This window comes from Streptomyces sp. NPDC031121, from assembly GCF_055570615.1.
Window position 1 is genome coordinate 315,489 of the sequence record NZ_JBVIGV010000011.1, and the last position, 45,779, is coordinate 361,267.

Sequence of the window (45,779 nt, forward strand, 5' to 3'; positions counted from 1 at the left end):
ACGACCCCCCCCCCCCCCCCCCCCCCCCCCCCCCCCCCCCCCCCTCCCCCCCCCACCCCCCCCCCCCCCCCCCCCCCACCGCGCCCGTACGGGGACCGCCGTCAGTGCAGGATCCGCGTCAGGAAGGCCTCCAGTCCCTGGACGACCCGGGCGATCCGCTCGTCCAGGTCGAGCGTCTCGTCCATCTGCCCCATCGGGGCCGCGATCTTCTTCCGGGCGTACGCGGAACAGGCCAGGTTCCGGCAGGCGTACAGCCCCACCGAGTTCCCCAGCCGGCCCTCCTTGCCGCCCTTGAGGGCGGAGAAGAGGGCCGTCCCGCCGACCGGGTGCGAGGTGTAGCACAGCCCGCAGATCGACTTGCGGCGGAAGTCCGCGGTCCGGCGGGTGGCCCGCAGCTCCACGCCGACCGGCCCGTCCGGCCGCTGCGCCACGAGGTAGGCGCGGCTGAGGTCACGGCCGTCGGTCCACGCGTAGAAGTCGCGGTCCTCCCAGTCGATCCCGTCCAGGACCGGCACGGTCAGGGCCTTGGACCGGCTCTTCGACATGTTCACGAACGCCCTGCGGATCTCGTCCTGCGTGATCGCCTTCACCGGTTCCCCCCGGCGGTACGGGCCGTACGGGCGCGGCGGACGAGACGGGGGCCGTCGGCGGCGGCGTCCGCCACCGCTCCGGCGGCGCCCGCTTCGACCGCCCGGGCCAGCCCGGCGACGGTCGGCTCCCGGAAGAACTGCTGGATCGGCAGGGCCACCCCGAACCGCGACCGGATCGCGTTCACGGCCCGCACCACCAGCAGCGAGTGGCCGCCGAGGGCGAAGAAGCCCTCGTCCCGGCCGACCCGCCCGACACCCAGCAGCTCCTCCCAGATCCCGGCCACCGCCCGCTCCGTCTCCGACTCCGGAGCCGCGTACGGGCGTTCCGCCGCCCGGAGGTCCGGGCTCGGCAGCGCCTTACGGTCCAGCTTGCCGTTCGGCGTCATCGGCAGCGCGTCCAGCATGCAGAACGCCGCCGGCACCATGTGCTCGGGCAGGGCGGCCGCCGCGTGGCCGCGCAGCAGCTCCTGCGCCCCGGCCGCCGGCGAACCCGCCGCGGGGACGGCGTGGAGGCCATCGCCCGGGACGAGGCGATGCTGGAGCGGGGCGTCAGCATGCGCACCCTCTACCAGCACACGGCCCGTTTCAGCCAGGGCACGCGCGAGTACGTGGAACGGGTCTCCCAGCGCGGGGCCGAGGTGCGGACGCTCGACGACCGGTTCGTCCGGTTGCTGGTGTTCGACCGCAAAGTGGCCGTCATCGGGGTGGAGGACGATCCGGGCGCCGCGATCATCGTCCGCGAGCCGAACCTGGTCCACTTCATCCTGAGTACCTTCGAACTGTGGTGGGTCAGCGCCACACCGTTCCCGCTGGAGTGGAACAACCGGGACGTCGCGGACATCTCCGAGCAGCTGAAGCAGCGCATCACCCTGCTGCTGAGCGAGGGCCTGACCGACCAGTCCATCGCCACCCGCATGGGCATGTCCGTCCGCACCTGCCGCCGCCACATCGCCGAGATCATGGACCGCCTCGGCGTGAAGAGCCGCTTCCAGGCGGGCTACCTCCTCGGCTCCCAGCGCACCGCCACCCGCCCGGACACCCCGCCCACGCCACCCGCCGGCGAACAGCACCCCGGCTAGGATTCGGCCATGACTCACTCGGGGGACACCACACGTAGCACCGCCACACGCGGCCAACTGATTGCCCTGGCGCTCCTGCTCGCAGCCATAGCCGTCCTGGCCAAATGGCACGAAGGCCCGGTCTTCTGGGGCGGCGCACTCCTCGGCCTCGCCGGCCTCGGCGGCTACTTCACCCGCTTCGACAGCCCCCGCGGCGCAGCCCAATGGCTCCTCGCCGCCGCCGGCTTCTGCATGGTCGCCCTGTTCACCATCCAGTTCCTGATCGGCGTCTTCTCCTGACCGCGCCGCACCGTCCGGGGTCGGGCGCGGTGACCGGTTCCCGGAGCCGGGGGTTCGTCGGTCATTGACCGGGCTCCACTGCGGCAGCGGTGCGCCGCAGGCGGCTGTACTCCGCCAGGAGCCGGTCCGACTCCGCCGGGTCCTCGGTGTTGGCCGCACGAGCTTCGAGGTCGCGGAGGTGTGCCTCGAGGGCGGGATCGCGTGCGATGGCGTACTGCGTCCACCACAGCCTCATGAACGCGGGCACCGGCGTGAGGTTGAAGGCGTCCCCGATCGCGCGCCGCCAGTGGGCCTCGAAGTCGGGCAGGAGGTGCGGCGCGTGGTCCTGGATGGCCAGGCGCAGGGCCTGGGGCGTACGTTCGGGCATCGGCGGGAGCGGCCTGTCGCCGCTGGGGCCGTCGAAGTGCACTGGTTGAGCAGTCATGGTGCCGGGCTCCTGAATTCCACCACGGGTCTGTCAGGCCGCGTCCTGGCTGTCGGCGGGCGCTTGCTCCACCAGGTGCCGGTAGTGCTCGAACCACTCGGCCGGCACCGGATGCGCGAGCGTCTTGCCCTTGCTGGTGATCGCGGCCGGCTCCCCGGCAATCCGGACCGGTCGAGGATCTCACGTTGGCTGGGCCGCGGCCGGCGGCCTCGCGAAGGCGACCGCAGCGCCCGCGGCCAGGACCGCGACGCCTGCGGCGAGCGCCGGGCCCGAGTCCGGGCGGTGCAGGATGAGCGCCCACGCTTCGGCCCCGCCGTCCGCGCGCCCCCCGGCGGCGGCGCAGGCCAGCGGGTAGGCCGCGGTCAGCGGTGCCGCGACTCGGTGGCCGACGACCGGGGTGAGCAGCAGCGCGATGCCCAGGTAGACGGCGGTGTTGCGGCCGACGGCGCCCGCGATGCCGGTGGAGCCCGCGGCGTACGCGAGCCCGCTGACGGCGAGGGCCGCCCCGGCGAGTCCGACGGCGAGCGCGGCGTCCCACCGGTGCACGGGCCGCACGGCGGTGTGCTCCGTCGGTGCGGCGGCGCGACCGGTGCCGCTGGCCCACAGCACCGCGGGCAGCAGCGCGGTCAGCCCCGCCAGCAGGAACTGCCCCGACCGCCCCGCAAGAACCGGCACCGGGATCTCGACGCTGCCGACGACGAGACCGGCCAGCGAGGTCAGCAGGGTGCAGGAGACCAGCAGGGCCGCGGCCCGCGAGCGCAGCCACCAGATCACCGGCCCGCCCCCGCCGGGTCGGGGTGCGGCGGCCGGTCGCAGGCGGCCAGCGCCTGGCGGTTGGCCTCGTACCAGGCCAGCTGCGCCTCGCGGGGCTGCTCCAGGACCTTCCGGACGAGCGCGGCGTCATCCGGCGTGAACCGGCCTTCCCGAGGCGGGGACTGGGTCGCGACGCCCATGATCCAGGCTTCGACGGGACCGCGGGCGGGAAGGGCGTCGAACCTGCCCGTGGTGCGGGCACAGTCCGGGAACGGCGGCATGACGGCGTGCGCCAGGCTGGCCGCCAGGTCTTCGTGCCGCGGGGCGGCTTTGATGCCGAAGCCCGTCTCCCCGGGCCCGGGCCTGCGGCTCTGCGTGAGCGCGTCCGGGACAGGCAGCCCCGCCTCGGCCATGCGGGCCGCGTACGCCCGCGTCTGCCGTACGACGCCCTCGTGGTCGGCGGTCTCGGGCCAGAGGCAGATCCGCGGCCGCTGCCGCCCGTCGCAGACGAGTTCGGACGCGTCCCGGGCGGCGACCGAAGAGTAGCCGAGGGGCTCGGCCACCGGTGCGGCAACCGCGACGGCGCCGCACACCAGGACCGCCGCCAGCGCGGCGCTGCCCCGCGTCGCACGGTGGATGACGGCGAGGGCGGCGACGCACGCCGCTCCCGCGAACAGCACCGCCACCCCGACGGCCCGCCGGCTGATGACGGCGTCCACGGAGCAGCAGTCCGCGAAGCCGCCGCCGACGAGCTGGCGCGGCCACGGGGTGCTCAGGGCAGCCGGAAAGCCCACGACGACGAAGCCGACGACGAGCCCGAGGGGTGCGGCGGCCAGTCCGGGCAGCCGGGAGCCGAGCAGGTATCCGGCGAGGGTGTTGGCCGCGAGCAGCAGCCCGTGCGCGAGCAGCATGGACCCGTGCGAGAGGGGCGGGGCCGCCCCGGCGGCGGCGGAGGAGACGGCCAGGGCCACGGCCATGCCGCCGACCCCCATGAGCCACACCGGCACCAGGACGGGCAGCGCAACGCCGAGCCGCCCGCGTAGGGGAGCCTGCCCGAACACCCGGCCGCGCCGCAGACGGGCCGCCTCCCAGGCGGCACTCCCCGCGCACGCCGCAGCGGCGAACGGCAGCGCCAAGGACGCCTGACCGACGGCAGAGGGGCCGTACCCCCGGGTCACGGAGAGGGTCAGCGCGTCGCTGAGGAGGAAGAGCACGTACGCCGCGAGCAGGAAGAACACGACCGTCGCGGACGACGACCGGATGAGGGTGCGGATCCGCATCGCTTCAGACCTCCTGCCCGACGAGCACCGCGTACGCGGCCTCCGACCGCTCCCGGCCGGTACCGGTGGCGGGGGCCAGGGCGTGGAACTCCGACGGGCTCCCCTGGAAGCGGACCGTTCCCCCGTCCAGGACGACGACCTGCCGGTACAGATCCGCCAGGTCGTCCGTCTGGTGCGTGGAGACCATCACCTGCACCTCCCGCGACAGCTCCGCCACCAGCCGGCGGAACACCTGCCGCTGCTGCGGGTCGAGCCCGGCGGTCGGCTCGTCCATGAGGAGCAGCTCGCTGCGGTGCGTCAGCGCTCCGGCGATGCCCATGCGCCGGAGCTGGCCGCCGCTGACCTGGTGGCTCTTGCGGTCGGCGAGCTCGCCCAGCCCGACCCGCTCGATCGCCGCGGCCGACGCCTCCCACGCCGCGCGGCGGCCCATCCCCTTCAGCCAGCCCGCGTACGCGACCTGCTCGCGTACGGTGAGGCCGGGGACCGGCGTGATGTTCTGCGGTATCCACGCGACGCGCTTGCGGTAGGCGGCCTGCCCGCGGCGGTCCGGACGCGCCCCGCGGAAGCCGACGGTCCCGGCGGCCGGCGCCAGTTGAGAGGCGGCCAACGCCATCAGGGTCGACTTGCCCGCGCCGTTCGGGCCCAGCAGCACGGTCGCGGGGGCGTCGACCGTCAGGGTCAACCCGGTGAAGACGGGCGCCTGCCTCCCGTACCGGAAGGCGACGCCATCGAATACCAAAGCCATGATCACAGCACGCAATCCGCCGCCCTGGCGGCGGCACGGTAAGAGACGGGCGTGGCATATGGACGAAATCGACCGTAATGCCGGAATGTTCCGCTCCGCCGATTGCGGATCAGGATGGCCGAAAACGGACCGATCGTCGGCGAGGGCGGCGCCTCGCTTCGCCGCGACGACGGGTTCGTCGAGCTGTGCGTCAACCCGGGGGACGGCCGGGTGCTGTCCGGCGGTTCCCTCGACCTGCATCCGCTCCGCCGGACAGGCCGTAGCGCTGCTCTAGCGCAGCGCGGCCGCGACCAGGCCCTCCAGGGCCTCGCGCCGCACTTCGCCGCCGCTGACCAGGCCGTCGAAGACGAGACCGTCGAGGCAGGTCAGCAGGGTGTGCGTGCGGTTGTCGACGTCCTCGACGCCCCGTGCGGCGAGGAACCGGCGGACGGCCTCGCGGCCGGCGTTGTCGTGCGGTGTGAGGATGGCGCGGAGTTCGGGGTCGCGCACGCTCTCGACGGTGCAGGCGTAGCGGGCGAGCGAGCGGCGGCGGCCCTCGCCGGTGAGGCGCCGGCGGGCCAGCAGCGCCATGCCGCTCACCAGGTCCCCGGCGGTGCGCAGGGGCGGAAGCCCCTCGGCCGTCGTCTGCAGTTCCGCCTGGTCGAGCTGGACCAGGCGCGTGACGAGCGCCGTGAGCAGGGCGGCGCGGGTCCGGAAGTACGCCGAGGTGGTGCCGGGCGGCAGGGCGGCCCTGCGGTCGACGGCGCGGTGGGTCAGGCCGCGGATCCCCTCCTCGGCGAGTACGTCGATGGCGGAGTCCGCCAGGAGGGTGCGCCGATCCGGAGCCGTGGAAGCCATCCCCCCTTTCTACACCTGTAGATGCCCGGATAGGCTCCTCTTCTACAGGTGTAGAAATCGCGGAGGTGCGACGTGGGCGGCACGGCAGTGGTGGTCGGAGGAGGCATCGGCGGGCTCGCCGCCGCGATCGGCCTGCGCCGCATCGGATGGGACGTCACCGTCGTCGAACGCGCCGCCGCCCTGGAGGACGCCGGCGCCGGCATCTCCCTGGCCGCGAACGGCCTCCGCGCCCTGGACGGGCTCGGCGTCGGCCAGGCCGTACGGGCCGCCTCCCGAGGCCAGTACACCGGCGGCACCCGCACCCCCCGAGGCCGCCGGCTGTCCCGGATGGACGGCTCCGCCCTGGAGCGGGCGGTGGGCACCCCGATCGTGGGCATCCCCCGCTCCACCCTGCACCGCCTGCTGCGCGCCGCCCTGCCCGCCGAGGCGCTGCTGACCGGCCTCCAGGCGGCCGCCGTCGAACAGACCGGCCCCGATGCGGTCCGCGTCGACTGCGGGGCCACGACCCTGGACGCCGACCTGGTGATCGCCGCCGACGGCATCGGCAGCAGGATCCGCAGCCGCCTCTTCCCCGGCCACCCCGGCCCGGTCCACAGCGGCTCGGCCGTCCTGCGCGCCATCACCGACCACGCCGTCGGCCTGTCCACCGACTTCGAACTGACCTGGGGCCGCGGCGCCGAGTTCGGGCACATCGCCTTCCCGGACGGGCGGGCCGAATGGCACGCCGTCCTCGGCCTCCCGCCCGGCACCCGGTTCGCCGACCCCCTGGCCGAACTGCGCCGCCGCTTCCACGACTGGCACGACCCGATCCCCGCCCTCCTGGACGCGACCCGGCCCGAAGCCGTACTCCACCACGACGTCGGCGAACTCCTCACCCCCCTCCCCTCGTACGCCGCCGGACGGATCGCGCTGCTCGGCGACGCGGCCCACGCCATGACCCCCCACCTCGGACAGGGCGCCTGCCAGGCACTGGAAGACGCGGTCACCCTGGCCGCGGCACTCGCCACCACCCCCACCGTCGACGCCGCGCTCACCCGCTACGACGCCGAGCGCCGCCCCCGCAGCCAGGCCGTCGCCCGGGCCGCCCGCCGGGCCGGGAGGATGGGCGGGCAGCTCTCGCACCCCGCGGCGGTCGCCCTGCGGAACACCGCGATGCGCCTGACCCCCTCCCGGGTCTCCACCCGCATGATCCTCCGCCACCACACCTGGACCCCGCCCCACCTGCCCTGACCGCTGACCCCGAATTAGGCTCGTGCCGGCCACGGTCACCGACGAGGGGGTTCCCGGACATGCGTGCAAGAGTGTCGGCGGTCAGCAGCAACGGAACGTACTCGTTCACCAAGCCGAACCGGGACGCCATCACCCTGCTCACCGGCCTCGGCGTCGAGGGGGACGTCCACGCCGGTGTGACGGTCAAGCACCGCTCACGGCTCGCAGAGGACCCCACCCAGCCGAACCTCCGCCAGGTCCACCTCATCCACGAGGAGCTCTTCGCCGAGGTCGCCGAAGAAGGGTTCGAGGTGGCGCCCGGCGACCTCGGCGAGAACATCACCACCAGCGGCATCGATCTGCTCGGCCTCCCGGTCGGCACCCTGCTCCGCATCGGCGACACCGCGGTCCTGGAAGTCACCGGCCTCCGCAACCCCTGTCGGCAGATCGACCGCTTCCGCAAGGGGCTGCTGAAACGCGTGGTCGGCCGCGACGAGGCGGGGAACGTCATCCGCAAGGCCGGAATCATGAGCATCGTGAAGGAAGGCGGCGTGGTACGCCCCGGCGACCCGATCGAGGCGGAGCTCCCCACCGGCCCGCACCGCCCCCTCGACCGGGTCTGACCGCCCCGCACGCCCGCACCCGCCCCGGGCCCTCAGCGGCGCCGGGCCGACCGGAGCACCGGCCGGCGGACGGCCCGCGGAAGCCGCCCCACCGGGGCCGGAACCCGGCCCACGCGTCCCCCGCCCCGGCTCCCGCCCCCGCGGGCATACGGAGCGGTGATCTCCGCCCAGCGCGCCGCCTGCTCCGGGGTGAGCGCGCCCCGCAGCGCCGCCAGCTTCAGCAGGTTGGCCTCCGTGCCCGTCGCAAGGGCCTGCGCCTCCGCCCGGTAGTGGTCGTCGACCACCGCGGCCACCTCCGCCCGGTTCATGGCGGGCGACAGCCGCGCCGCGATCCGGTTCATGTTCCGGTAGGAGCCCTGCAGCCGGAACGGCGGCTCCGTCCGGTCCGCGTCGTCCTGCGCCGCCGACGCGATGTACGCGGCGTTCACGGCGAGCACCGTGCTGCGCGCGGCCGTCAGATGGCCGAGCAGCGCCGTGATCTCCTCCACCTCGGCCGGCGCGTACGGGTGCGACAGCCGGTCGGCGCGCGCCGCCGGGTCCCCCTCGGCCAGCCGTACGAGGAGCGCGAGGTCGGCGCGGTCCCGCCCGGCGAGCGGAGCCAGCACCGGGTGCGACGTCAGGGCGTTCTCGACGAAGCTGAACGCGAAGGCCTCCTCCCGGCCGGTGAGGACATCGCCGAGGTTCCACACGTCGGCCCGGTTGGCGAGCATGTCGGGGATCCGGAACCGCTCGCCCGACTGCGTGTACGGGTTCCCCGCCATGCACACCGCGAAGCGCTTCCCGCGCAGGTCGCGCCCGTCCAGCGTGCGCGTCGCGTCGCACAGCGGGATGAACTGCTGGAGCAGCTCCGGGGACGTGTGCTGGATGTCGTCCAGGTACAGCAGCACGTTGTTGCCGGCCTCCAGCGCGAAGGCCACCTTCTCCAGCTCCCGCCGGGCCGCCGCGTCGGGCGCCGCGTCCGGGTCGAGGGAGGTGGTGGCGGGCCCGAGCGCCGGCCCGTCCACCTTCACCAGCAGCAGCCCCAGCCGCTGCGCGACGTACTCCATCAGGCTGGTCTTGCCGTAGCCGGGCGGCGACAGGAGCAGCAGCAGGCCGTGCGAGTCGGTGCGCCGCGCGTCGCCGGCCGCGCCGAGCTGCTTGGCCAGGCTGTCGCCGACGAGCGGCAGGTACACCTCGTCGATCAGCCGGTTCCGGACGAACGACGGCATCGGCCGCGGCCGGTACGCGTCGATCCGCAGCCGCTCCCGCTCCGCCGCCAGCAGGCCGGCCCGCTGCCGCTGGTGCGCCCGGAACCCCGGGACGTCCGCGGCCGCGAACTCCGCCGTACGGGTGAGGAACTCGGCCAGGTGCACCGGCAGCGCGCGGTCCCGCACCCGGGAGTGCGTGCCGAGCAGCCCGGTCACGGTGGCGGCCGTGGCACCCTCCGCCGGATAGCGGGGCAGCGACCGGCACAACTCGGCCGCGGCCGCCTCCTCCACCGTCCCCGCATCCGCGCCGTGCCCGGTCGCGGCGGCGAAGGCGCCCAGCCAGCCCTCCACGAGCTGCCGCCGCTCGGCCAGCCCCGGCAGGACCGCCAGGTCCTCGTCGTACGGCGCGCCCCCGCCGTCGCCCGCGCCGCGGCGGAACGCGTCGAGCAGCCCCCGGGCGGCCCCCGACAGCGCGAAACCCTCAGGCCCGCAGGTCAGCTCCTCCAGGAGGTACGCGGCAGCCCCCACCGGGTCGGCCCCGCCCGCCGCGAAGGAGCCGATGGCGCGGGCCAGTTCGTCCTGGAGGTCCCGCAGCGCGGGCGCGGACCCGAAGAGGTCGCGCGCCCGCCCGAGCGAGACCGCCCGGCGGCCCAGCGCGTCGCGCTCCCCGCCGCCCAGCCCGTGCGCCCAGAACAGCGCGGCGGCGGCCCGCTCCCGCGCCGGGTGCCGCAGCAGCCCCGCCTCCCGGCGCAGCCCGAGCAGCACGCGCAGGATGGCGGTCGCGTCGTGGTCGTGGATCCCCCGCTCGTACCCCTCGTCGTACGCCTCCTCGGCCGCCCGCCGCACCAGTACGTCGAGCCCGTCCCCGGCGGCGGCCAGCGCGTCCGGGCCGTGCCCGGACAGCAGCCGCGCCGCCAGGTACTCGGCCCGGTACACCTCCGCCGACTCCGACGGCAGCGCCCGGTCCCAGTACGGCCGGCTCTCCGCGAAGCCGGGATCCGTGACCGGCCGGCGGTAGTCGGTGCCGGTCAGCGCGAACGCCATGCCCTCCCCGTACGGCACCAGCGTCAGCTCGGCGGGCTGCCGGGTCACCGCGAACCGGTGCCGGCCCAGCCGGACCGTCCCGCCCCCGTCCGCGTACAGCTCGGCGCGGTCCCGCAGCGCCCGCCCCGCCTCCTGCCGGGCCGCGGCGAGGCGCCCCGCCAGCTCCTCCGCGCGGACCGAGTCCCCGAGCGCCCGCAGCCGCTCCACGGTCCGGCGCACCCCGGCCACCACCGGGTCGGATGCGAAATACGTGTTGACGGCGTCGTCGTCGCCGAGCGTGCAGGCCCGGCGGACCACCGTCTCCAGCACCCGCTGCGCCGACGCGGCGAGGGACTCGGCGCGCCGCGCGCCGGCGTCCTGGAGGCTCTGGCGGCGCGCGGAGAACGCGTCCTGCACCTCGGCCCGCTTCTCCGCGAGCCGGGCGGTGAACTCCTCGTTCTCGGCGAAGCGGGCCTCCAGGTTCTCCCACTGCACCAGCAGACGGGCCAGCTGCGCATCGCACTCCTCGGGGGTGCCGGCCGCGGCCAGCGCACCCGTCGCCAACTGCCCCAGCAGCGCGAACTCCGCCGCGAACTCCGCGCCGCCCTCCTCGTGCAGCAGCTCCCGCCTGCGCGTCTCCAGCCTGGCGCGGGCCTGGTTCAGCGCACCCAGCACCTCGCCGATCCGCTCCAGGACACCGGCGCGCCCCGCGGGGTCGCCGGTCTCCAGCCCGGAGGCGACCTCGGTCAGCTCCTGGAGGCCGAGGACGCGGTCCTCCAGCTCCCGGCGCAGCGGCTCGGCCTCGGCGGCGGTGGCGATCGCCTCCGCCCCCTCGGCGAGCCGGCGGGCCTCGGAGGCGTAGCCGTCGAACGCGTCCGCCCGCCGCAGGAACGCCATGGCGCGTTCGGCGGTGGAGTCGAGGGCTGCGGCCGCCTCCGCGGCCAGCGCCTCGACGGCGCCCGTGTCCACGTACCGCATCCCGGTGAGGGTGACCAGGTGCCCCTGGGCCCGGCGCAGCTCCGTGATGCGCGCGATCCACTCCTCGGCCCCGGCGGGGGCCTCCCCGCGGATCCGCCGCAGCAGGCCCGCGACGGTCCGGCCGGCCTCGGCCAGCGCGTCGGCGGCCTGCGCGGTGAGCGCCCGTACCGCCTCGAACTCCGCCAGCACCTGCTCCGCCGTGGCCCGCACCGCCGCCAGCGCGGCGTGCAGGTCGACCGCGTCCGGCGCCGCGTCGGCGAGGTCGGAGAGCCACGGGAACCGGTCGGCGGTGCGGACGCAGTCCGCGAGCAGCGACTCGTACAGCGCCGGCGTCGCCGCGGAGGCGTCCGTCTCCCCGGCCGCCGCGGCCCGGCGGGCGATGGCCGTGGTGTCGGCGACCGCCCGGACCAGGTCCGGGTTCCCGATGCGGGCGAGCGGCCCCTCCGCCTCCGACCCCGCGCGGGTGTCGGAGGTGAAGGGGGTGCTCCACTCCTGCACGGCGTGGGACCGGGCGGCTCCCCCGTCCCCCGGCCGCAGGACCACCAGCGTGCCGTCGTCGAACCGCGCCAGCCCGTCGCACGGCAGCGGCGCCGACACCTCCTGCCGGATCAGGCTGTAGGGGAGCAGCAGCCTGCGGTTCCCCGCCCGCTCCTGGAAGACGAACAGCACGTCCTCGCCGTTCGGGGAGGCCACCGAGTGGTCGAACTCCAGGCCGGCGGTGTCCGTGTCGAACGTCCTCACCGTGCCGTCGGCCAGGCAGTAGCCGCCCGGGAAGACGATTCCCCCGTCGTCCGGCAGCCGGCGGCAGGACAGCCCGATGCCGTCCAGCCGGACCACCGCCCCGGTCACCGCGTTGTGGACGAGGTGGCGCCGCGTCTCCTCCTTGTACGGCAGCACCCGCAGCAGCGTGAGCGGCCCGACGACCGCGTACGCGATCTCGGCGTCCGCGAGGGACTGGAGGGACTCGTCCACCGGCTCGCGGTGCACGAGCCCGGCGTCCGTCTCGGTGTCGTTCTCCGTCCTGACGGTCAGCGCTCCGCCGACCGTGGAGACGTAGAGCCGCCCGTCGACCGCCGCGTGCGGGTGGCGGCCCGGCACGTGGTCGTCGCGGGTGACCTCCCGCCACCGCACGTCGTGGGCCGCGGGGAAGACGTGGTCGCGCTCGCCCCGCCCGTCCAGGAAGCGCACCGCGCCGGCCGGCCCGACCTGCCAGCGCAGGACGCGGATGTCCTCCGCCTGCTCGCCGGTGCGGAAGACGGCGAGGAGGGTGTCGTCGACCAGCCGGAGCCGCTGGAGGCGCGCGCCGTGGTAGTAGCGGTGGAGGTCGTCGAACTCCCGCCGGAAGGCCGGGTCGTCGAGCAGCCCGGGCACCGCGTCCTCCGGCAGCGGCTCCAGGTCCCGGCCGTACAGGGCCAGCACGTCCCGGACGGACGTACCGCCGGCCCGCGCGCCGGTGCCGCGGTAGCCGAACAGCAGGCAGTCGCCGACACCCGCCAGGTCCGCCGGAACCCGGGCGTCCCCGGTGCGCAGGTGCCCGGAGCCGGCCAGCGCGACCCCGGCCGAGCCGAACGCCGCGATCCGGGCCGCGTTCAGGGCGTCGGCGCCGCGGGCCAGTTCGCCGGCCTGGGCGGCGAGCCGCCCGCGCAGCACCTCGTACGTCCCCGTGTCGGCGCCCGTGGCCGTGTCCGTGCCCGTGGTCATTGCGTCCTGCTCCTTCGCGTACGAAACATGAAAGGCCGTGGAGCCGCCGCCCCCTCCGCGGCGGCTCCACGGCCGTCGACCGCACCCCCGTGGCGGTCAGTCCAGGGCGGAGCCGTTCAGGCGGCTGCCGCGGTCTTCCCGGCGAGCTCGCTCACCGGCAGGTCGGCCAGGCCCAGCTCCCTGGCCTTGGCCATCAGCGCGTCCAGCTGCCCCGAGCCTGCCGGCATGAGCTTCGCCAGCAGGGCGGAGACGGTCAGGTCGCGGACGCCCGCGGCGGACGTGTTCGCCACCGCGCGGGTGAGGTCGTCGGTGAAGGAACCCGAGCCGTCGAGCCAGGACCCGGCCAGCGCCTTGGCCGTCTGCGAGTTCTCCATGAACCCGTCGACCGCCCGGCCCATCGACATCGCGCCCACGATCCGGTCGAAGAAGGCGGACTCCCCGCCGACGATGCTGATGTCGGCGCTCTCCAGCCCCGTCGCGAGGACCGCGGCCTGCGCCTCCGCGACCTGCCGCTGTGCCTCCAGCCCGGCCAGGCGGATCTCCTTCTCCGCCTCCAGCCGCAGCCGGTACTCCTCGTGCGTCCGGGACGCCTCGTCCAGGGCGGCCATCGCCGCCGCCTTCTCGGTCAGGCCCGCGGCCTCGGCCTTGAGCTTGTCGCCGATGCCAGCGGCTTCGACCCTGAGCCTCTCGCCGACCCCCGCGGCCTCCGCCAGCGCCAGCTCGCGGGCGCCCTCGGCCTCCGCCCGCAGGCGGGCCGCCGTGGCCTCGGCCTCGGCACGGCCGGCCTTCTCGATGACCTCGGCCTCCTTCTCCCGTACGGCCACCCCGGCCAGGCCCGCCGCGGCCGCCTCGGCCTGGATCCCCTCCGCCAGGCGGATCTTGGCGCGCGCCTCCAGATCGGCCGCCTTGTTGCGGGCCTCCGCCAGCGTCAGCTCCTCCGCGGCCCGGTGCACGGCCGCCTGCTCCGCCGCCTCGGCGGCCTTGATGTCCTTGACCAGGCGCTCCTGCGCCTCGGCCTCGGCGGCGATGACGACGGCCTGCCGGGTGCGCTCGGCCTCCTCGACGGCCCGCAGCCGCTTGATGGACTCCTCCTGCTCCGCGACCGTGCGGTCCACGGCGATCCGCTCGCGGACGACCTCCGCGATGTCCCGCCGCTCGTTCTCGACCTCCTTGTCCGCGGCGATCCGCGTCAGCTGGGTCTCCCGCTCCCGGGCGATGACCTCCAGCAGGCGGTCCTTCTCGATGCGCTCGTTCTCCACCGCGATGACCCGCTCGCGGTTCTTCGCGGCGACGGCCACCTCGCGGGCCTGGTTCTCCCGCTGGATGCCGAGCTGCTCCTCCGTCTTGAGGAAGGCGCTCTGCGCCCGCAGCCGCTCCTCCTCCACCACCCGGGCCGTCTCGGCCTCCTCCCGGGCCCGCGCCGTCTCCAGCTCGCGCCGCTGCCTGATCTCGGCGTCGGCCTGACGGCGCTCCAGTTCGAGGATGGCCTCCCGGGCGTCGACGTTCTGGCGGGTGATCTCCTTCTGCTCGTTCTGCCGGAACTCGTTGGTGCGGACGTTCTCGATGGCGGTCAGCTCGGTGATCTTGCGGATGCCCTGCGCGTCCAGGATGTTCCCGGCGTCGAGCTGGCTGACGGGCGTCTGCTCCAGGTAGTCGATCGCCGCGTCCTCCAGGCTGTAGCCGTTGAGGTCGATGCCGATGATCTCGATGATCCTGAAGCGCAGCTCGTCGCGCTTGGTGTAGAGGTCGGCAAAGTCCATCTGCTTGCCGACCGTCTTCAGCGCCTCGGAGAACTTGGCGTTGAACAGCTCCTGGAGGGTCGCCTTGTCGCTGGCCCGCGCCGTGCCGATGGCCTGCGCCACCTTGATGACGTCGGCCGCCGTCTTGTTGACCCGGACGAAGAACGAGATGCGGATGTCCGCCCGGATGTTGTCCTGGCAGATCAGGCCGTCGCGGCCGGTGCGGGAGATCTCGATGGCCTTCACCGAGATGTCCATCACCTCGGCTTTGTGCAGCACCGGCAGTACGACCTGGCCGGTGAAGGTGACGTCGACCTTCCGCATCTTCGACACGATCAGCGCCTTGCCCTGCTCCACCTTCCGGAACAGCCGGGACAGCACGACCACCACGACGATCGCGACGGCCAGGACGCTGAGCAGCAGCAGGCCGAGGCCCGTCGTGACGACATCCATGAGTAAACCCCCTCCACATCATTGCCAGGCGGCTCACCGGAACCGCTCCGCGAACCGGACGCGCCGACCCGTCGCACACGACGGGAGAAGCCCCGCCGGCGGCCGTGGTTCCGGGCGCGGGCGCACGACTTCGAGCCTGGGGCCGGACACCCCTGCGGCGTTCGCGGTCTCCATCCTGTTCCGCGAGGCGGGGTCCGCACATTGCCGGACCCCGGCAGTCTTCACGCGTTTTTAACGCGCGGTCGCCGTGAGCAGCCAGGCGGTACTGCGCAGCCGCAGCCCGTTGCCGCCTTCACGGGGGCGGAGTGCGCCGGTCAGGCGCCTGCGGGCCTCGGCGGCCGCGCCGGGCGCGGACCGGGCGAGGAGGTGGCGTACGGGCCCGGACTCCAGCATGAGGTCGGCGGCGTGCGCCGCGTCGTCGCCCCAGGTGCCGTGGGCGGTCACGTGCTCGGCGCGTACGTCCTCCCAACCCGCCCGCTCCAGCAGCGCCGCCGCCGCGCCGGGCGCGGAGAGGGAGAACATGCCGGGCCCGCCGGGCTCGCCGAAGCCGTCCAGCGGCAGGAGGTCCGCGAGGGCGGCCAGGGCGGTCAGCCACTCGTTGCCCTCGGGTTCGGCGGCACACAGCAGGGCGGCGCGGCCGCCCGGGCGCAGCGCGGCGGCGATGTTGCCGAAGGCGGCGACGGGATCGGCGAAGTACATGACGCCGAAACGGCTGATCACCAGGTCGAAGGCGCCGCGGGGGAGGGGGTGGACCTGCGCGTCCCCCTGCTCGAAGCGGACGTTGGCGATGCCCTCGCTCCCGGCGGCGGCCCGGGCCTGCTCCAGCATCGGGCCCGAGAGGTCCAGGCCGAGGGCGCTGCCGCGGGGTGCCGCGGCCCGGGCGGCCAGGCGGGTCGTGGCCCCGGCACCGCAGCCGACGTCGAGGACGCGGTCGCCGGGCGCGATGGCCGCGGCGTCGAACAGGGACTGGTCGAAGCCGGCGTTGACGGCGTCCCACCGGTCCCGGCGGGCAGCCCAGTGGCTGCCCTCGTAGCCGTTCCAGGCGCGGTACTGGGCAGTGTTCGCGGTGCCGTTCATGGGGTGGACCTCCCGGTGCGCAGACGTGTGCGAAGCCCTAGTATGGGCAGACGCCCAAACAGTATGGGCACTTGCCCATACTGGGCAACACCCCTCTCCACCGGAGGACTCGATGTCACCACGCGGGGTCGCCATCCCCGATCTGCGCGCCCGGCTCTTCGAAGCGGCCGAACGGGTCCTGGCCCGCGACGGAGCCGCCGCCCTGACCAGCCGGGCGGTCACCGCCGAGGCCGGCTGCGCGAAAGGCGTGCTGCACACGCACTTCGCCGGGCTGGACGAGTTCGTGGCCGAGCTGGTGCTGGACCGTTTCGCCCGCACCGCCGAACTGGCCGCCGCCCTGCCCGCGAAGGCGGGCGGCGGCACACCCGCCGGCAACCTGGCCGACGTGGCCTCGGCGGTACTGGCCCTCGATCCCGGAGTCGTCGGCCTGGCGGTGACCCGCCCGGCGGCGGCCCTCCGGGTCCGCGAGGCATGGGCGGCAGGCGCCCCCGGCTTCAACGCGATCCAGGCGTCGGTGGAGGCCTACCTGAACGCCGAACGCACCCTGGGCCGCATCCCCGCCGCCCTGGACACCGCCGCCGCAGCCCTGGCCCTGGTGGGCACCCTGCACCACCTCCTGATGACCGGCCACCCCACCGCCCCACCCCCGCAGACCCGCGTGAACCCTGTGATCCACACCCTCCTGGGCACCACCTGACCACCCCGCTCCCCGACGGCCGCCGCCCCGGAACCACCGCGCCCCGCCGCGGTGGAGGCCGCACCCCGTGCGCCGAGGCGGTGCGGGTGTGGGCGTTCACAGCGGCACCGGCGGCCCCGGTGTCCGTATCAGCGCCGTCTCGGAGCAGGGCGCCCTGCGACGCATCCCGGGCGGCCGTCCGGGCCTGACCGCTCCCGCCGACGGCGGCCGGCCGATCGAGAACGGGCCGCAGCGTCAGTACGCCCCGAAGGACCAGAAGACCCCGACCTCGTCGTCCGACACCGCGATCAACCCCAGCTCCTCGAACAGGTCGATGCCGTTGAGGTACTCGCCGGTGGTGAACCGGTGCGCCCTCGTGCCCTCGAGGCCGGCGCGGACGAAGTCGCGGCCGGGATCCGAGGCCGCCTCCAGGGCGTTCGTCCAGAACCGGGCGTCCGGGCCGTAGCGGTCCAGCAGGACACAAGCGTCGGCAAGCAGGGCGTCGCGCTCCGGCCGGTCGCGTACCGGCCGGTAGTCGCGCCACTCCTCCGCCATGACCGCGAGCGCCGTTACGGCCGCCCCGCGCTCCAGCTTGTGCAGGCGGTCCCGGAACCCGGCGGCGGGCGGGGGCGCGAAGGGGTACGCCGGCACGGCGGCGCGGGCGCCGTTCGCACGGTCGCCGTCGATCCGCAGCCAGCCGCGGGGATCCGGGACCTCACGGTGCATCAGGGCGAGCACGTCCTCGGCCCAGTCCCCGTGCCGGCGCGGGCCGGTGGCGAGGAAGACGTACGGGTCGTCCAGCAGGTGCAGGGCCGCCGCGTTCCAGGGGCTGCGGCGCCGCCGCAACTCCGTCAGCGTGGTGCCGACCCCCAGGGCGAACGCACGGGCCGGCGACCGCGGAACGGCGGCCAGCTCCGCGTACGCCCACCGCAGCAGCTCCGCGCCCGCACCGTCCCCCGCGGCCGCCGCCGACTCCGGCGGCACCCCGGGTACGACGACCCGGTTCCCGCGTTCGAGTTCCAGGGCCGCCCGCCACAGTTCCTCCAGCCGGGCGTCGAGGAGGTCGAGGGCGGCGCGCTGGTCATCCGACGTGCTCATGAGCCGACTCTAGATCCTGCACAAAGGGGCGCCGCCCGCATAAGCCTGCGCGGGCGGCGCCCCTCCGCCGGGAAGGCCTCAGCAGGCCGCCCCGTTCACGTACGCGGCTCCCACCGGAACCTGCGGGCCGCGACCCACGCGAACAGCCCCGTCCACGCGGCCGCGATCGCGACCCGGACCGCCGACTCGCCGAGGCCCAGCTCGCCGGTCCAGCCCGACCGGAACAGGTCGACCGTCGGGGACAGCGGCGCCCACAGCAGCGCGTCGCCCACCTGCTCCGGCAGCACCTCGCGCGGGATGTAGATCCCGGAGACCATCGGCAGTACGAAGATGGCGGGCAGTGTCGCGACCATGACGGACTCGGCGGTCCGGCACAGCGCGGCCGTGGCGGCGGCCATCGCCATCATCAGCAGGATCCCGGTGACCAGCCCCGCGGCCGCGGCCAGCGGCTGCCGCGGGAACGCGCCGAACATGACGGACAGCGCGACGGCCACCACCGCGATCTGCACCACGGCGACGGCGACGTACATGGAGGCGCCGCCGGCGAGGATCACCGCGTCCGAGGCCTCGCCCGTGCGGAGCCGCTTCAGTACGAGCTCCTCCCGGCGCGCCACGTACAGGCCGGTCACCGACGAGTACAGCGAGAAGATCAGCAGCACGCCGGCGGCCGTGGACACCATGAGCGGTCCGGGGTTGAGGCCGTGGCCGGCAAGGTCCATCTGCTCCTGCACGTACCGCATCGAGAACAGGATCATCAGGGGGACGAACACGACGAACACGTAGTTCGCCTTGACCCTGTTGAACAGCGTCCACTCGATGCGGAACAGGGTCTTCATGTGCCGGATGGCAGGGCGGTTCATGCCTTCTCCTGCGGTTCTGCTGCGTCTTCTGCGTCTGCTGCTGCGTCGCCGTCGCCGTCGTCTCCGTCGCCGGTCACGCGGGCGATGGAGATGAACGCCTCCTCCAGCGAGGCCGGCCGTGCCGTGAACCGGTCCAGTTCCACGTCGTGGTCCTCGGCCCAGGCCAGGATCCGGGCGGCGTCCTTCTGCAGCTGCCCGGTCGTGACGGTGATGCGCCCGCCCCGCTCCTCCACCGTCCCGCCGACGGGCAGGTCCTGCGCGCTCCACTGCCCCGACAGGCCGAACGACAGCGTCGCGGGATGGCCGGAAACGATCTCCGAGACCGTTCCGGACGCCGCGATGCGCCCCCGGTGCATGATCGCCAGCTCGTCGGCCAGCGACTCCGCCTCCTCCAGGTAGTGCGTGGTCAGCAGGATCGTCGACCCCTGCTCCCGCAGTTCCTTGACCAGCCGCCAGGTCGCGTGCCTGCCCTCGGCGTCCATGCCGGCGGTCGGCTCGTCGAGGAACAGCACCTCCGGGCTGCCGAGCGTGGCGATGGCCAGGTCCAGCCGCCGCTTCTCCCCGCCCGACAGGTTCTTGACGAGCACGTCCGCCCGGTGGGACAGCCCGGCCAGGTCGAGGGCCTGCGCGACCGGCCGCGGCCGCGTGGTCAGGCCGGCCCACATCTCGATGCTCTCCCGCGCCGTCAGGTGCGCGGTGAAGCCGCCCTCCTGGAGCATCGCGCCCGTCCGGGGCCGGATGCGCGCCCGGTCGGCGACCGGGTCGAGATCCCCGAACAGGCGTATGCGGCCGCGGTGCGGGGCGGCGAGGCCCTCCAGCATTTCGACGGTGGAGGTCTTGCCGGCGCCGTTGGTTCCCAGCAGGGCGAACAGCGAGCCGGGTCTGACGGTGAAACTGACGCCGCGCACGGCCATGAAGCCGCTCTTGCCGCGTCCGTAACGACGCCAAACATCATGAGCATGGATATGGCTGGATTCCAATGCTGCCATGGGGCCTTCCTCAAAGTGGGCGCGCCGGTGGCGATCCTCAAATCTTCCTCAGGCTCTTACCTGCACAGACCCAAGATTGAACCATGTGTGTCTAAAGTGATCTTGCCGCAGAGCGTCTGACCACCGCTCAAACGCCGCAGACAAAAGCCGCTGTTGCCTTCACTGTGGGCGGCGGCCGATGGGGGAGAACTGCTGTGCCCGACTATGCCATTGCCCTGAGTCGCCCGGACTTGGACGCGTTGCTGCGTGACCTGATACCGCTGTTGCGGCGGCAGGCGTCACGACTGCTCGGCGAAGACGCCGACGACGCCGTCCAGACCGCCTGCCTGAAGCTGCTGAAGGCTTCGGACGCCTGGCTCGCACATCCCAACCCGACCGCGTACGCGATGCGAGCGGTCACCACGGCGGCCTACGACCTGAAGAGACGCCAGTCCCAGGACATGCCCGTCGACGAGGTACCCGACCGGCCGCAGGCCGGGGACGCCCTGGCCCTGCGCGAAGCACGGTGGGAGGTCGAGCGACTGCTGGCCGAGGTACCGCGCAAGCAGGCGGCCGCCATCTTCCTCGTCGACGTGCAGGACTACACGATCGACGATGCCGCGGCCGTGCTCGGCGTCCACCGGGGCACCGTCTCCCGCGCCAGGCAGCACGGGCTCCGCGCCATGCGGAAGAGAGCCCTCTGCCAGGGTGTCCGCCGGGCCTCCTGAACACCGCCGGAAAAAACTTCCGCGAGTAGTCATACAAGCGGCGACTCACAGCGGTTGATCAGATGGAAGGGCCGCGGGGGCAGGCTCGAAGGGCCGGAGGTCCCCCGCACTCGCGAGAGAAGGCCCCTTCGCTGCGCACGAGCCACCCGCGCACGGAGGGAGTCCCAAGTCTGAACAAGAATCCCGGAGTGCTCTCATGCTCTTGCACAAGGTGAACCAGAACGCCTCGCTCACCGGTTCGCTCTCGCAGCGGACGCTGGAGGGTGCTGTCTCGCCCGTCATGGCCACGCCGTCGCTGGTCTTCACCCCGTGTGCCGGCAAGGCGGCGGTCCTCGTCACCGCCGCGGCCGTCGGTTACGCCACCGCGAAGGTGAAGTAACCCGCCGCCGGGCCCACCGCCCGGCCGACACCACCTGCTCGACTTCCCACCGCCGCCGCACCCGACAAGGGCCGCGCGGCCGCGATCACACGCACGGCGCCTTTCCCGAGTCCGTTCGCCCATTCCGCGCACGCACGCGCCGTATTCCCGCGACGGACGGGGTGAACCCTTTCCCGGAGGGGCGCCGCCGCGAACACCCCGCACCCGCCCGCAGGGGGAATTCCCCGCGGGCCGAGGTCGACAAAAGGCTTCCCGCTGCCCGCTTCGGGCGGCCGGCGGGACGATCCGCAATCCACAAAACAAGCCAGTAAAGGAAAAGCACCGTGCTGATCCAGAAGGTCAACATGAACTCCGCCGTCAGCGGCGAGCTGCACGCCGGCTCCCCCGCGGGTGCCGCGGCCCCCGTCATGGCCACCCCGGCCATCATCGCCACCCCGGTCATCGCCAAGACGGCCGGCTACGTCGTCGGCGGTGCCGTCGTCACCGGTGCCGCCGCGGTGGCCTACAAGACCGCCACCGGCTGATCCGGGTGGTCCCGGCCGGTTCCGGCGGCGCCCGGTCCTGACACGGACCGCGGCCCGCATCCGGCCCCCGTGTGACCGGTGCCGGCAGACAGTCCACATGTCTGCCGACACCGGACGCACTCTTCCCCGTATTACCAGACACATGGAGGAACAGTCATGTCCGTGCTGACCGAGAAGGTCAACGCCGGTGCCGCCCGTGCCGCCGAGAGCCCGGTCGCGCCCGTGATGGCGACCCCGGCCGCGTTCACCGTCGGCTTCGTCGGCGGGGCCAAGGCCACCGCCATCATCGTCGCCGCCGCCGGCGTCGGCGCGGCGGTCAAGGCCGCCCAGAAGTAAGCGGGATCAGGGGCGGGGAGCCTTCAGCGGTTCCCCCGCTCTCCGCCCCTGCACTCCACCGGCCCTGCACCCCACCGGCCGTCCGGCCCTCGGGCTCCCGGATGTCCGGCCCGCCAGGCCCTCCACCCACCCATGCTGCGATCAGGAACAGATCATGCTGTCACGTCTCCGCCGAGTCGCTGAAGCGGCGTGTGCGCACCCGCTCGCCACAGCGGAACGGCTGTCCGCCGCCACGCACCTGCTGTCCAGTCTCGAATACCTCGTCCGCAGGACCGACCGGCAGCCGGGCGGCCTGAACGACTGGAACCACACCAGGTCCCAGGTTCCCGGCCGCACGAAGGCCACCCAGGCGGTCAAGGACTTCGTCGCCCGCGAGCCGGTCACCCAGGCCATCCACGCCTCGCGGGTCCTGGCCGCGGCCGTCCTGATCTCGCCGGTGCGGAACAACTCCGTACGCATGGCCGCCAACGCCTACCTGGTCGGCAGCCAGCTCGTCGTCTACCCGCGCCACCTGTTCGGCACCGACGGCTCGGACCAGGTGTCCTTCCTCGTGCAGACTGCCGCCGCCCTCGGCCGCGCGGGCGGCACCGACGCCACCCGCAACGCCGCCGTCCAGTTCATCGGCGCGCAGACCGTCCTGTCGTACGGCGCCTCCGGCTGGGCCAAGCTCCCCGGCGACGCCTGGCGCTCCGGCGACGCCCTCGCCAAGATCATGCGCACGCAGACCTACGGCGACGAGTGGTTCTTCAACAAGCTGGAGCAGTACCCCGCCGCGTCCCGCGCCATCTGCCACGCCGTGCTGGCCCTGGAGTGCGGGTTCCCCCTCCTGCTGCTGAAGAAGGGCAAGTACGTGGACGCCGGGCTGGCCGCCATGGGCGCCTTCCACCTGGCCAACGCCCGCTTCATGGGGCTCTCCCGCTTCGCCTGGGCGTTCGTCTCCACCTACCCGTCCGTCCGCGCACTCGCCAAGGGCACCAAGGAGGCGGCGTGAAGCCCCTGACCTTCCCCCGCCTCACCGGCGCCGGCCTCGCTGCATGCCTCGCCGCCGGCATGGCCCACCAGGGCTACGCCGAACTCGTGACCCGCACCCGCCGCCACGCCGGCTTCGAACGCCGCCGCGTCCGGTGCGACACCGGCAACATCATCACGTACCACGTACGCCGCGGAACGCCGGGCGGCCCCACCCTCGTGTGCGAGGCCGGGCTAATGAACACCGCCACCTCCTGGCTGCTCCTCGCCGACTTCCTCGACCCGTCGATCTCCGTGATCGTCTACGACCGGGCCGGCTACGGCAGCTCGCTGCGCCGCTGCCCCGAGGACTACTCGCTGAACGAGTCCGTCGGCGACCTCCTCCAGGTCATCGCCGACGGCGTCGACACCGGCGGCCCCTGCGTCCTGGCCGGCCACTCGCTCGGCGGGTACATCGCCCACCGGGCGGCCGCCGAGGCCCCCGGCCGCGTGGACGGCGTCGTCCTGGTCGACCCCAACCACCCGCGCGAGCTCATCCACTCCCGCAAGCAGCGCGAGGGCGCCCGCGCCGCCAACCTGACGATGAAGCTGGGCCCCTGGTCCGCGACACTCGGCGCCGGACTGCTCATGGACAAGAAGGGCATGTTCGCCTTCGCCGTCGGCAGCCCCCACTACCGGGCCCTGCGCCTGGAGGGCTCCGCCCCCTCCACCTGGCGCGCCGCCCTGCGGGAGTGGAACTACTCGTACGCCTTCATGCTCGACGGCGGCCGCCCCCTCGACAGCCTGGGCGTGCCGGTCTGGGTCATCGCCGCCGAGTCGACGGTCCGGGACATCCCCGAACACCACGACCTCTACGAGGAGTACGTCGCATCCGGCGACGGCGGCGGCATCATCACCGTCCCCGGATCCACGCACGTCTCCGTCACCGGCGGAATGGAACACACCCCCCACACCGCCAAGGCGATCGAGCAGGCCGTCGCCGACGCCGCCGCCCGCCGCGGCGAGGACGACCCGGACCGGAGGGAAGCGGCATGAGCAAGGCGAAGACCGTGATGCAGCAGGCGGTGCCGGCCATCCTCGCCGGATGGTTCGTCGCCTCCGTCCTCAGCCAGCACCCCGACCGCAGCTACGACAAGCTCCGCAAGGCCGACAAGACCGGGACGGGCATCCTCATCCCGAACTGGCGCTTCTTCGCCCCCAACCCGGCCGTCGACGACCAGCACTTCCTGTACCGGCTGGCCACCGCCGACAAGTCGGAGCACACCGAGTGGCGCGAGGTGTACTCCATCGCCCCCCGCAAGCTGGTCCACGCGTTCTGGTTCCCCGGCCGCCGCATCGAGAAGGCCATCTTCGACGTGGCGTCCACCCTCCTCCACAACCCCGGCGCGATGACACCGCTGCACCAGGAGGCCAAGGAGGGGGCCTACCACCTCATCAACGAGTTCGTGCGGCAGCGCCTCACCCCCGAACCGGGATACCCCCTCTTCCAGGTGATGCTCGTCCGCTACTCCGGCTACGACCACAGCGAGGACCCCAAGTACGACATGGTCTTCGACTACGAAGAGGTGAACCGGTGACCCCGGACGTGCAGTACGGCACCGCCGTCGCATCCGTGTACGACACGCTGATCGCCCCCGCCATGCCCACCGCGGCGGCCGTCGACCGGCTCCGGCCCCACGTCGCCGGCGGCCGCGTCCTCGAGATCGGCGTCGGCACCGGCCGCATCGCCGCCCCCGTCGCGTCGATCGCCGCCCGCGTCGTGGGCGTCGACAACTCGGAGCCGATGCTGGAGCAGTTCCGCGCCAAGGGCCTCCCCGGCAACGTCGAACTGGTCCGGGCCGACTTCCGCCACCCGCTCCCGGTCACCGGCACCTTCACCGCCGCGTACTCCACCATGGGATCCCTGGCATGCGTGTCCTCCCGCGACGAGCTGACCCGCGCCCTGGCCCACGTACGCCAGGCCCTGGAACCGGGCGCCGCCCTCTGCCTGGAGTACTACTCCACCGCCACCTACCGCCCCCTCGTCGCCCTGCACACCCTGACCGTGCCGACCCCGGACCGCCCCGGCACCACCACCTTCACCGTCACCCTCGACGACGCGGACATCCTCACCATGGACACCCGCATCGACGAGGACGCCAAGGCACCGGTGACCTTCGGCGAGCAGGTCCTCCTCATCGAACGGGACGACGTCGAGGCCTGCCTGGCACGCGCCGGCTTCACCGTCGAGGACGTCGTCCCGGCCGGCGAACACGAGCCCTACGACTGGTACACCGCCCGCGCCGACGGGTGACCGACCCGGGCCGGCGACAAGGCAACGCGATCCATCCTGAATGAGGGCTGACGAGTGAACATATCCAAGATCGTCCGAGGGCACCGGCTGCTGCTGGCCGCCGGCGTCGTCCTCGGCCTGGCGGGCACCGCGGCCACCCTGCTGCAGCCGCTGCTCATCGGCCGGCTCATCGAAGCCGTCGCCACGGACGCGCCCACGACCCGGCCCATCGTCAGCATCGCGGCCCTCTTCCTCGCCGACGCCGCCCTGGCCGCCGCGCACTTCTACCTCATCGGCCGCGCCGGCGAGAACATCGTCCTCGACATGCGGACCACGCTCACCGGCCGGCTGCTCCACTCCCGCATCCCGGCGTTCGACCGCCTGGAACACGGCGACGTGTTCACCCGCACCGTCGCCGACACCTCGCTCGCCCGCGTCGCGCTCTCCTCCTCCGCCGCCCAGATCGTCACCTCCGGATTCACCACCCTCGGCTGCATCGCCGTCATGGCGTGGATCGACTGGAAGATGCTCCTGGTCACGGTCGGCTGCCTCGGCGCCGCCAGCGCGATCGCCCTCACCGTCGCCCGCGCCGTCCGCAAGGCCGCCGTCACCAACCGCGAGGACACCAGCGCCTACGGCTCCGGGCTCCTGCGCGTCCTCGGCGCCCTGACCACGGTCAAGGCGTCGCGGGCCGAGCAGCGCGAAGCCGAGCACCTGGGCAGCCTCGCAGAAGCCGCCCGGACCAGCGGCATCCGCGTCACCCGCCTGTCGGCGCTGCTGATGCCCGCAATGAACGTCGGCACGCAGGTCTCCCTCGCCGTCGTCATCACCTGGGGCATGGCGCGCACCGCCACCGGCAGCCTCCCGCCCCAGGACCTCACCGCGTTCATCATGTACCTCTTCTACCTGGTCGCCCCCCTCGTGACGTTCTTCATGTCGCTCGGGGAGTTCCAGCAGGGCCGGGCCGCCATCGACCGCGTCCAGGAGCTGGCCGCCATCGAACAGGAGCAGGACGGCACGGCAGCGCCCCGCACCACCGCCCCCGGCCGCCCGGCCGTCGAGTTCGAGGACGTCACCTTCACCTACGAGGGAAGCGCCGCCCCGGCGACGGACGGCGTCTCCTTCTCCCTGCCCGCCACCGGCGTCACCGCGATCGTCGGGCCCTCCGGCGCCGGCAAGACCACCCTCTTCCAGCTCATCGAACGCTTCCACACCCCCGACCGGGGCACCATCCGACTCTCGGGCACCCCCACCGCGGCCATGCCCCTGGACCTCCTGCGCTCCCGCATCGGCCTCGTCGAGCAGGACGCCCCCCTGCTCCGCGGCACGGTCCGCGAGAACCTCACGTACGCCTGCCCGGACGCCGGCGAGGACGACATCGCCCGGGCAGTGGCCGCGGCCCACCTGACGGACGTCATCGACGCCCTGCCCGACGGCCTCGACACCCGGCTCGGCGAGGGCGGCAGCGGCCTCTCCGGCGGCCAGCGCCAGCGCCTGGCCATCGCCCGCGCCCTCCTCACCCGACCCGACGTCCTCCTGCTGGACGAGGCCACCTCCCACCTCGACTCCGACTCCGAGCGGGCGCTGCGCGACGCCATCACCGAGATCAGCACCCGCTGCCAGGTCCTCGCCATCGCGCACCGCCTGTCCACCACCATCGGCGCCGACCGCATCCTCGTCATCGAGGACGGACGCCTGCGGGCCAGCGGCACCCACGCCGAGCTGATGGAGCGGGACTCCACCTACCGGCGCCTCGCCGAAGGCCAGCTCGCCCCCGTGGGAGCCGCCGCATGACCGACGCAGCGATCGTCGGCACGGGCCCGAACGGCCTGGCCGCCGCCGTGACCCTCGCCCGGGCGGGCCTGAAGGTGGCCCTGTTCGAGAAGGCCGACACCATCGGCGGCGGCCTGCGCAGCGTGCCGCTGTTCGACAGCGACGTCGTGCACGACATCTGCTCCGCCGTGCACCCGATGGCCGCCGCCTCCGCCTTCTTCCGCCGGTTCGACCTCCAGGCCCGCGGCGTCCGCCTGCTCCAGCCCGACATCCCGTACGCCCACCCCCTGCCGGACGGAGGCGCGGCCGCCGCCTGGCGCAGCCTCACCCGCACCGCCGCCCACCTCGGCGCGGACGCACCCCGCTGGACCCGCCTCATGGCTCCCCTCGTCACCCACTCCCGGTCGGTCGTCGACCTGGTCCTCTCCGACCAGCGCACCCTGCCCCGCGACCCCGCCACCGCACTGCGGTTCGCCACACGCGTCCTCGCCCACGCCGCGAACCCCGGCACCTTCCGCACGGAGGAGGCCAGGGCCCTCCTGACCGGCGTCGCCGCCCACGCCGTGGGCCGGCTGCCCTCCCTGGCATCGGCGGCGGTCGCGATGCTCCTCGGCCACACCGCGCACAGCAGCGGCTGGCCTCTGCCCGAGGGCGGCAGCGCCCGTATCGCCGACGCGCTGGCGGCCGACATCACCGCGCACGGCGGCGCCTTCCACACCGGATGGCACGTCCGCGACCTGTCGGATCTCGGCGACGTCCCGCTGGTCCTGCTCGACGTGAGCCCCAAGGAGTTCCTCGCCCTCGCCGGCTCCCGCCTCCCCGCCCGCTACCGGCGCGCCCTCACCCGGTTCCGCTACGGGCCCGGCGCGGCCAAGGCGGACTTCCTGGTCGACGGCCCCATCCCCTGGACGAATCCCCTCGTGGGCCGGGCCGGCACCGTGCACCTGGGCGGCACGCATGCCGACATCGTCCGGCAGGAGAACGCGACCGCGGCCGGCCGGTGCATCCCCGACCCGTTCGTCCTCGTCGTCGACCCCGCCGTCACCGACCCGGGCCGCGCCGCCCGCGGCCGGCGGCCCGTATGGGCGTACGCGCACGTCCCCCACGGCGACACCCGCGACCCCGTCGACCTGATCCGCACCCGCATCGAGGCGTACGCACCCGGCTTCGGCGACACCGTCATCGCCTCCCGCGGCATGTCGGCCGCCGCATACGAGACCTACAACCCGAACTACGTCGGCGGCGACATCGCCGCGGGCGCGATGACCCTGCGCCAGTCCCTCGCCCGCCCGACCCCCCGCCTCGACCCCTACACCACCCCGCTCCCCGGGGTGTACCTCTGCTCGGCGTCCACCCCGCCGGGCCCCTCCGTGCACGGCATGTGCGGCCACCTCGCCGCCCTGTCCGCGCTCCGCCGCCACCACGGCGTCACCACCCCGCCCTTCCTGGGCCCGAAAGAAAAGGCACTGCTCTGATGCGTATCCGGTCCTGGGCCACAGCCGTCACCGCCGCGGCGTGCTGCGTCCTGCCCCTCGCCGCCCCCGCCGCCGCCGAGGACAAGCCGGCCCGCGGCGTCGCCTGGTCGGCCTCCCACGAGACGGCGACCGCATCGGGCGGCCGCTGGGTGGAACGGTCCACCACGGGGCTGCCCCAGCTGGTCGCCGAGGGGCGCCTGGCCAACACCGGCGAGGGCTGCTACTCGGTGTGGGCGCGCTTCCAGTTCGACTTCGTTCCGACGCCGCCGCGCAAGCAGGCCACCGTCTGCGGCAACAGCACCGCCGACGTCCGGGTGACCCAGTCCTCCATGCCCACCACGACCGGCTACATCGCGGTCTGCAAGGGTTCGGAGAACGCCCGGGACTGCGGCCCCTGGCAGAGCCTCACCTCCTGGCCCGTCACCCGCCCGTAACACCCGACCGAAAGGAAGAACCCGTGAACGGCATCGACAAGCAGGACCTGGACCAGCTCATCACCCACACCTACGGCGAGATCAAGACGGCCATCAACTCGCACAGCGAGAAGAGCCTCCTGATGTACAGCCAGGCCCTGAGCACCCTGCTGGAGCTCCGCCGCCAGCTCACCGACAGCCACCCGACCACCTGACGCACCCCCCAACCGGCAGGGCCGGGACCGCCCCGCGGCCCCGGCCCTGCCGGCGGGCGTGGGGCGTCCCCGTGCGGCGCGAAAGCGGCAACCCACCCCGGCCGGCACCGGCGGCCGTCCTCAGCCGGAGGGCCCCCACCGGCGTCCCAGCCTGTCGTACTCGTAAGGACGGCCACCGTCGTCCACTGGTCCCGGACGGGCGGCTTCGCGGACGCTCCCGTACCGGCCTACAAGAAGACCGCCACCACAGCAGTCGGCAAACTCCGCTGACGGCCCGCGCACCCCCCGCACTCTGCTCCCGCGGAGTGCGGGGGGTGCGCAGCTCAGAACCTGCCGCCCGGCCCCGCCGCTACCGCGGGGTTCCCTCCGCGGACAGCGGCACCCCTTCGAGCGCGTTGCCGCCCACCGCGTCGGCCGGCCCGGAAGCCGGCACCTCGAACGACACGGTCACGCTGCGGCGCACGGTGGTCTCCCGCCACCAGGTGTTGCCACCGCCGATCAAGGCTCCGACATCACCGAGGCCACGGGTGCCGTACGTGAAGGTCGCGTCCCGCCCCGTCCAGTGGTCGGTCCTGGTGAACGAGCAGGTGACGAGGGATCTTCCGTCGGCCAGCCGCAGGACCGGCAGCTCTGCGCCCGCCCCCTCGAAGCGGTACTGCTTCCTGACGAGCTCCAGATTCGCGTGCATCGTGTTGTAGGCGCCGACCACATCACCGATCAGCTTGCCGGGCGCGAAGTCCGCACTGGCGGGTTCCCCGTCCGGCGCAGTGAAACTCATGTACTCGGCGTACCTGCCGCACACCGACCGCTCCGCAGCAGCGTTCGGCGACAGGACCACCGCGCCCGAGGCGTTCCGGCTGATCGCGGCGATCTCCCTTTCCCGCACCGCGAAGTCGAAGAGCTCGTGGCCGTTCCCCTCGGCTCTGCCCGGAACCGGAGGCCGCTCGTTCACCCACGTCCGAGCCGCCGCCTTCCACTCGCCGCCCGCCGCCTCCTGCACGAAGTAGTGCACGGCCGCCACCCGCACCTCGTTCGAAGGGTCCGACTGGTCCCGGGTGACTGCGACGAACCAGCGGGGGTGTCCCTGCTGATCGTGCTCGGCGGGCGTGAAGAACTCCGGCCGGCCGAAGGAGAAGTTCAACACCTTGGTGCCCCGGCGCTTCGCCACGTCGATCGCCGCGAGGCTCGCCTTCAGCAGTTCCCCGGTCTCCACTGCCGTCATCCCGGGAACGTCACCCCGGTCCAGGGAGGCTCTGCGCTCCGACTCGTAGCGGTTGAAGACCTTTGCAGCGTCTTCACCGCTGATCACCATGGGCACCGGACTGGCCGCCGGCTGTGCGGCGGTCGTGCCCTCCTTCGCCGACGTGCACCCCCCTGCCGTGACCGCGCACACGGCCAGCGCTCCGAGGAGCATGCCCCGCGCCCACCGCCGACCACCCCGTAAGCCCACTGCTCGTCCCCCATCCGGCCCTCCGGGCCCGGCATGACTGTAGTCCCCCTGTCGGAACCGATGGCCCGGGGGTGGCGTCATCGGGTCCGGAGGAGAGGCCTGTTGGTTTGCATGAGCATGCCAAAGGGTTGATCATCTGGTGGCGTCGGTTCAAGCGAACACGAAGGAGCACCATGCGCGCCAGCGCCGTACGCCGCGTTTCCACCCTCGCCGCCGGGATCGGGCTGACCCTCTCGGCGGCCCTCCCGCTCGCCACGCCCGCCTCGGCCGCCACCATCACGTGCCAGATGTCGGGCGGCGACCTCTACGTCACCGCCACGTCCGCCCCCGTGCGCACGACCTACTACGAGACCGGGCGCGTCGTCGACACCGTCTACCGGGGCGACCGGCTCCACTTCACCAAGTCGTGCAAGAACTCCAAGGGCAACCTCTGGTACTGGGTCGACAAGACCTACGGCGTGAACGACGGCTGGATCTACTCGGGCAACGCGGCCCGCATCTGAGCCCGGGCCAACCCGGCCGCCATCCCGCACCGGATGGCGGCCGACCCCCGCCCGGCGGCGTTGCGCCCGGCCGGGGACCCGCGGGGCGTCTAGTCTCCGCCTGTGGGACAGCCCGACCAGCGCGCCGAGGGCGCGGGACCGTTCACCACCCGCCTCACCTGGCGCCCGCCGAGCGGCGGTACCGCCGTCTGGGAATCGCGGCCAGCCCGGCGCCGGGGCCTCATCGCCCTCAGCCCGCCCGGCGCGGCCGCCGCCCACTACGCCAGCGCCGACGACACCGCCCTCACCCGGCTGCGCCGGCTCAACGCCATCGCCGCCACCGCCTTCGTCATCGGCGGGGCCTTCTTCGCCGCCGGCGCCGCGGCCGCCCAGTTCGGCTCCGGCGACGCCCTGACCTGCGCGTCGATCTACTTCGCCGGCGGCCTGTTCTTCAACACCGGCGGCTACGTGTCCCTGCTCCAGGCCGTCAACAGCCCCCGCCACGTGCCCGGCGGCGAAGGAGCCCTGATCACCGGGCGGTGGCGGTGGTGGAGCTACGAGCCGACGCGGGCCGACTGGCTCGGCGCGTTCGTCCTCTTCGCCGGCACCCTGGTGTTCGCGGTCAACCTGATCGACTCCTTCCTGCAAGGCCTGACCGCCCAGCAGACCAACCGGCTGGTCTGGGCGCCGGACGTGATCGGCTGCGTGCTCTTTCTGATCTCCGGCCACCTCGGGTTCGCCGAGATCTGCCACGGCCGTCCCTGCCTCCGGCAGCGCGACCTCGGCTGGTGGATCGTCGCCGTGAACCAGCTGGGCTCCGTCCTCTTCATGGTCTCGGCGCTCGCCGCCTACACCCGTCCCGCCACCGGCAGCCTGGTCAGCGCCGACATCGCCAACTGGGGCACCCTCACCGGCGCCCTCTGCTTCTCCCTCGCCGGCGTCCTCCAGTACTACGAACGCCCCTGACCCGGTGAACGATCCGGCGGCGAAACCCCGTTGCGCAATGGTCAAGAATCGTTGACCATTGCCCGCATGCCTACCGACGATCTTCCAGAGGCGCTCCACGTCACCACTGACGAGCAGCTGCGCGCCGTCTCCAACCTCACCCGCCACCGGATCATGGCCGTGCTCCGCTTCGAGCCGGCGACGATCACCCAGATCGCCGAGCGCGTCGGCCTGGCGAAGGGCAGCTCCAGCTACCACGTGCGCCTGCTGGAGCGGGCCGGCCTGGTGAAGGTGGTGCGGACGCGCAAGGTCCGGGGCGTCACCGAGCGGTACTACGCGCCCGCCGCCCGCGCGATCGTGCTGCCCGACCCGGCGGCCGGCCAGCCGGACGTACTGATGCGGCATGCGGTGGCGGACCTGGAGGCATCCCCCGTGGAGGGCCGGCGCCACGTCCGGATGGCCCATCTGCGGCTCACCGACGAGCAGTTCGAGCAGCTCGGGGCACGCCTGCAGGCCCTCGCGGACGAGTACCGGGACCTGTCCGACCCGTCACTGCCGGACGTGTCCCTCGCGTTCGCACTGTTCCGCCCGGCCCCCCGCACGCAGGCGAACGGCGGAGAGGACTCCCAATGACCCGGGGAACCCACAAGCTCCCGACCGGGTTCGGCCGACTCTGGACCGCGCAGACCGTCTCCTCACTCGGAGACGGGGTCATGCACGGCGCGCTGCCGCTGCTCGCCCTCACCCTGACACGGGACCCGATGGCGCTCGCCGCCGTCACCGCCGCGTCGACCCTGCCGTGGCTGCTCTTCGGCGTGCTCGGCGGGGCGCTGGTCGACCGCTGGGACCGACGGCGCACCATGTGGGTCGCGGACCTGGCACGTGCCGTGCTGCTCGCCATACCCGTGGCCGCCGCCGCGCTCGACGTCCTCAGCATCCCGCTGCTCGCCGCCGTCGCCTTCCTCCTCGGTCTCGGCGGGCTCCTCTTCGACACCGCCGCCACGGCCTACCTCCCGGACCTGCTCCGCCGCGACCCCGCGCTCCTGGAACGCGCCAACTCCCGCCTGCGCGGCGCCCAGACCGCCATGTCCGGCTTCGCGGGGCCGCCCGCGGGCAGCACGCTGCTCGCGCTCGGGCGAGCGTTCCCGCTGCTCGCCGACGCGTTGTCGTTCCTGCTCTCCGCCCTGCTCGTACGCACGCTGCCCGCCGTGCCCCGGCCCGTGCCGGAGGCCCGCGAGTCGCTGCTCCGGCAGGCGCGCGCCGGAGCCGCGTACGTCTTCCGCGACAGGCTGCTGCTCGGGCTGGCCCTCCGCCCGGCGGTCGGGAACATCGCCTTCCTCGCCGTGGAGACCGTCCTCGCCCTCTTCGCGCACGACCGCCTCGGCATCGGCACGTACGGCTTCGGCCTGCTCCTCACGGCGGAAGCCGCCGGCGGGCTCCTCGGCGCGGGCATCGCCTCCCACCTCAGCCGAAAACTCGGCACCGGCACCGCCCTGACCTGCACGGCCGCCGTCGAAGGCCTTGCCATCCTGGGCCTGGCCGCAGCCCCGAACCCGTACGCGGCCGGCCTGGCACTCGCCGTCTGCGGGGCCGGCATGGGCGCCACGATGGTGCTCGCTCCCTCCCTCCGGCAGGCGATCGTCCCGGCCCACCTCATGGGACGGGTCGCCTCCACCTCCCGCATGCTGGCCATGTGCGCGGCCCCCCTCGGCGCCCTCCTCGGCGGCTGGCTGGCCACCACCCACGACGTCCGCACCCCGCTCTACGCGGCCGGCGCCCTCCTCCTGGCGATGACGGCCGTCACGGCATCCATGACGGGCAACCGCAGAGTCGAAGCGGCACTCCGCACCGCCGCCCCGAACCCCCCGGCATCCGAGAGGCCCCCCGAGGAGAGCACAGCACCCCAGACGACCTGAGGCAGGCGACGGCCCTCGCCCGGGCCAACGGCCTGACCGCCTCCGACATCCTGGAGCACGCCGTGGACACGGCCAACTCGCTCCCCGGTTTCCTCGCCTTCTACGCCGAGCGCATCGCCGCCGGACGGCACGACGGCGACGTCGACCGGCTGGCCATGGGCACGGCCGGCGCCGAGCACGTCCTGCACACCCACGCCGAGGCGGGCGTCGACACCACCCTCCCGGCGGCCTTCGCGGAGCTGTTCCGCCGGCGGCATGGCCGCCGGCGGCGCCGCGGACAGCTTCTCCGCCCTTGTGGACCTGATGGGCCAGCCCGCGTAGGCGGCCCGCGCCGCCCGGGCTGGCGCGGACCGCCACGCCCGGTGTCAGGTCTTACCCGGCCTCCCGGTCCACCCGACGAAAGCCCTCGCCAGCGGCGGCCCGCCGCACCGCCAACCCTCCACGACGCCGGGCTCGTCGACGTCCACCGGCTGATCCAGTTCCCCCGTCGCCGTCGGCGCGGGCAAGTGCCTCTTCCCCGGCGGCGCCGCCCCGTCCTCGTACCGGATCACCCAAGCCCCTGTGGCGGCCGCCGGCCGACGGCGGCGGTGTCATCCCAATGGGGCGATGTGCGGCACGGCGGATCAGGCAAGACTCTCGCCAAACCCGACCCCGCCCCCTCCGGAGGTTCCATGCCGAACAGCGGCGCGCCTCGCCCCGACGTCCCCCATGACGCCCCACCCCGGCCGTCGCTCGTCCTGGCGTCCCTGATCACCGTTGCCGCGGTCGCCAACCTGAACCTGTCGGTGGCCAACGTGGCGCTGCCCGCGATCGGCAAGGCCTTCGACTCCTCGCAGACCACCCTCAACCTGGTCGCCGTCGGGTACTCCCTCGGCCTGGCCGCATCCGTCCTCTACCTCGGTGCGGTCGGCGACCGCCACGGACGCAAGATGCTGCTGCTCCTCGGCGTCGCCCTGTCCCTCCCCGCCTGCCTCCTCGCCGCGTACGCCCCGAACGACACCGTCCTCGTCGTGGCCCGGGTCCTCGGCGGGCTCTCGGCCGGCATGGCCTACCCCACCACCCTGGCGCTGATCACCGCCCTGTGGGCGGGGCCGGGACGGACGAAGGCGATCGCCCTGTGGTCGGCGCTGGGCGGCGGCATCTCCCTGCTCGGCCCGGTGGTCGCGGGCACCCTCCTCGAACGCTACTTCTGGGGGTCGGTGTTCCTCGTCACCCTGCCCCTCGCCGTCGTCGCGCTGGTGATGGCCCTGCTGTTCGTCCCCGCGCACGCCAACGAGTCGGTCGAACCGGTGGACAACCTCGGCGGCGTCCTGTCCGTCCTCCTGATCGCGGGCCTCGTCCTGGCGATCAACTTCGCCGCCGTCCCCGGCGAGGGCGCACTGGCCATCGGCCTCGCCGTGGTCGCCGCGGCTGCCGCAGCGGCGTTCCTCCTGCGCCAGCGCCGGGCTCCCAACCCGCTGTACGACCTCCACATCGCCGCCCGGCGCACGTTCTGGGTCGCCGCCTGCGCGGGAATCATCGTGTACGGCGCCATGATGGGCTCGGCGTTCGTCAGCCAGCAGTACCTGCAGAACGTGCTGGAGTACGACCCCGTCGAAGCCGGCGCCGCCATCCTCCCCCTCGTCGTGATGATCGTGCTCGTGGCGCCCCGCTCCGCGAAGCTGGTCGAGACACGCGGCGCCCGCACCACCCTGCTGACCGGTTACACGTTCCTGTTCCTCGCCTTCGTCTGGATGCTGCTGTTCTGGGACGAGGACAGCAGCTACTGGCAGATCGGCTTCGCCTACGTGCTCATCGGCATCGGCGCCGGCTTCGCAGGGACGCCCGCATCCCACTCGCTGACCGGATCGGTGCCCGTGCGACGGGCCGGCATGGCCTCCGGCACCGCCGACCTGCAACGCGACCTCGGCGGCGCCATCATGCAGTCCGTCATGGGCGTGCTCCTCACCGCCGGCTACGCCTCCGCCTTCAACGCGGCGATCGCCGCCTCCCCCGAGAGCGAGGACGTCTCGGACCAGGTCCAGAGCGAGCTGACGAAGTCCTTCGCCTCCGCCGGGGAGGTCGCCCAGCAGCACCCCCAGTACGCCGACCAGATCGTCGCGGCGGCACGCCAGTCGTTCCTCCACGGCGACGACCGGGCCTACACCGTCGGCCTGGCCGCAATCGCCCTCGGCGCCCTGCTGGTCTTCTTCATGTTCCCGCACCGCGACGCCGAGCGGGACCTCCTGCGGCACTACTCCGCCGAGGACTCCGCCTCCGCCGCCACCGGGGGGCCGAGATGACCGGCACCCCCACAGACCGGCCGACCAGCCGGCCCCCCGCCCCCACGGCCGGCACGCAGCCCTCGGCCCCGACACCCGGGAGCGGCTGAACCCATGGTCCTCGACCTGCTGGTGATCGGTACGGCCGTCACCCTGGGGCCCCTGCACAACAGCGCCTTCATCCTGCTGCTCTCCGCACCGCGCGGCGTCCGCCTGGGCCTGGCGTTCCTGCTGTCGTGGCTGGCCAACCTGAGCGCGGTCATCGTCTGCGTGATGCTGCTGACCGGCGGACAGCCCCCGGCCCGCCACAGCGCCCCCTCGACCGCCGCGCTCGCCGCGGAACTCGCCATCGGCGTGGCCCTGGTGCTGTACGGCGCCCACCGGCACCGCCGGCCGCCCCGCCCCCACGGCCCGCCGCGCTGGGCCGCCCGGATCGACGACGCCTCCCCGGCCACCGCGGCCGGCCTGGCCTGGCTGCTGCAACCCTGGGCCCTCGTCGGCGCGGGCGCCGCCATCGCCATCGACGCGGACCTCTCCACCCCCGCCGACTGGCTCGCCCTGACCGGCTACTGCCTGCTCGCCACCCTCACCCTCATCGTCATGGAGCTGTACGCCCTCCGCGCCCCCACGGCCGCACACACCCGCCTGAACGCCCTGCGCAGCTGGCTGGAAGGCCACCAGGAGCAGCTGATCGTCGCCCTCTCCCTGCTCGCCGGCCTGTGGCTGACGGCCCGAAGCATCTACGAACTGGTCACCTGAAGCACGGCCCCGCCCACCGGAACGCCCCACGGCGGGCTCGGCCGGCGGTCCTGCCCGGCCGACCTCGTCCTCTGTGCTCGCGCCGTCGGGTGCCGAGTCGGCGTCCCGACGCCTTCTCCACGAACCCACCCGGCGTCGTCTCGTCCACCGAGGGGTTCCCGCTGTCCGGCATGTCGCCGATTGCCCTACACGGCGGCGCCTTCGGGCCTGGGATGGCGGCGCGCACGCCGGCCGCAGCCGGTCGACGGTCGCGATCTTGTTCCTAGGATGGCCCCATGTCTGTACCGTCACATTCCCGCGTCGCGGTCTTGGCCATGGTGCTCAGCCTGGTGTCGGTCGGTCTGTCGGGGTGCTCCCACGACCAACCCGACAGACCGACCGGCACCAGCCTGGAACCGTCCGGCCCGGGCGGGACGGCGGAGGGCAAGCCGCCCGCGCCGAAGCCCGCAGGGGCGCCCGGTGACCTCCTGGTGGGCGGCGTTCCGGTGACCGGTTCGGTTCCCTCCGGGCACGCGAAGTTCCCGTTCCGGCGGACCTATACGGACGGGGAGCTGTACGCACCCGTCACCGGCTACCGCTCGTTGGCGTTCGGAGACACCCAGCTCGAAAGTGTCCTGAGGCAGGACCTGGACGCGGGCAAGGACGTGGCGACCACCCTCGACCCTGCGCTGCAGCGGGCCGCCTTCCAGGCACTGCGAGGACGTACCGGTGCCGCGGTCGCCCTCGATGCACGGACAGGCGACATCGCTGCCCTGGTCAGCACCCCCGGCTACGACCCCAACTCCTTCAGCGGATACGCACCGTCCGACGAGAAGGCGTGGAAGCAGCTCCAGGCGGACTCGGGCAAGCCGCTCCTCAACCGGGCTCTGAGGGAGGCCCACAAGCCGGGCCCCGTCGCCCACATCATCGTGGCGGCCGCAGCGCTGGAGAAGGGGCTGCTCGCGTCGGTGGACACGCCGACGCGCAGCCCGGCGGTCCACACCGTCCCCGACAGCTCGGTGCAGTTCTCCGGAGACCCCGCCCACTGCACGGACGCGAGTCTGCGGGCGGCTCTGCAGTATGCCTGCCGGAACGTCTTCGCCCGCCTCGCGACCGACCTGGGCGCAGACGCCCTGGCCGAGACGGCGGACGGATTCGGCTTCAACAAGGACGGGACGGCCGCTCCCGTGCGGGCCCTCGAGAGCAAGTGGCCCCGGCAGACGGGCAACGCCGCGCAGCTCGCGCTCACTGCGAACGGCCTCTTCGACACGACAGCCACCCCACTGCAGATGGCGATGGTGATGGGCGTCATCGGCAACGGTGGCACGTGGGCACCTCCCCGCATGGTGACCGATCCCACGATGCCCCGGAACGGTCGGCGAGCGGTCTCCCAGCACACCGCCGACCAGTTGCGGTCCGCAGTCGGCAGCGCGGTGAACACGTGGGTGCCCGAAGCGTCGGTCACCTGGGCCCTGGCGAACTCCCAGGCGCCGGACGGCCGCCTCCTGGCCGTGGCCGTACTCGTCTCGAGCGGCGCGGACACGACGCGGGAAGCCGCCCAGATCGCCGGCAGGGTGGTCGAGGCCGCAGCCAAGCGGTGAGAACGGGATGCCGGGCCCGTGTCCTGCGAGCAGCGCCCGTGCCCTGGCGCTCGACGCCGGCACCGGCCCGCCTGCACGTCTCCCCCGGACGCCCCGACGTGCGGCAGCACGCAACCGCGCCGGATCGCGCAGTCGGCTTGCCGTCCTCAGCCGTCCGGTGCGGTAGGGCGGTAGCCGGGCGTCACTGGCCTTCGGCTGGGGCCATCGCCGAAGGGCGGCGCTCGCCCCGCGCCGTTCCTGTGATGAGGATGACCGCCCAGCGTTGTGACGGCGCCTCCGGCCGACTCCACCTCGTTGAAGCCGCGCGCCGCAGCACGGCAACGTGGTCGTCGTCTCGACCCGTGACTGCTCGCTCCAGCGCCGGCACCGCACCTGGCCCGCCGCCTCGGACCGCCGGCTCTCGGCGATCGGCGGTGCGAGCGGCATCGGTCTCATCGTGCGCGCTCGGGGGCGGCGCCGCCGTCCGTCCCGAAATCGCCGGATTCAGGCGCCGTCGGCTCCGTGGCCGCCGTTTTTCCGGGACAGCCGGTGGAGACGGAGGGCGAGGTGGAGCTCCAGGGCGTTGTCGGGGGTGTTCCAGTGGGGGCCGAGGATGTGGGTGACGCGGTCGAGGCGCTGTACGACCGTGTTGACGTGGACGTGGAGGGCGTCCTTGGCGCGGGCGGGGCTCGCGCCCTGGTCGAAGTACGCGTGCAGGGTGCGGACGAGTTCGGTGCCGCGTTCGGCGTCGTAGGCGAGGACGGGGCCGAGGACGCGGTCCACGTACGCGGCGATGTCCGCACGGTCCCCGAGCAGGACGCCGACGAAGCCGAGGGCGGCGGTGTCGGCGCCCTCCCCGGTGCGGCCCAGGGCGTGGAGCGCGGTCAGGCACCGGAGCGCCTCGGCGTGGAGGGCCGCGTGGCGGTCCGGGCCGGTGCCGGGCCCGCCGGCGCCCACGGTGACCGGTGCGCCGATGCTCCGGGCGAGGCCGGCGGCGAGGTCGCGGGCGAGGACTCCCGGGCTGTCGCAGGGGACGAGCAGGACGGTGCGGCCTTGGCGTGTGCCCGCCAGTCCGCCGCGGCCGCGCGCCACACGGGTGGCTTCCGCCCCGAGCTGGGAGCGCAGGGCCGGTTCACAGTCGGCGACGGCGACGGCGTGGGGGCGGGAGAGGTCGACGCCGAGGCGCCGGGCACGCAGGGTGAGGCTGTCCGGGTCCCAGTGGGCAGCGGCGGGGCCCGCGAGCAGGTCGTCGAGGAGTTCGCCGCGTACCCGGTCCTCGGCCTCGGCGACCGAGCGGCGCACCAGCAGCAGCATCGCCGTGACGAGCGCCGACCGTTCGAACAGGCGGCGGTCCGCCTCCGGCAGGTCGCCGCGGCCGGTCAGCACGATGCTGCCCAGCCGCTCCGCGCCGGCCAGGACGGCGCAAGTCCACATGCCGTCGCCGTGGACCGCCCGGCCCTCGGCGTGCGAGGCCGCCAGGCTCGCCGCGGAGGGCGTGACGGGTCCGGGGCCGACCCGGGCGAGTTCGCTGCCGTCGGTGTCGTGGACGGCGACTCCCCCGCCGAGCAGGGCCGCGATCTCGGCCGCGACCTCGTCGGTGCCGGCGCCGCGCAGCACCAGCTTCGAGAGCCGGTCGTGGGCGTCGGACGCCTGGTGCAGGGCCTCGCTGTGCGCGCGGGCGGTCGCGTTGGCGGCCTCGAGCCGGGTGAGGGCGGTCTGCGTGGCTTCCAGGCGGCGGGCGCTGTCGATGGCGACGGCGGCGTGGTCGGCGAGCGAGGCGAGGAGGGCGATCGCGTCGGGGGTGAAGTCGCGCGGGGTGCGGTCCGCCGCGAAGAGGACGCCGATGACCTCCTCGCCCAGGCGCAGCGGGACGCCGAGGATGCCGCGGAGCCCTTCCTCGGCCACACCGTCGTCGATGGGGCCGGTGTGCCGGAAGCGGCGGTCGGTGCGGTAGTCCGTGCTGGCGTACGGGCGGGCGGTCTGCGCGACGAGGCCTCCCAGGCCCTCGCCCATGCCGAGCCGCAGCTGCTGGAAGGCGGCGGAGACGGACCCTTCGGTGACCCGCATGAACGTGTCCTGCGCGGCGGGGTCGTTGAGGGTCAGGTAGGCGACGTCCGAGCCGAGGAGGGTCCGGGCCCGCCGGACGATGGCGCGGAGGACGGCGTCGAGTTCCCGCAGTCCGGCCAGGTCCCCGGCGGTGTCGTACAGCGCGACCAGCTCCGCCTCCCGGCGCCGGTACTGGTCGAGCACCCGCCGCACCGCCAGCGCGGCCTCGCAGGTCTCCTCGATCCAGGCGACCTCGTCCGGAGCTGCCCCGTCCGCCCGGGCCCTGGCGGGTTGCGCGGCGAGTTCCTCCCCGGGCGCGCCGGAGGCCAGGAGGTCGAGCATGCGGCGCGCGGCCGCCTCGGTGGACGACGGCGTCCGGGCATCGGTTCGACGGCCGGCGGTCATGGGGCCTCCTCGCGGCGGACGAACGGAGAGGGACAGGCGGGCGGAGGTGCTGCGGTGGTGCGCCCGGTCCGCCGTCACAACTTCCGTGATGAGAGTACGAGCCCGCCCTCAGGCACGGTCTCCCGCGGCTGCCGCAGGGACCTCGTCGCGGCGGTTGCGGCCGAGGTCGCGGCCGAGGGTCTCTCGGGTGACGGCGACCGTGACAGTGGTGACGACGGCCGCCGCGCAGAGGTAGATGCTGATCGGCGTCGAGCTGCCGTAGTCCTTGAGGAGTTCCACCGCGATGATCGGGGCGAGGGCGCCGGCAAGGACGGACGCCAGCTGGGAGCCCATGGAGGCGCCGGAGTAGCGGACCCTGGTGTCGAACATCTCGGAGATGAACGCGGCCTGCGGCCCGTACATCGCGCCGTGCAGCAGCAGACCGGCCGTGACCGCCAGGGCGATCACCGCGAACGACTTCGAGTCGACGAGCCCGAAGAAGACGAACGCCCACACCGCCATGCCCGCCGACCCGATCAGCGTGACCGGGCGGCGGCCGATCCGGTCGGAGAGCGCGCCCCACAGCGGAATGGTGGCGAAGTGGATCGCGGAGCCGATCAGGACGGCGTTCAGCGCGGTGCTCTTCGGCAGTTCCAGGTGGACGGTCACGTACACGAGGAGGAAGGAGGTGAGGATGTAGTACGAGATGTTCTCGCCGAAGCGGGTGCCGATGGCCGACAGCACCTCCCGCCAGCTGCGCCGGAAGACCTCGACGACCGGGGCCTCCTCCTTCACGCCCGCGGCGGCCGCGGCCTCGGCCCTCGCCTGCGCCTCCAGGAACACCGGCGACTCGGAGACGGAGACGCGGATCCACAGGCCGATCACCACGAGCAGGCCCGAGAGCAGGAACGGGACGCGCCAGCCCCACGCCTGGAAGTCGGACTCCGACTGGACGGCGGCCAGCAGCGCCAGGACGCCGGTGGCGAGCAGGTTGCCGCCGGGCGCGCCGGCCTGCGGCCAGGACGCCCAGAAGCCGCGGTGCCTGTCGCCGCCGTGCTCGGAGACGATGAGGACGGCCCCGCCCCACTCACCGCCCAGCGCAAAGCCCTGGACGAGGCGCAGCACCGTCAGCATGATCGGCGCCCACACGCCGATGGTCTCGTACGTGGGCAGCAGGCCCATCGCGAAGGTGGCGCCGCCCATCATCAGGAGGCTGAGGACGAGGAGCTTCTTGCGGCCTGTCTTGTCGCCGTAGTGGCCGAAGACGATGCCGCCCAGCGGGCGGGCGGCGAACCCGATGGCGTACGTGACGAAGGCGATCAGCGTGCCCACCAGGGGGTCGGCGCTGGGGAAGAACAGCGTGTTGAAGACGAGCGCGGCGGCCGAGCCGTAGAGGAAGAAGTCGTACCACTCGATGGTGGTGCCGATCAGGCTCGCTCCGACGATGCGGCCGATGCCGCCTCTCGGCTGGGTGGTGGTGTCAGACATGGGGTCACCGGTTTCACGTACGGACGGAACGGGGCGGAATCGGGATGGTGCGGGGTCTCACGGGGGCACCGTGTGGCACAGACACGCGTTGTTCACGCGGGGCGGGTGTCAGCCGGCGGTCCAGCCGCCGTCGATCGGCAGGGACGTTCCCGTGAGGCAGCCCGAGTGGGGGCCGCACAGCCACAGCACCGCGGCGGCGACCTCTTCGGCCTCCAGAAGGCGCTTGACGGGCGAGCGGGCCAGCATGACGTTCGTGAGGACGTCGCCCTCGCTGATGCCGTGCGCGGCGGCCTGGTCGCGGACCTGGCCCTCCACCAGCGGGGTGCGCACGTACCCCGGATTCACGCAGTTGCTGGTGACCCCGTGGGGAGCGCCCTCGATCGCGGCGACCTTGCTCAGGCCCTCCAGGGCGTGCTTGGCGGCGACGTAGGCCGCCTTGTAGGCGCTGGCGCGCAGCCCGTGGACGCTGGAAACGTTCACGATCCGGCCCCAGCCGCGGGCGTACATGTGCGGCAGCGTCCTGCGCATCAGCAGGAACGGGGCGGTGACCATCACCTTCTGGATCAGCTCGAACCGATCCGGCGGGAACTCCGTGAGCGGGGCCACGTGCTGAAGGCCGGCGTTGTTGACGAGGACGTCGACCTCGGCGGGCAGCAGGTCGATCGCCCCCGCGTCGGCGAGGTCAGCCACCTGCGCCCGGCCTCCGACGGTCGCGGCGACGGCCTTCGCCGCGTCGGCGTCCCGGTCCACCACGTGGACGAAGGCCCCCGCCCGGGCCAGCGCCAGCGCACAGGCCCGGCCGATGCCGCTACCGCCACCGGTCACCAGAACCGTGCGGCCGCTGAGGTCGATGCCGGCGCCGGGCGGCTTCGGGGCGGGAAATGTCTTCGTCATGGCGGGAAACAGTAGGAAGAACCCTCCGCCCCGCCCATGGATGGGTCCACCACAGTGGACGGTGATTCAGTGGCGCACAGCACCATAGGCGGACTCCGCCGAAAGAGCCCCGTGCCCAGGCCGGAACGCCGACGCCCCTCCCCGTGACGAGGGACCACGTGTTCACCCGGGCCCACGGGGTCCCGGCCCGACGGTACGCCGCCGTGCGAACGCCCGCCGCGGGTGCGTCCGCCACGGGGAAACTGCCCTCGCCCATGCCGAGGGTTCCGGTGTTGTCGGCCGGTACGCCCGTGCTGTCGGCCGGTACGGCGACCACCTGGGCGCCTCCTTGACGCAACGGCAACCACCTGGCCCAGCAAGATCAATCTCACCGGGCATCTTCTGTGGCCACACCCGTACCGCCGGTTCGTACACTGCAGGGGTGGAAGACCATAAGGCCACCATGACCTGTGCGCGTCCCACGCCCGCCTTGCGGCGGTACGTCGGCTCGTATGTGGGTTTCGATCTTCGTGGGTTCCCGGCGGGGGTGCACTGCGGCCCGCCGAGTCGTGTGCTCACTGCGGTGATCAGCCTGTCCGGTGCCCTGGAGGTGGCGGCGGGCGTTGGCGACGGGTCACCGGTCACCCGATTCGGCAGTGTGGCCGGCGGTCTGATGCGCCGGTCCGTCGCGATACACCACGACGGACGCCAGGAAGGCGTGCAGGTGTCGCTGACACCGCTCGGGGCTCGGGCCATCTACGGCATGCCCGCCGCTGTGCTCGCCCACCGACTGGTCCCACTCGACGAGCTTCTCGGTGCGCTTGGCGTCGAGCTGGTCGACCGGCTCCGCACGGCATCGACATGGGCGGCGCGGTTCACCGTACTGGACGAGTTGCTCCTGCGAGCTGCCGGCCGTTGCGCCGGCGGCGATCCCGTGCACCGGGTGCGCCCCGAGGTGGCCGAGGCCTGGCGCCGCCTCGTCGCCGCACGGGGCTGCGTCCAGGTCGGTGCGGTCGCCGAGGAACTGGGATGGAGCCGCCGGTACCTCACCGAGCGGTTCCGTGGCGAGGTGGGCCTCTCCCCGAAGACCTTCGCCCGGGTTTTGCGCTTCGAGCATGCGCACGAACTGGCCACCGCCGACGACCCGCTTGCGTGGGCCGAAGTGGCGACCGTCTCCGGCTACGCCGACCAGGCCCATCTCGTCCGGGAGTGGAGCGAGTTCACCGGCCGATCGCCGACAGCATGGCGTCGCGGCGAAGTCCTGCTCGGGACTGGGTAGTCACCGACCGGCCGCCCGCCGCGTCGGCTTCCGTTCCCTTTCCTTCAAGACCACCCCATAGCCGTCCTGCGACGATCGTCGGCATGAGACTCGTCAATCACGAACCCAACGCCATCGACCTTCGGACCACCCCCGTGCACCTCGGGCTGGGGTCGAGAGCGAAACCCGTCGAGGGCTTCGCCTGGGACCCGGAGGTGCTCCAGGCCTACAGCGCCGCGGTCGCGGGGGACGGCGCCGAGGGCCGGATGGTGGCGATCTTCGACGGTGACGGCCTCGGCGACCATTGGGAGCGCCACCCCGCCGGTGACGAACTGGTCGTCTGCCTCAGCGGGTCGGTGACGGTCACCCGCGATGTGGGCGGAGTGCCCGAGAGGGTTGTGCTCGGGCCGGGCGAGGCCACCGTCAACCCGGCCGGGACATGGCACGCGGTCGACATGGCGGGACCGGCGTCCATCCTGACCATCACCGCCGGCCTCGGCACCGACCACCGTCCCCGGGCCGAAGCCCGTCCGACCGGGCACGCCGGCACGTCCGGCCCGGGAACACCGTGACGACCCGTGTCGCGTGCCTCGGCGACAGCCTGACCCGCGGGCAACTCAGCGTCGACTACCTGGACCTTCTCGAAAGACGCCGGCCTCCCGGCGACGTACGGCTCGCCCGCTTCGCCGTCAACGGCGACTTCGCCCACAACCTCTCACGGCGCCTCGATGCCGTCGTCGCGGACGCACCCGACGTCATCACCGTACTGATCGGGACCAACGACGCCCGAGCGAGCCTCGCCGGCTACCCCGTCGAGCGGGCCATGAAACGCAAACAACTCCCCGAGCGCCCGTCGGCCGACTGGTTCCGGCAGTGCCTGGGAGCCGTCGTCGAACGGCTGCGAACGCAGACCGACGCGACGATCGCTCTGCTGTCCCTCCCGGTCCTCGGCCAACAACTCGACGGAGCCGCGGCGCGGGCATCACAGGCGTACAGCCGTGTGATCGCCGAGGTCGCCACCACCACCAAGTCGACCTACCTCCCGCTCCACGAACGCCAGACCGAGGAACTACGCCAGGCGGATCCGCCACCGATCCCCTACCGGGCCCCGACGCCCGCGGCGAGCGTCAACGTCCTCGTCCGGCGCGCCTTGCTGCGCCGCAGCCTCGACACGATCTCGCGGCGCCGGGGCCTCGTGCTCACGACCGACCACGTCCATCAGAACAGCCGCGGCGCCGCCCTTGTCGCCGAGGTCATCGACAGCTGGCTCTCCACCCGGAGCGCGTAGTGTGAGTGGGTGGTGGGGTGGTGATACGGCGGCTTCTCGCGGTGGACGGGGAGGGGGCGGTGACTGCGCCGCCGCACGTGCGGATCGCGGCGGGGCTCGCGGGCGTGTCGGAGCGGACGGTGTGGCGGTGGCTGGCCGATGGGCGCGGGGGCCTTGCCGAGGCACGGCCGCGGCAGGACGCGTTGTCGCTGGCTGACGCCTTGTGGGAGGTCCTCGCGCAGGCGGGCGGGAACGTCGCGGAGTTGCGCCGCGCTGGATGCTCCTTGTCGTCGACGGGCCGCCCGCCGACGGACCTGCCCCGGAGGGCAGTGCCGCGGCTGTGGTCGCGCTGAAGGCGGTGGTACGGACCCGGGGTGGTAGGTCGTGTGCCTGGACCGCGAGTGATGCCGGCAGGATCAGCGCGGCTC

General features: G+C 73.5%; 44 protein-coding genes and 1 pseudogene. 28 read left to right on the plus strand and 17 right to left on the minus strand.

Annotated features, from left to right (window positions below):
• Nucleotides 1-101: 101 nt before the first annotated feature.
• A complete protein-coding gene (locus tag ACZ462_RS22500) occupies nt 102-590 on the minus strand; it encodes an FBP domain-containing protein (RefSeq protein ID WP_467808655.1) in 489 nt (162 codons plus the stop codon).
• Nucleotides 587-994, minus strand: coding sequence for a phosphopantetheine-binding protein (locus ACZ462_RS22505; protein WP_467808656.1), 408 nt, complete (start codon nt 992-994; stop codon nt 587-589). The genes ACZ462_RS22500 and ACZ462_RS22505 overlap by 4 nt, the downstream gene beginning before the upstream one ends.
• A gap of 45 nt (nt 995-1,039) precedes the next feature.
• Between ACZ462_RS22505 and ACZ462_RS22510 the strand changes: the two genes are divergently transcribed.
• Both ACZ462_RS22510 and ACZ462_RS22515 read left to right on the plus strand, forming a co-directional pair.
• Nucleotides 1,040-1,669: a helix-turn-helix transcriptional regulator gene (locus ACZ462_RS22510; RefSeq protein WP_467808657.1), complete on the plus strand. Its 630-nt coding sequence runs from the start codon at nt 1,040-1,042 to the stop codon at nt 1,667-1,669.
• Between the two features lie 9 nt (nt 1,670-1,678).
• Nucleotides 1,679-1,948: a hypothetical protein gene (locus ACZ462_RS22515; RefSeq protein ID WP_467808658.1), complete on the plus strand. Its 270-nt coding sequence runs from the start codon at nt 1,679-1,681 to the stop codon at nt 1,946-1,948.
• Nucleotides 1,949-2,009: 61 nt separating this feature from the next.
• On the opposite strand, the gene ACZ462_RS22520 is transcribed toward ACZ462_RS22515, so the two are convergent.
• The 5 genes from ACZ462_RS22520 to ACZ462_RS22540 form a co-directional block, all read right to left on the minus strand.
• Nucleotides 2,010-2,372 (minus strand): DUF6247 family protein, encoded by a 363-nt coding sequence (locus ACZ462_RS22520; RefSeq protein WP_467808659.1) that lies wholly within the window; start codon nt 2,370-2,372, stop codon nt 2,010-2,012.
• A 180-nt stretch (nt 2,373-2,552) separates the two neighbouring features.
• Nucleotides 2,553-3,146 carry a hypothetical protein gene (locus ACZ462_RS22525; RefSeq protein ID WP_467808660.1) on the minus strand — a complete coding sequence of 198 codons (594 nt, stop codon included), beginning with the start codon at nt 3,144-3,146 and terminating at the stop codon, nt 2,553-2,555.
• Nucleotides 3,143-4,405 carry a DUF7224 domain-containing protein gene (locus ACZ462_RS22530; RefSeq protein ID WP_467808661.1) on the minus strand — a complete coding sequence of 421 codons (1,263 nt, stop codon included), beginning with the start codon at nt 4,403-4,405 and terminating at the stop codon, nt 3,143-3,145. Before ACZ462_RS22530 ends, ACZ462_RS22525 begins: the two co-directional genes overlap by 4 nt.
• 4 nt (nt 4,406-4,409) lie before the next feature.
• The gene (locus tag ACZ462_RS22535; RefSeq protein WP_467808662.1) at nt 4,410-5,150 is read right to left on the minus strand and encodes an ATP-binding cassette domain-containing protein; all 741 of its coding nucleotides are present in this window, start codon (nt 5,148-5,150) and stop codon (nt 4,410-4,412) included.
• Nucleotides 5,151-5,420: 270 nt separating this feature from the next.
• Entirely contained in the window at nt 5,421-5,987 is a 567-nt protein-coding gene (locus tag ACZ462_RS22540) for a TetR/AcrR family transcriptional regulator (protein ID WP_467808663.1), read from the minus strand.
• A gap of 72 nt (nt 5,988-6,059) precedes the next feature.
• On the opposite strand from ACZ462_RS22540, the gene ACZ462_RS22545 reads away from it, so the two are divergent.
• Together ACZ462_RS22545 and ACZ462_RS22550 are read left to right on the plus strand one after the other, a co-directional pair.
• Nucleotides 6,060-7,217, plus strand: coding sequence for an FAD-dependent monooxygenase (locus ACZ462_RS22545; protein ID WP_467808664.1), 1,158 nt, complete (start codon nt 6,060-6,062; stop codon nt 7,215-7,217).
• Between the two features lie 59 nt (nt 7,218-7,276).
• Entirely contained in the window at nt 7,277-7,819 is a 543-nt protein-coding gene (locus tag ACZ462_RS22550) for an MOSC domain-containing protein (RefSeq protein WP_467808665.1), read from the plus strand.
• Nucleotides 7,820-7,851: 32 nt separating this feature from the next.
• On the opposite strand, the gene ACZ462_RS22555 is transcribed toward ACZ462_RS22550, so the two are convergent.
• The 3 genes from ACZ462_RS22555 to ACZ462_RS22565 all read right to left on the minus strand — a co-directional run bounded on the left by ACZ462_RS22555 (nt 7,852) and on the right by ACZ462_RS22565 (nt 15,977).
• On the minus strand, nt 7,852-12,708 hold the full coding sequence (locus ACZ462_RS22555; protein WP_467808666.1) for a DNA repair ATPase: 4,857 nt from the start codon (nt 12,706-12,708) through the stop codon (nt 7,852-7,854).
• Nucleotides 12,709-12,824: 116 nt separating this feature from the next.
• Complete coding sequence (locus ACZ462_RS22560) at nt 12,825-14,900, minus strand: SPFH domain-containing protein (protein ID WP_467808667.1); 2,076 nt, start codon at nt 14,898-14,900, stop codon at nt 12,825-12,827.
• 231 nt (nt 14,901-15,131) lie between these two features.
• Entirely contained in the window at nt 15,132-15,977 is an 846-nt protein-coding gene (locus ACZ462_RS22565; RefSeq protein ID WP_467808668.1) for a class I SAM-dependent methyltransferase, read from the minus strand.
• Nucleotides 15,978-16,089: 112 nt separating this feature from the next.
• Between ACZ462_RS22565 and ACZ462_RS22570 the strand changes: the two genes are divergently transcribed.
• Nucleotides 16,090-16,674, plus strand: a complete 585-nt coding sequence (locus ACZ462_RS22570) for a TetR/AcrR family transcriptional regulator (RefSeq protein ID WP_467808669.1) — start codon at nt 16,090-16,092, stop codon at nt 16,672-16,674.
• 234 nt (nt 16,675-16,908) lie between these two features.
• Here the strand turns inward: ACZ462_RS22570 and ACZ462_RS22575 are convergent, their stop codons facing one another.
• The 3 genes from ACZ462_RS22575 to ACZ462_RS22585 form a co-directional block, all read right to left on the minus strand.
• A complete protein-coding gene (locus ACZ462_RS22575; RefSeq protein ID WP_467808670.1) occupies nt 16,909-17,751 on the minus strand; it encodes a hypothetical protein in 843 nt (280 codons plus the stop codon).
• Between the two features lie 95 nt (nt 17,752-17,846).
• On the minus strand, nt 17,847-18,611 hold the full coding sequence (locus tag ACZ462_RS22580) for an ABC transporter permease (protein ID WP_467808671.1): 765 nt from the start codon (nt 18,609-18,611) through the stop codon (nt 17,847-17,849).
• A complete protein-coding gene (locus ACZ462_RS22585; RefSeq protein ID WP_467808672.1) occupies nt 18,608-19,600 on the minus strand; it encodes an ABC transporter ATP-binding protein in 993 nt (330 codons plus the stop codon). Before ACZ462_RS22585 ends, ACZ462_RS22580 begins: the two co-directional genes overlap by 4 nt.
• 230 nt (nt 19,601-19,830) lie before the next feature.
• Here ACZ462_RS22585 and ACZ462_RS22590 point away from each other — a divergent pair, with 230 nt between their 5' ends.
• The 12 genes from ACZ462_RS22590 (at nt 19,831) to ACZ462_RS22645 (ending at nt 28,663) form a co-directional block, all read left to right on the plus strand.
• Complete coding sequence (locus ACZ462_RS22590; protein ID WP_467808673.1) at nt 19,831-20,307, plus strand: RNA polymerase sigma factor; 477 nt, start codon at nt 19,831-19,833, stop codon at nt 20,305-20,307.
• A gap of 196 nt (nt 20,308-20,503) precedes the next feature.
• Nucleotides 20,504-20,686, plus strand: a complete 183-nt coding sequence (locus ACZ462_RS22595) for a hypothetical protein (protein ID WP_114059201.1) — start codon at nt 20,504-20,506, stop codon at nt 20,684-20,686.
• A gap of 323 nt (nt 20,687-21,009) precedes the next feature.
• Nucleotides 21,010-21,210, plus strand: a complete 201-nt coding sequence (locus ACZ462_RS22600) for a hypothetical protein (RefSeq protein WP_467808674.1) — start codon at nt 21,010-21,012, stop codon at nt 21,208-21,210.
• A gap of 156 nt (nt 21,211-21,366) precedes the next feature.
• The gene (locus ACZ462_RS22605) at nt 21,367-21,546 is read left to right on the plus strand and encodes a hypothetical protein (RefSeq protein WP_467808675.1); all 180 of its coding nucleotides are present in this window, start codon (nt 21,367-21,369) and stop codon (nt 21,544-21,546) included.
• A 154-nt stretch (nt 21,547-21,700) separates the two neighbouring features.
• Nucleotides 21,701-22,537: a hypothetical protein gene (locus ACZ462_RS22610; RefSeq protein ID WP_467808676.1), complete on the plus strand. Its 837-nt coding sequence runs from the start codon at nt 21,701-21,703 to the stop codon at nt 22,535-22,537.
• Nucleotides 22,534-23,550 (plus strand): alpha/beta fold hydrolase, encoded by a 1,017-nt coding sequence (locus tag ACZ462_RS22615; RefSeq protein WP_467808677.1) that lies wholly within the window; start codon nt 22,534-22,536, stop codon nt 23,548-23,550. Before ACZ462_RS22610 ends, ACZ462_RS22615 begins: the two co-directional genes overlap by 4 nt.
• The gene (locus tag ACZ462_RS22620; RefSeq protein WP_114059196.1) at nt 23,547-24,092 is read left to right on the plus strand and encodes a hypothetical protein; all 546 of its coding nucleotides are present in this window, start codon (nt 23,547-23,549) and stop codon (nt 24,090-24,092) included. Before ACZ462_RS22615 ends, ACZ462_RS22620 begins: the two co-directional genes overlap by 4 nt.
• Nucleotides 24,089-24,808 (plus strand): class I SAM-dependent DNA methyltransferase, encoded by a 720-nt coding sequence (locus ACZ462_RS22625; RefSeq protein WP_467808678.1) that lies wholly within the window; start codon nt 24,089-24,091, stop codon nt 24,806-24,808. Before ACZ462_RS22620 ends, ACZ462_RS22625 begins: the two co-directional genes overlap by 4 nt.
• 54 nt (nt 24,809-24,862) lie before the next feature.
• Nucleotides 24,863-26,581, plus strand: a complete 1,719-nt coding sequence (locus ACZ462_RS22630; protein ID WP_467808679.1) for an ABC transporter ATP-binding protein — start codon at nt 24,863-24,865, stop codon at nt 26,579-26,581.
• Entirely contained in the window at nt 26,578-28,035 is a 1,458-nt protein-coding gene (locus ACZ462_RS22635; protein ID WP_467808680.1) for a phytoene desaturase family protein, read from the plus strand. The genes ACZ462_RS22630 and ACZ462_RS22635 overlap by 4 nt, the downstream gene beginning before the upstream one ends.
• Nucleotides 28,035-28,469: a hypothetical protein gene (locus tag ACZ462_RS22640; RefSeq protein WP_467808681.1), complete on the plus strand. Its 435-nt coding sequence runs from the start codon at nt 28,035-28,037 to the stop codon at nt 28,467-28,469. The genes ACZ462_RS22635 and ACZ462_RS22640 overlap by 1 nt, the downstream gene beginning before the upstream one ends.
• A 23-nt stretch (nt 28,470-28,492) precedes the next feature.
• A complete protein-coding gene (locus ACZ462_RS22645) occupies nt 28,493-28,663 on the plus strand; it encodes a hypothetical protein (RefSeq protein WP_467808682.1) in 171 nt (56 codons plus the stop codon).
• Nucleotides 28,664-29,012: 349 nt separating this feature from the next.
• On the opposite strand, the gene ACZ462_RS22650 is transcribed toward ACZ462_RS22645, so the two are convergent.
• Nucleotides 29,013-30,077: a DUF8094 domain-containing protein gene (locus tag ACZ462_RS22650; protein WP_467808683.1), complete on the minus strand. Its 1,065-nt coding sequence runs from the start codon at nt 30,075-30,077 to the stop codon at nt 29,013-29,015.
• A gap of 209 nt (nt 30,078-30,286) precedes the next feature.
• Here ACZ462_RS22650 and ACZ462_RS22655 point away from each other — a divergent pair, with 209 nt between their 5' ends.
• From ACZ462_RS22655 to ACZ462_RS22690, 8 genes and pseudogenes are all read left to right on the plus strand, one after another.
• Nucleotides 30,287-30,616: a hypothetical protein gene (locus tag ACZ462_RS22655; RefSeq protein WP_467808684.1), complete on the plus strand. Its 330-nt coding sequence runs from the start codon at nt 30,287-30,289 to the stop codon at nt 30,614-30,616.
• Between the two features lie 102 nt (nt 30,617-30,718).
• Entirely contained in the window at nt 30,719-31,561 is an 843-nt protein-coding gene (locus ACZ462_RS22660) for a hypothetical protein (RefSeq protein ID WP_467808685.1), read from the plus strand.
• A gap of 66 nt (nt 31,562-31,627) precedes the next feature.
• Nucleotides 31,628-32,173, plus strand: a complete 546-nt coding sequence (locus tag ACZ462_RS22665; RefSeq protein ID WP_467808686.1) for an ArsR/SmtB family transcription factor — start codon at nt 31,628-31,630, stop codon at nt 32,171-32,173.
• Nucleotides 32,170-33,456, plus strand: a complete 1,287-nt coding sequence (locus ACZ462_RS22670) for an MFS transporter (protein WP_467808687.1) — start codon at nt 32,170-32,172, stop codon at nt 33,454-33,456. The genes ACZ462_RS22665 and ACZ462_RS22670 overlap by 4 nt, the downstream gene beginning before the upstream one ends.
• Nucleotides 33,453-33,701, plus strand: a pseudogene (locus tag ACZ462_RS22675) (imine reductase family protein); the annotation flags it as partial. The gene ACZ462_RS22670 and the pseudogene ACZ462_RS22675, both read left to right, overlap by 4 nt.
• Before the next feature lie 426 nt (nt 33,702-34,127).
• The gene (locus ACZ462_RS22680; protein WP_467808696.1) at nt 34,128-35,738 is read left to right on the plus strand and encodes an MFS transporter; all 1,611 of its coding nucleotides are present in this window, start codon (nt 34,128-34,130) and stop codon (nt 35,736-35,738) included.
• 93 nt (nt 35,739-35,831) lie between these two features.
• A complete protein-coding gene (locus ACZ462_RS22685) occupies nt 35,832-36,476 on the plus strand; it encodes a GAP family protein (protein ID WP_467808688.1) in 645 nt (214 codons plus the stop codon).
• 275 nt (nt 36,477-36,751) lie between these two features.
• Complete coding sequence (locus ACZ462_RS22690) at nt 36,752-38,056, plus strand: penicillin-binding transpeptidase domain-containing protein (protein WP_467808689.1); 1,305 nt, start codon at nt 36,752-36,754, stop codon at nt 38,054-38,056.
• Between the two features lie 483 nt (nt 38,057-38,539).
• Here ACZ462_RS22690 and ACZ462_RS22695 read toward each other — a convergent pair whose 3' ends face one another.
• The 3 genes from ACZ462_RS22695 to ACZ462_RS22705 form a co-directional block, all read right to left on the minus strand.
• On the minus strand, nt 38,540-40,486 hold the full coding sequence (locus ACZ462_RS22695) for a helix-turn-helix domain-containing protein (protein WP_467808690.1): 1,947 nt from the start codon (nt 40,484-40,486) through the stop codon (nt 38,540-38,542).
• Nucleotides 40,487-40,594: 108 nt separating this feature from the next.
• Nucleotides 40,595-41,953 carry an MFS transporter gene (locus tag ACZ462_RS22700; protein ID WP_467808691.1) on the minus strand — a complete coding sequence of 453 codons (1,359 nt, stop codon included), beginning with the start codon at nt 41,951-41,953 and terminating at the stop codon, nt 40,595-40,597.
• A 108-nt stretch (nt 41,954-42,061) separates the two neighbouring features.
• Entirely contained in the window at nt 42,062-42,847 is a 786-nt protein-coding gene (locus ACZ462_RS22705; RefSeq protein ID WP_467808692.1) for a 3-hydroxybutyrate dehydrogenase, read from the minus strand.
• Nucleotides 42,848-43,268: 421 nt separating this feature from the next.
• Here ACZ462_RS22705 and ACZ462_RS22710 point away from each other — a divergent pair, with 421 nt between their 5' ends.
• The 3 genes from ACZ462_RS22710 (at nt 43,269) to ACZ462_RS22720 (ending at nt 45,372) form a co-directional block, all read left to right on the plus strand.
• Entirely contained in the window at nt 43,269-44,105 is an 837-nt protein-coding gene (locus ACZ462_RS22710; RefSeq protein ID WP_467808693.1) for a helix-turn-helix domain-containing protein, read from the plus strand.
• A gap of 83 nt (nt 44,106-44,188) precedes the next feature.
• Nucleotides 44,189-44,656, plus strand: a complete 468-nt coding sequence (locus tag ACZ462_RS22715) for a cupin domain-containing protein (RefSeq protein WP_467808694.1) — start codon at nt 44,189-44,191, stop codon at nt 44,654-44,656.
• Nucleotides 44,653-45,372, plus strand: coding sequence for an SGNH/GDSL hydrolase family protein (locus ACZ462_RS22720; RefSeq protein WP_467808695.1), 720 nt, complete (start codon nt 44,653-44,655; stop codon nt 45,370-45,372). Before ACZ462_RS22715 ends, ACZ462_RS22720 begins: the two co-directional genes overlap by 4 nt.
• The last annotated feature ends 407 nt before the right edge of the window (nt 45,373-45,779 follow it).

Bases quoted from the DNA above. Each gene is read 5' to 3' on its own strand.
- ACZ462_RS22505 (WP_467808656.1), bottom strand. From the start codon at position 994: ATGCTGGACGCGCTGCCGATGACGCCGAACGGCAAGCTGGACCGTAAG.
- ACZ462_RS22515 (WP_467808658.1), top strand. From the start codon at position 1,679: ATGACTCACTCGGGGGACACCACACGTAGCACCGCCACACGCGGCCAA.
- ACZ462_RS22520 (WP_467808659.1), bottom strand. From the start codon at position 2,372: ATGACTGCTCAACCAGTGCACTTCGACGGCCCCAGCGGCGACAGGCCG.
- ACZ462_RS22530 (WP_467808661.1), bottom strand. From the start codon at position 4,405: ATGCGGATCCGCACCCTCATCCGGTCGTCGTCCGCGACGGTCGTGTTC.
- ACZ462_RS22535 (WP_467808662.1), bottom strand. From the start codon at position 5,150: ATGGCTTTGGTATTCGATGGCGTCGCCTTCCGGTACGGGAGGCAGGCG.
- ACZ462_RS22540 (WP_467808663.1), bottom strand. From the start codon at position 5,987: ATGGCTTCCACGGCTCCGGATCGGCGCACCCTCCTGGCGGACTCCGCC.
- ACZ462_RS22550 (WP_467808665.1), top strand. From the start codon at position 7,277: ATGCGTGCAAGAGTGTCGGCGGTCAGCAGCAACGGAACGTACTCGTTC.
- ACZ462_RS22555 (WP_467808666.1), bottom strand. From the start codon at position 12,708: ATGACCACGGGCACGGACACGGCCACGGGCGCCGACACGGGGACGTAC.
- ACZ462_RS22560 (WP_467808667.1), bottom strand. From the start codon at position 14,900: ATGGATGTCGTCACGACGGGCCTCGGCCTGCTGCTGCTCAGCGTCCTG.
- ACZ462_RS22565 (WP_467808668.1), bottom strand. From the start codon at position 15,977: ATGAACGGCACCGCGAACACTGCCCAGTACCGCGCCTGGAACGGCTAC.
- ACZ462_RS22570 (WP_467808669.1), top strand. From the start codon at position 16,090: ATGTCACCACGCGGGGTCGCCATCCCCGATCTGCGCGCCCGGCTCTTC.
- ACZ462_RS22575 (WP_467808670.1), bottom strand. From the start codon at position 17,751: ATGAGCACGTCGGATGACCAGCGCGCCGCCCTCGACCTCCTCGACGCC.
- ACZ462_RS22580 (WP_467808671.1), bottom strand. From the start codon at position 18,611: ATGAACCGCCCTGCCATCCGGCACATGAAGACCCTGTTCCGCATCGAG.
- ACZ462_RS22585 (WP_467808672.1), bottom strand. From the start codon at position 19,600: ATGGCAGCATTGGAATCCAGCCATATCCATGCTCATGATGTTTGGCGT.
- ACZ462_RS22595 (WP_114059201.1), top strand. From the start codon at position 20,504: ATGCTCTTGCACAAGGTGAACCAGAACGCCTCGCTCACCGGTTCGCTC.
- ACZ462_RS22605 (WP_467808675.1), top strand. From the start codon at position 21,367: ATGTCCGTGCTGACCGAGAAGGTCAACGCCGGTGCCGCCCGTGCCGCC.
- ACZ462_RS22610 (WP_467808676.1), top strand. From the start codon at position 21,701: ATGCTGTCACGTCTCCGCCGAGTCGCTGAAGCGGCGTGTGCGCACCCG.
- ACZ462_RS22620 (WP_114059196.1), top strand. From the start codon at position 23,547: ATGAGCAAGGCGAAGACCGTGATGCAGCAGGCGGTGCCGGCCATCCTC.
- ACZ462_RS22635 (WP_467808680.1), top strand. From the start codon at position 26,578: ATGACCGACGCAGCGATCGTCGGCACGGGCCCGAACGGCCTGGCCGCC.
- ACZ462_RS22640 (WP_467808681.1), top strand. From the start codon at position 28,035: ATGCGTATCCGGTCCTGGGCCACAGCCGTCACCGCCGCGGCGTGCTGC.
- ACZ462_RS22650 (WP_467808683.1), bottom strand. From the start codon at position 30,077: ATGCTCCTCGGAGCGCTGGCCGTGTGCGCGGTCACGGCAGGGGGGTGC.
- ACZ462_RS22655 (WP_467808684.1), top strand. From the start codon at position 30,287: ATGCGCGCCAGCGCCGTACGCCGCGTTTCCACCCTCGCCGCCGGGATC.
- ACZ462_RS22665 (WP_467808686.1), top strand. From the start codon at position 31,628: ATGCCTACCGACGATCTTCCAGAGGCGCTCCACGTCACCACTGACGAG.
- ACZ462_RS22670 (WP_467808687.1), top strand. From the start codon at position 32,170: ATGACCCGGGGAACCCACAAGCTCCCGACCGGGTTCGGCCGACTCTGG.
- ACZ462_RS22680 (WP_467808696.1), top strand. From the start codon at position 34,128: ATGCCGAACAGCGGCGCGCCTCGCCCCGACGTCCCCCATGACGCCCCA.
- ACZ462_RS22685 (WP_467808688.1), top strand. From the start codon at position 35,832: ATGGTCCTCGACCTGCTGGTGATCGGTACGGCCGTCACCCTGGGGCCC.
- ACZ462_RS22690 (WP_467808689.1), top strand. From the start codon at position 36,752: ATGTCTGTACCGTCACATTCCCGCGTCGCGGTCTTGGCCATGGTGCTC.
- ACZ462_RS22695 (WP_467808690.1), bottom strand. From the start codon at position 40,486: ATGACCGCCGGCCGTCGAACCGATGCCCGGACGCCGTCGTCCACCGAG.
- ACZ462_RS22700 (WP_467808691.1), bottom strand. From the start codon at position 41,953: ATGTCTGACACCACCACCCAGCCGAGAGGCGGCATCGGCCGCATCGTC.
- ACZ462_RS22705 (WP_467808692.1), bottom strand. From the start codon at position 42,847: ATGACGAAGACATTTCCCGCCCCGAAGCCGCCCGGCGCCGGCATCGAC.
- ACZ462_RS22715 (WP_467808694.1), top strand. From the start codon at position 44,189: ATGAGACTCGTCAATCACGAACCCAACGCCATCGACCTTCGGACCACC.